Annotated in this window: 63 protein-coding genes (2 of these 63 running past the window's edge); 9 read left to right on the forward strand and 54 right to left on the reverse strand. The window is 43.0% G+C overall.

Features of this window, described 5'->3' with window-relative positions:
- The 6 genes in view from ACH0BF_RS14640 to ACH0BF_RS14665 are tightly spaced (at most 59 nt apart) and all read right to left on the reverse strand, a layout consistent with a single transcriptional unit that may run on beyond the window.
- A protein-coding gene (locus ACH0BF_RS14640; protein WP_120033125.1) for a PhoH family protein crosses the window boundary here: on the reverse strand, nt 1–127 show its start. The gene continues 836 nt to the left of window position 1, outside the view; only the first 127 of its 963 coding nucleotides appear in the window; it begins with the start codon at nt 125–127; the stop codon falls past the left edge of the window.
- The gene (gene yqfD / locus ACH0BF_RS14645) at nt 78–1,319 is read right to left on the reverse strand and encodes a sporulation protein YqfD (protein ID WP_406909558.1); all 1,242 of its coding nucleotides are present in this window, start codon (nt 1,317–1,319) and stop codon (nt 78–80) included. The genes ACH0BF_RS14640 and yqfD overlap by 50 nt, the downstream gene beginning before the upstream one ends.
- 12 nt (nt 1,320–1,331) lie before the next feature.
- On the reverse strand, nt 1,332–1,616 hold the full coding sequence (gene yqfC, locus ACH0BF_RS14650; protein ID WP_120033131.1) for a sporulation protein YqfC: 285 nt from the start codon (nt 1,614–1,616) through the stop codon (nt 1,332–1,334).
- Between the two features lie 59 nt (nt 1,617–1,675).
- Entirely contained in the window at nt 1,676–2,062 is a 387-nt protein-coding gene (locus ACH0BF_RS14655) for a hypothetical protein (RefSeq protein ID WP_406909559.1), read from the reverse strand.
- Between the two features lie 25 nt (nt 2,063–2,087).
- Nucleotides 2,088–3,086, reverse strand: coding sequence for a flotillin-like protein FloA (gene floA, locus ACH0BF_RS14660; RefSeq protein ID WP_120033137.1), 999 nt, complete (start codon nt 3,084–3,086; stop codon nt 2,088–2,090).
- 15 nt (nt 3,087–3,101) lie between these two features.
- Complete coding sequence (locus ACH0BF_RS14665) at nt 3,102–4,421, reverse strand: NfeD family protein (RefSeq protein ID WP_340853249.1); 1,320 nt, start codon at nt 4,419–4,421, stop codon at nt 3,102–3,104.
- A 130-nt stretch (nt 4,422–4,551) separates the two neighbouring features.
- On the opposite strand from ACH0BF_RS14665, the gene ACH0BF_RS14670 reads away from it, so the two are divergent.
- Nucleotides 4,552–4,779 (forward strand): hypothetical protein, encoded by a 228-nt coding sequence (locus ACH0BF_RS14670; protein WP_406909561.1) that lies wholly within the window; start codon nt 4,552–4,554, stop codon nt 4,777–4,779.
- 61 nt (nt 4,780–4,840) lie between these two features.
- On the opposite strand, the gene ACH0BF_RS14675 is transcribed toward ACH0BF_RS14670, so the two are convergent.
- The 15 genes from ACH0BF_RS14675 to gpr all read right to left on the reverse strand — a co-directional run bounded on the left by ACH0BF_RS14675 (nt 4,841) and on the right by gpr (nt 20,799).
- Nucleotides 4,841–5,287, reverse strand: coding sequence for a GatB/YqeY domain-containing protein (locus ACH0BF_RS14675; RefSeq protein ID WP_120033140.1), 447 nt, complete (start codon nt 5,285–5,287; stop codon nt 4,841–4,843).
- A 19-nt stretch (nt 5,288–5,306) separates the two neighbouring features.
- Nucleotides 5,307–5,480, reverse strand: a complete 174-nt coding sequence (rpsU, locus tag ACH0BF_RS14680; RefSeq protein ID WP_041097322.1) for a 30S ribosomal protein S21 — start codon at nt 5,478–5,480, stop codon at nt 5,307–5,309.
- Nucleotides 5,481–5,614: 134 nt separating this feature from the next.
- Entirely contained in the window at nt 5,615–6,298 is a 684-nt protein-coding gene (gene deoC / locus ACH0BF_RS14685; RefSeq protein WP_406909562.1) for a deoxyribose-phosphate aldolase, read from the reverse strand.
- Between the two features lie 176 nt (nt 6,299–6,474).
- Nucleotides 6,475–7,821 carry a tRNA (N(6)-L-threonylcarbamoyladenosine(37)-C(2))-methylthiotransferase MtaB gene (mtaB, locus tag ACH0BF_RS14690; RefSeq protein WP_120033146.1) on the reverse strand — a complete coding sequence of 449 codons (1,347 nt, stop codon included), beginning with the start codon at nt 7,819–7,821 and terminating at the stop codon, nt 6,475–6,477.
- Between the two features lie 5 nt (nt 7,822–7,826).
- On the reverse strand, nt 7,827–8,579 hold the full coding sequence (locus ACH0BF_RS14695; protein ID WP_120033149.1) for a 16S rRNA (uracil(1498)-N(3))-methyltransferase: 753 nt from the start codon (nt 8,577–8,579) through the stop codon (nt 7,827–7,829).
- A gap of 87 nt (nt 8,580–8,666) precedes the next feature.
- Entirely contained in the window at nt 8,667–9,608 is a 942-nt protein-coding gene (prmA, locus tag ACH0BF_RS14700; RefSeq protein WP_120033152.1) for a 50S ribosomal protein L11 methyltransferase, read from the reverse strand.
- Nucleotides 9,609–9,630: 22 nt separating this feature from the next.
- Complete coding sequence (dnaJ, locus tag ACH0BF_RS14705) at nt 9,631–10,743, reverse strand: molecular chaperone DnaJ (protein ID WP_120033155.1); 1,113 nt, start codon at nt 10,741–10,743, stop codon at nt 9,631–9,633.
- Between the two features lie 149 nt (nt 10,744–10,892).
- Nucleotides 10,893–12,725 (reverse strand): molecular chaperone DnaK, encoded by a 1,833-nt coding sequence (gene dnaK / locus ACH0BF_RS14710; RefSeq protein WP_406909564.1) that lies wholly within the window; start codon nt 12,723–12,725, stop codon nt 10,893–10,895.
- Between the two features lie 34 nt (nt 12,726–12,759).
- Nucleotides 12,760–13,338: a nucleotide exchange factor GrpE gene (grpE, locus tag ACH0BF_RS14715; RefSeq protein WP_340853239.1), complete on the reverse strand. Its 579-nt coding sequence runs from the start codon at nt 13,336–13,338 to the stop codon at nt 12,760–12,762.
- Nucleotides 13,339–13,444: 106 nt separating this feature from the next.
- The gene (gene hrcA / locus ACH0BF_RS14720; RefSeq protein ID WP_120033165.1) at nt 13,445–14,473 is read right to left on the reverse strand and encodes a heat-inducible transcriptional repressor HrcA; all 1,029 of its coding nucleotides are present in this window, start codon (nt 14,471–14,473) and stop codon (nt 13,445–13,447) included.
- 108 nt (nt 14,474–14,581) lie between these two features.
- Complete coding sequence (gene hemW / locus ACH0BF_RS14725) at nt 14,582–15,730, reverse strand: radical SAM family heme chaperone HemW (RefSeq protein ID WP_406909565.1); 1,149 nt, start codon at nt 15,728–15,730, stop codon at nt 14,582–14,584.
- Nucleotides 15,731–15,803: 73 nt separating this feature from the next.
- On the reverse strand, nt 15,804–17,639 hold the full coding sequence (gene lepA, locus ACH0BF_RS14730; protein WP_120033171.1) for a translation elongation factor 4: 1,836 nt from the start codon (nt 17,637–17,639) through the stop codon (nt 15,804–15,806).
- Between the two features lie 204 nt (nt 17,640–17,843).
- Nucleotides 17,844–18,140, reverse strand: a complete 297-nt coding sequence (locus tag ACH0BF_RS14735; RefSeq protein ID WP_340853233.1) for a DUF3679 domain-containing protein — start codon at nt 18,138–18,140, stop codon at nt 17,844–17,846.
- Nucleotides 18,141–18,164: 24 nt separating this feature from the next.
- A complete protein-coding gene (spoIIP, locus tag ACH0BF_RS14740) occupies nt 18,165–19,334 on the reverse strand; it encodes a stage II sporulation protein P (RefSeq protein WP_120033177.1) in 1,170 nt (389 codons plus the stop codon).
- A 361-nt stretch (nt 19,335–19,695) separates the two neighbouring features.
- Nucleotides 19,696–20,799 carry a GPR endopeptidase gene (gene gpr, locus ACH0BF_RS14745; RefSeq protein ID WP_406909566.1) on the reverse strand — a complete coding sequence of 368 codons (1,104 nt, stop codon included), beginning with the start codon at nt 20,797–20,799 and terminating at the stop codon, nt 19,696–19,698.
- Between the two features lie 193 nt (nt 20,800–20,992).
- Here gpr and rpsT point away from each other — a divergent pair, with 193 nt between their 5' ends.
- A complete protein-coding gene (gene rpsT / locus ACH0BF_RS14750) occupies nt 20,993–21,247 on the forward strand; it encodes a 30S ribosomal protein S20 (protein ID WP_120033185.1) in 255 nt (84 codons plus the stop codon).
- Nucleotides 21,248–21,365: 118 nt separating this feature from the next.
- Here the strand turns inward: rpsT and holA are convergent, their stop codons facing one another.
- On the reverse strand, nt 21,366–22,394 hold the full coding sequence (gene holA, locus ACH0BF_RS14755; protein ID WP_340856369.1) for a DNA polymerase III subunit delta: 1,029 nt from the start codon (nt 22,392–22,394) through the stop codon (nt 21,366–21,368).
- Between the two features lie 283 nt (nt 22,395–22,677).
- Between holA and ACH0BF_RS14760 the strand changes: the two genes are divergently transcribed.
- Nucleotides 22,678–22,809: a YqzM family protein gene (locus ACH0BF_RS14760; protein WP_049663293.1), complete on the forward strand. Its 132-nt coding sequence runs from the start codon at nt 22,678–22,680 to the stop codon at nt 22,807–22,809.
- Nucleotides 22,810–22,878: 69 nt separating this feature from the next.
- Here the strand turns inward: ACH0BF_RS14760 and ACH0BF_RS14765 are convergent, their stop codons facing one another.
- The 3 genes from ACH0BF_RS14765 to ACH0BF_RS14775 all read right to left on the reverse strand — a co-directional run bounded on the left by ACH0BF_RS14765 (nt 22,879) and on the right by ACH0BF_RS14775 (nt 26,331).
- Complete coding sequence (locus ACH0BF_RS14765) at nt 22,879–25,176, reverse strand: DNA internalization-related competence protein ComEC/Rec2 (protein ID WP_406909567.1); 2,298 nt, start codon at nt 25,174–25,176, stop codon at nt 22,879–22,881.
- Nucleotides 25,177–25,195: 19 nt separating this feature from the next.
- Nucleotides 25,196–25,606: a deoxycytidylate deaminase gene (locus ACH0BF_RS14770; RefSeq protein WP_120033191.1), complete on the reverse strand. Its 411-nt coding sequence runs from the start codon at nt 25,604–25,606 to the stop codon at nt 25,196–25,198.
- A 74-nt stretch (nt 25,607–25,680) separates the two neighbouring features.
- A complete protein-coding gene (locus ACH0BF_RS14775; RefSeq protein WP_182916985.1) occupies nt 25,681–26,331 on the reverse strand; it encodes a helix-hairpin-helix domain-containing protein in 651 nt (216 codons plus the stop codon).
- 76 nt (nt 26,332–26,407) lie between these two features.
- On the opposite strand from ACH0BF_RS14775, the gene comER reads away from it, so the two are divergent.
- Entirely contained in the window at nt 26,408–27,232 is an 825-nt protein-coding gene (comER, locus tag ACH0BF_RS14780; protein ID WP_340853220.1) for a late competence protein ComER, read from the forward strand.
- Nucleotides 27,233–27,368: 136 nt separating this feature from the next.
- On the opposite strand, the gene ACH0BF_RS14785 is transcribed toward comER, so the two are convergent.
- The 8 genes from ACH0BF_RS14785 to ACH0BF_RS14820 are packed head-to-tail and all read right to left on the reverse strand — an operon-like array spanning nt 27,369 to nt 32,367.
- Nucleotides 27,369–28,118: a class I SAM-dependent DNA methyltransferase gene (locus ACH0BF_RS14785; protein ID WP_120033197.1), complete on the reverse strand. Its 750-nt coding sequence runs from the start codon at nt 28,116–28,118 to the stop codon at nt 27,369–27,371.
- Nucleotides 28,115–28,471, reverse strand: a complete 357-nt coding sequence (rsfS, locus tag ACH0BF_RS14790) for a ribosome silencing factor (RefSeq protein ID WP_340853216.1) — start codon at nt 28,469–28,471, stop codon at nt 28,115–28,117. Before rsfS ends, ACH0BF_RS14785 begins: the two co-directional genes overlap by 4 nt.
- Nucleotides 28,471–29,043: a bis(5'-nucleosyl)-tetraphosphatase (symmetrical) YqeK gene (yqeK, locus tag ACH0BF_RS14795; protein WP_406909568.1), complete on the reverse strand. Its 573-nt coding sequence runs from the start codon at nt 29,041–29,043 to the stop codon at nt 28,471–28,473. The genes rsfS and yqeK overlap by 1 nt, the downstream gene beginning before the upstream one ends.
- Complete coding sequence (locus tag ACH0BF_RS14800) at nt 29,033–29,605, reverse strand: nicotinate-nucleotide adenylyltransferase (protein WP_120033204.1); 573 nt, start codon at nt 29,603–29,605, stop codon at nt 29,033–29,035. The genes yqeK and ACH0BF_RS14800 overlap by 11 nt, the downstream gene beginning before the upstream one ends.
- A complete protein-coding gene (gene yhbY / locus ACH0BF_RS14805) occupies nt 29,602–29,895 on the reverse strand; it encodes a ribosome assembly RNA-binding protein YhbY (RefSeq protein ID WP_120033207.1) in 294 nt (97 codons plus the stop codon). The genes ACH0BF_RS14800 and yhbY overlap by 4 nt, the downstream gene beginning before the upstream one ends.
- On the reverse strand, nt 29,882–30,730 hold the full coding sequence (gene aroE / locus ACH0BF_RS14810) for a shikimate dehydrogenase (RefSeq protein ID WP_340853208.1): 849 nt from the start codon (nt 30,728–30,730) through the stop codon (nt 29,882–29,884). The genes yhbY and aroE overlap by 14 nt, the downstream gene beginning before the upstream one ends.
- Nucleotides 30,731–30,742: 12 nt before the next feature.
- Nucleotides 30,743–31,849: a ribosome biogenesis GTPase YqeH gene (gene yqeH, locus ACH0BF_RS14815; protein ID WP_120033210.1), complete on the reverse strand. Its 1,107-nt coding sequence runs from the start codon at nt 31,847–31,849 to the stop codon at nt 30,743–30,745.
- Nucleotides 31,846–32,367: a YqeG family HAD IIIA-type phosphatase gene (locus ACH0BF_RS14820; RefSeq protein ID WP_120033213.1), complete on the reverse strand. Its 522-nt coding sequence runs from the start codon at nt 32,365–32,367 to the stop codon at nt 31,846–31,848. The genes yqeH and ACH0BF_RS14820 overlap by 4 nt, the downstream gene beginning before the upstream one ends.
- A 361-nt stretch (nt 32,368–32,728) precedes the next feature.
- On the opposite strand from ACH0BF_RS14820, the gene sda reads away from it, so the two are divergent.
- On the forward strand, nt 32,729–32,866 hold the full coding sequence (gene sda / locus ACH0BF_RS14825; RefSeq protein ID WP_120033216.1) for a sporulation histidine kinase inhibitor Sda: 138 nt from the start codon (nt 32,729–32,731) through the stop codon (nt 32,864–32,866).
- A gap of 30 nt (nt 32,867–32,896) precedes the next feature.
- Here the strand turns inward: sda and ACH0BF_RS14830 are convergent, their stop codons facing one another.
- Entirely contained in the window at nt 32,897–33,676 is a 780-nt protein-coding gene (locus ACH0BF_RS14830; RefSeq protein ID WP_120033219.1) for a phosphatidylserine decarboxylase, read from the reverse strand.
- 122 nt (nt 33,677–33,798) lie between these two features.
- Between ACH0BF_RS14830 and pssA the strand changes: the two genes are divergently transcribed.
- Together pssA and sigK are read left to right on the forward strand one after the other, a co-directional pair.
- The gene (pssA, locus tag ACH0BF_RS14835; RefSeq protein ID WP_120033222.1) at nt 33,799–34,338 is read left to right on the forward strand and encodes a CDP-diacylglycerol--serine O-phosphatidyltransferase; all 540 of its coding nucleotides are present in this window, start codon (nt 33,799–33,801) and stop codon (nt 34,336–34,338) included.
- Between the two features lie 189 nt (nt 34,339–34,527).
- Nucleotides 34,528–35,238, forward strand: a complete 711-nt coding sequence (gene sigK / locus ACH0BF_RS14840; protein ID WP_120033225.1) for an RNA polymerase sporulation sigma factor SigK — start codon at nt 34,528–34,530, stop codon at nt 35,236–35,238.
- A 392-nt stretch (nt 35,239–35,630) separates the two neighbouring features.
- Here sigK and mtnN read toward each other — a convergent pair whose 3' ends face one another.
- The gene (gene mtnN, locus ACH0BF_RS14845; protein WP_340856367.1) at nt 35,631–36,332 is read right to left on the reverse strand and encodes a 5'-methylthioadenosine/S-adenosylhomocysteine nucleosidase; all 702 of its coding nucleotides are present in this window, start codon (nt 36,330–36,332) and stop codon (nt 35,631–35,633) included.
- Nucleotides 36,333–36,461: 129 nt separating this feature from the next.
- On the opposite strand from mtnN, the gene ACH0BF_RS14850 reads away from it, so the two are divergent.
- Nucleotides 36,462–36,665, forward strand: coding sequence for a DUF2536 family protein (locus ACH0BF_RS14850; protein ID WP_120033231.1), 204 nt, complete (start codon nt 36,462–36,464; stop codon nt 36,663–36,665).
- Between the two features lie 75 nt (nt 36,666–36,740).
- Here the strand turns inward: ACH0BF_RS14850 and ACH0BF_RS14855 are convergent, their stop codons facing one another.
- The 19 genes from ACH0BF_RS14855 to ACH0BF_RS14945 form a co-directional block, all read right to left on the reverse strand.
- Nucleotides 36,741–37,415, reverse strand: coding sequence for a YrrS family protein (locus tag ACH0BF_RS14855; RefSeq protein WP_406909570.1), 675 nt, complete (start codon nt 37,413–37,415; stop codon nt 36,741–36,743).
- A 120-nt stretch (nt 37,416–37,535) separates the two neighbouring features.
- Nucleotides 37,536–38,006, reverse strand: coding sequence for a transcription elongation factor GreA (gene greA / locus ACH0BF_RS14860; protein WP_120037833.1), 471 nt, complete (start codon nt 38,004–38,006; stop codon nt 37,536–37,538).
- A 205-nt stretch (nt 38,007–38,211) separates the two neighbouring features.
- Nucleotides 38,212–38,847: a uridine kinase gene (udk, locus tag ACH0BF_RS14865; RefSeq protein WP_120033237.1), complete on the reverse strand. Its 636-nt coding sequence runs from the start codon at nt 38,845–38,847 to the stop codon at nt 38,212–38,214.
- Between the two features lie 5 nt (nt 38,848–38,852).
- Nucleotides 38,853–40,127, reverse strand: a complete 1,275-nt coding sequence (locus ACH0BF_RS14870) for a peptidase U32 family protein (protein ID WP_120033240.1) — start codon at nt 40,125–40,127, stop codon at nt 38,853–38,855.
- A 15-nt stretch (nt 40,128–40,142) separates the two neighbouring features.
- On the reverse strand, nt 40,143–41,072 hold the full coding sequence (locus ACH0BF_RS14875; protein WP_406909571.1) for a peptidase U32 family protein: 930 nt from the start codon (nt 41,070–41,072) through the stop codon (nt 40,143–40,145).
- Nucleotide 41,073: 1 nt separating this feature from the next.
- Nucleotides 41,074–41,718, reverse strand: a complete 645-nt coding sequence (locus ACH0BF_RS14880) for an O-methyltransferase (RefSeq protein ID WP_120033246.1) — start codon at nt 41,716–41,718, stop codon at nt 41,074–41,076.
- 270 nt (nt 41,719–41,988) lie between these two features.
- A complete protein-coding gene (mltG, locus tag ACH0BF_RS14885; RefSeq protein WP_340853201.1) occupies nt 41,989–43,107 on the reverse strand; it encodes an endolytic transglycosylase MltG in 1,119 nt (372 codons plus the stop codon).
- A 120-nt stretch (nt 43,108–43,227) separates the two neighbouring features.
- On the reverse strand, nt 43,228–43,524 hold the full coding sequence (locus ACH0BF_RS14890; RefSeq protein ID WP_259455581.1) for a DUF1292 domain-containing protein: 297 nt from the start codon (nt 43,522–43,524) through the stop codon (nt 43,228–43,230).
- 4 nt (nt 43,525–43,528) lie between these two features.
- On the reverse strand, nt 43,529–43,945 hold the full coding sequence (ruvX, locus tag ACH0BF_RS14895; RefSeq protein ID WP_340853199.1) for a Holliday junction resolvase RuvX: 417 nt from the start codon (nt 43,943–43,945) through the stop codon (nt 43,529–43,531).
- Nucleotides 43,946–43,951: 6 nt separating this feature from the next.
- On the reverse strand, nt 43,952–44,218 hold the full coding sequence (locus tag ACH0BF_RS14900; RefSeq protein ID WP_041097404.1) for an IreB family regulatory phosphoprotein: 267 nt from the start codon (nt 44,216–44,218) through the stop codon (nt 43,952–43,954).
- Nucleotides 44,219–44,300: 82 nt separating this feature from the next.
- On the reverse strand, nt 44,301–46,934 hold the full coding sequence (alaS, locus tag ACH0BF_RS14905; RefSeq protein ID WP_340853198.1) for an alanine--tRNA ligase: 2,634 nt from the start codon (nt 46,932–46,934) through the stop codon (nt 44,301–44,303).
- 336 nt (nt 46,935–47,270) lie between these two features.
- A complete protein-coding gene (locus ACH0BF_RS14910; RefSeq protein ID WP_340853196.1) occupies nt 47,271–48,350 on the reverse strand; it encodes an AI-2E family transporter in 1,080 nt (359 codons plus the stop codon).
- Between the two features lie 422 nt (nt 48,351–48,772).
- Nucleotides 48,773–48,961 (reverse strand): hypothetical protein, encoded by a 189-nt coding sequence (locus ACH0BF_RS14915; RefSeq protein WP_120033258.1) that lies wholly within the window; start codon nt 48,959–48,961, stop codon nt 48,773–48,775.
- A gap of 66 nt (nt 48,962–49,027) precedes the next feature.
- Complete coding sequence (gene recD2 / locus ACH0BF_RS14920) at nt 49,028–51,418, reverse strand: SF1B family DNA helicase RecD2 (protein WP_340853192.1); 2,391 nt, start codon at nt 51,416–51,418, stop codon at nt 49,028–49,030.
- 12 nt (nt 51,419–51,430) lie between these two features.
- Nucleotides 51,431–52,093 carry a tetratricopeptide repeat protein gene (locus ACH0BF_RS14925; protein WP_406909572.1) on the reverse strand — a complete coding sequence of 221 codons (663 nt, stop codon included), beginning with the start codon at nt 52,091–52,093 and terminating at the stop codon, nt 51,431–51,433.
- Nucleotides 52,094–52,428: 335 nt separating this feature from the next.
- A complete protein-coding gene (mnmA, locus tag ACH0BF_RS14930; protein ID WP_120033268.1) occupies nt 52,429–53,544 on the reverse strand; it encodes a tRNA 2-thiouridine(34) synthase MnmA in 1,116 nt (371 codons plus the stop codon).
- Nucleotides 53,545–53,578: 34 nt separating this feature from the next.
- Nucleotides 53,579–54,724 (reverse strand): cysteine desulfurase family protein, encoded by a 1,146-nt coding sequence (locus tag ACH0BF_RS14935; protein WP_340853188.1) that lies wholly within the window; start codon nt 54,722–54,724, stop codon nt 53,579–53,581.
- A 15-nt stretch (nt 54,725–54,739) separates the two neighbouring features.
- A complete protein-coding gene (gene cymR / locus ACH0BF_RS14940; RefSeq protein ID WP_120033274.1) occupies nt 54,740–55,162 on the reverse strand; it encodes a cysteine metabolism transcriptional regulator CymR in 423 nt (140 codons plus the stop codon).
- Nucleotides 55,159–55,836: a YczE/YyaS/YitT family protein gene (locus ACH0BF_RS14945; RefSeq protein ID WP_120033277.1), complete on the reverse strand. Its 678-nt coding sequence runs from the start codon at nt 55,834–55,836 to the stop codon at nt 55,159–55,161. The genes cymR and ACH0BF_RS14945 overlap by 4 nt, the downstream gene beginning before the upstream one ends.
- A gap of 148 nt (nt 55,837–55,984) precedes the next feature.
- Between ACH0BF_RS14945 and ACH0BF_RS14950 the strand changes: the two genes are divergently transcribed.
- A protein-coding gene (locus tag ACH0BF_RS14950; RefSeq protein WP_120033280.1) for a replication-associated recombination protein A crosses the window boundary here: on the forward strand, nt 55,985–56,935 show its 5' portion. 321 nt of this gene lie beyond the right edge of the window; only the first 951 of its 1,272 coding nucleotides appear in the window; the start codon lies at nt 55,985–55,987; its stop codon lies beyond the right edge, outside the window.

Below are 56,935 nucleotides of genomic sequence, written 5' to 3' on the forward strand. Positions count from 1 at the left end.
TTGTTATAAGAGATACATCAAATTCTTCCTCTAAAATAGTCAGATTTTTATCCGATACACCGAATAATGCTGCTGCCTCATTCGGATTCTCGAGTTGGATATTCATTATGTTTTTTTCTTCTGGCATTCTTTTGGTCTCCTTGAGTGATTGGTTTGGCTACGGCTATATTTTCTAGTACTTGGAAGTGTATAGATAATTTAACTTTACCATTCGTAAACTGTCTCTGCAAAATTTTTTCACCATGAATCTCTGCTTTCTCAGGAAGTTTTGCCTCTAGATCCCTTCGTGCAATTTCCCGAGCACGAATCTCCGCTTCCTTTTCTGTATAAGAACGGCTCGTTCGTCTGCTTTCATAGTATGTTTTTTCTACATAGCTGACCGGTAATTTCATTCCAAGGAAGGAAACAGAGTGCACTTGCTCGTCCTCCTTATGATTAGCAAAAGAATGATTTTTAAATCCCCATATAGGGAATCTAAAGGTATCTACTTGAAGCATATGCTTTTTCACCTGCTGTCCGGTCAGCACTTGAAACTCAGTTTCTATAGGCATTTCTACTGTAGTTTTGTACCAGGTTTCCCCAAACACCTCCCCATCAGCAGCTACCTCTTTTAATTTCTCTTCTGTGCCGATTAGTCCAGAAACAAGTAGTTGGCCTTTATGAACAAACTGATCTCTTTTTACAGCAGCCTGTCCCTTTTTCACAAACAACTTTACTATAACCGCTTCTTTTGCCGCGACGAGATGCTGAGGGCCATTCCACTTCTTTTCCTTGGGGGCATTTTTTTCTACGACCCGGAAATGAAACGTGCTGCCTTTCACTTCTACACCGATCCATGTTACTCCTTCGATACGGTTCAATAGTTTGTGCTGGACCGTTTCTGGATCATCCATGCTAAAGATAAACCGGCCTTTCTCAATACCAATGTCAGCCAGCTCTTTACGGATTTGGTGTTCCATTTTCGGGCTGGCTCCACGAATATCTATCCGCCAGACAACGTTCGATAATAATAAAATAACAACAAGAAAGGCAATCGCTCCAATTAAAAACCCTGAACTTTTCCACAGCCTTTTCAGCAAAAAAGGGAAGCCCTCTCCCCTATAAAAGTATATGTCCCCTTCGAATGTACGTGCGGCCCTTCTCACCTTGTGAATATGCTGAAGTGAACAGGAAAATGAAACAGCCTGTTCACTTTGTCTGCTTACATTCCAAATGGGAACGCGGGAACGAATTAAGCGATTAATAAAACGTTCTGCTCCTTGCCCTTGCACCTTTACAAAAATGATTCCTTGAAAAAAAGCAAGCCACTGATTGTTCAAGCTTTTTCCCCCTTACCCATCCAAATAAACGAGCTTTTCGATTTTTCCTTCAATTAATATTTCTTCCGGCAAAATAGTTTTAATCGTAAATGACTGTCCTTTAATTAACAGTTGCCCCTTCGTCAGCATTAATCTTACTTCTTTATCAGAGAAAGCAAGCAGTCCTCTATGATTTTCAATATAGATATGAAGCTGACCGATCATCGTGATCCGGGGAAGGTCCATCATGACATCTTCGGGTAGATTCAGCGATTTTGTCAGCCAGCTCTTCATTTGCTCTCCCCACTTTTTTGTCATAAAAAAAGAACCCCCCTCTCCTTTCAAATGTATGAAAGGAGAAGGGGGAACATGTCAGTTTATTTCCGCCTCAGCGCTTTAGGCGGAGCTAAGATCTCTGCTAAAATGATTCCTTTTACTAAATCATCGGCTTCCGCTTCAAAGTGAGGTTCAGCGGAGACTGTTTCTCTTTTATTTTCCTCCTGAAAGCGGCGGAGACGGCCGTCCGTTCTTTCGCTGCGGACGGTTTTTTTTCTTATTTCTTCATACTTTTCTTTTATTTCCGGACGATTTGTTTCACGAGGCTGACTCGCCTTTTTTACCTGTGTAAAAATATCGGTGGCAGAAGGAGAATCTGTATGTTTCGGTTGTGTTGCCGTTTTTTTCTCCTCTTTTTTTTCACCCTTTAACCGGTTAGTCACAACCGAGATGACTCCGATAATGATAGCTATAATAATGGATTCCATTACGGACCTCCTTTAAAAACAGGCTTTACTGACCTTGATCTTTTCCATCTTTGTTACCGCCGGCCATTTTGCCAATTGATCCTCTCATGCCTGTATCTGCATCAATGTTTTTGTAGTTCATATAATCCATCACACCAATATTGCCTGTTCGCAGGGCTTCGGCCATAGCTAGTGGCACATCCGCCTCGGCTTCTACTACCTTAGCTCTCATTTCCTGTACCCGGGCTTTCATTTCCTGCTCGTTCGCCACAGCCATCGCACGGCGTTCTTCTGCCTTTGCTTGAGCAATATTCTTATCTGCTTCCGCTTGCTCTCTCTGCAGCTCAGCTCCGATATTTTTACCGATATCTACATCGGCAATATCAATGGACAAAATCTCAAACGCCGTTCCCGCATCCAACCCTTTGCTTAAAACTGTTTGAGAAATCATATCCGGGTTCTCAAGAACTTTTTTATGGTTGTCACTGGATCCGATCGTCGATACAATCCCCTCTCCGACACGGGCCACGACTGTCTCCTCTCCAGCTCCCCCAACGAGCCGCTCAATATTAGCCCGAACCGTAATACGTGCTTTCGCCTTTACTTCAATCCCATCCATCGCCACACCGGCGATAAACGGAGTTTCAATTACCTTTGGGTTAACACTCATCTGTACAGCTTCAAGTACATCACGGCCCGCGAGATCGATTGCCGCACATCTTTCAAAAGACAATTCGATGTTGGCCCGCTGTGCAGCGATTAAGGCATTTACTACTCGGTCAACATTTCCTCCAGCTAAGTAATGACTTTCCAATTGATTCGTTGTAACATTGAGTCCTGCTTTTGACGCTTTAATCATTGGATTGACCACACGACTTGGGATAACCCGGCGAAGCCTCATCCCCACGAGTGTAAAAATACTAACTCTTACTCCCGCTGCTAAGGCTGAAATCCACAGCATAACAGGAACAAATGTAAAAAACACCGATAAAATGATAATGCCAATGATAACTGCTGCAATAATAAATGCAAAGCTAAGATCCATTATTCTGCCCCCTTATTATTCAGTTTCCCGCACGACAATTCGTGCTCCTTCCACTTTTACTACGGTTACTTCTTTTTCTGCTTCAATGAAGCCGCCCTCGCTAACAGCATCTATTCTCTCATTATTGATAATAACTGTACCTGCTGGCCGAAAAGGCGTTTTTGTAACACCGGTTTTGCCAAGAAGCTCTGACCGGTTCACATTTGATACATATCCGCTTTCCGTGCTCGTAGAATCCGTTAAAATGATTTTTTTGAAAAATTTCATCTTTTTACCAAACACCTTTACCATTAAAATCATAACCGTTATAGAGATGACCATAGCAATCACCAGAGACAGTCCCATCCATTTTACATTATCCCCAGCAAGCAAAATACTTGCAGCTACTGCAGATATCCCCAATATGCCAGCAATCCCGCCCGGAAGAAAAAGCTCAGCTATAACGAGAAGCGCTCCAATAATAAATAAAAGCAAAGACTCGTATCCTGCAAGGCCAGCAACCAGGTGGCCGTAGAAGAATAACAACAAAGAAGCAAGACCGATGGAACCCGGCAAGCCAAAGCCAGGTGAATATAACTCAAGAACCAGACCTAAGCTGGCTAGTGTTAGTAAAATAGGAACGATGATGGGATTCGTCACAAAGCGGGCTACCTTTTCCGCCCAGCTTTCTTTTACTTCCACTACCGGAGCTTCCACTGCCTTTTCATGCTGCAAAACTTCCTTCAATTGACTGACAGTCGCTTTGGAGTAGCCAGTTTCCAGTGCTTCCTTTGATGAAAAGGTTAATAGTTTGCCTTTTTCAGCACCATATTGCGGCAAATCTATATCCGGATCTGCCATAGCAATTGCATATTTAGGATCAAGACCGTTCGTTTGTGCAGCACTTTTCATAGCAGAGCGCCAGTAGCTTTGTGCTTTCTTATCAGCCATATTGCCCTGCTCATCAATGACGGCAGCTGCCCCCATTTGAGCATTAGGCACCATGTAAATCGCGTCCGTATGCAGAGAGATAAAAGCTCCTGCCGATAATGCTCGGTCGTTAATAAAAGCGACGGTTCGCGTATCTGTCTCATCTAAAAGCTTGCCAATTTCCCCGGCTGCATCCACCGCCCCGCCCGGTGTGTGAATATCAAGAACAATTAATTGAGCTCCATTTTCCTCCGCCTCTTGAAACGAACGCTTCATAAAGGCATACAGCCCTTTTTCTACTTCATGATGAACAGGTACCACATATACAGGCTTCTCCTTATTCTGCGAAAAAACCGGAAAGCTCAGTCCTGTAAAAAAGAGCAACAAGCCAAACAATAAAGCAGACCACTTTCTTATCAAACTCACCCCCCTCAAGGATTCCTTTTTCTTCTATACGTATAGTGTAAAGGAAAAGTTTCAAAAATATAACAAGAAAAGCGGAAGCAGCCTGATTAGCCCGATAGGGGGTTGGAGGGATCGACAAGGAGGCGGCTCTTTGACTCCGATCGAGAGACCGAAACCACCGTGCGGGCTGGCTGCTGCAGCTAGACAAGAGAAAAGCGGAAGCAGCCTGATTAGCCCGATAGGAGGTTGGAGGGATCGACAAGGAGGCGGCCTTGAGAGACCGAAACCGCTGTGCAAGCTAGACGCTGTAGCTGAGCAAGGGAAAAAGCAGAAGGCGTGTGAGGAGGCAAAAGACAAACTCACCATCTGTTTTAAGTAGATTACTATCTGCTATAAATAACGACAAAAAAAGATGACAGGAAGAATCCTGTCATCTTTTTTTATGAAAGTTTTTGCTGAACGAGCTTGTTGACGAGACCGCCATCAGCCCGGCCTTTTATCTTCGGCATTAAAGCGCCCATTACTTTGCCGATATCTGCTTTAGAGGAAGCATTTACTTCAGCGATTGTTTCCTGAACAATTGCTTCTAGCTCTTCATCTGAAAGCTGTTTTGGCATATATGAGTTCACGTAAGTCAGTTCAGTTTGAATTTTTGAAACGAGGTCAGCACGCCCCGCCTTTTCAAATTCATGGAGGGAGTCTTTGCGCTGTTTCACTTCACGAGAAAGAACTGCCAACTCTTGATCTTCTGTTAATCCTTCATTCCCTGCTTTAATAGCTTCATTCTGCAAGGAAGCTTTTAACATGCGGATCACAGTTAATTTTTCTTTTTCTTTGTTTTTCATCGCTTGCTTGATGTCATCGTTTAAACGCTCGAGAAGACTCAAAGTAATACCCTCTCTCTCATTAGAACTTACGTTTTCTAGCCGCTTCTGATTTCTTTTTACGCTTTACGCTTGGTTTTTCATAAAATTCACGTTTTCTTGCTTCTTGTAAAGTTCCAGTTTTGGAAACAGCACGTTTGAACCGACGTAGAGCGTCTTCAAGCGATTCGTTTTTACGAACAACTGTTTTTGACATATCTCTTTCCCTCCCTCCGAACACTTACGATTACATGTTCCGTAACGGAAATTCCATGTACCAAATAATTATAATACAAGCCAGTATGTCGGTCAAGAAATTCCTTTTCAACCACCGATATGTTTATTCGGAATTTAATAGTCTGAATTTCCCTTTAATCCTTGAATAATTTTTACACCTGAACTGGCCCCAATTCTTGTGGCTCCTGCCTTAATCATGTTAACAGCATCTTCTTGACTACGCACCCCTCCAGAAGCTTTTACACCAACGTCTGGACCGACTGTTTTTCTCATGAGACGGACATCTTCTTCTGTTGCTCCGCCTGTAGAAAAACCGGTAGATGTTTTCACATAGTCAGCTCCCGCCTCAACAGACAGACGGCAAGCCCGTTCTTTTTCCTCGTCTGTTAACAAACTCGTTTCAATGATGACTTTAGTTAAAGCCTTTCCCCGCGCAGCAGCAGTAACCGCTTGGATGTCTTTTAAAACCGTCTCGTCATCTCCCGCTTTTAACGCGCCGATGTTGATAACCATGTCCACTTCCGTTGCTCCATTTTCGATGGCTTCTTTCGTTTCAAACGCTTTTACGGTTGTTGTTGTAGCTCCTAGTGGAAACCCAATAACTGTACATACTTTAACTTTCGTATCTTTGAGCTGCTCGGCCGCATACGCTACCCAGACAGGGTTGATGCACACAGACGCAAATTCATAAGCCCTTGCTTCTTCACAAAGCTTCTTCACTTCTTCTTTCGTTGTTTCTGCTTTTAGTAAAGTATGGTCAATCGCTTTTGCTATATCCCCAAATTGATCTGTTATCAAGTGACTAATCTCCTTTTCAACAAGTTGTACGTACCTCTTCTTCTATCGTACCATCGAATGAGCAAAATGGCGAGTTTCTTTAATAGCTTTCTATTTATTTTCCTTTTAACATACCCTTTTTCAAGAAAATTAAAAGCCTTTCATACATAATTTGTATGAAAGGCTTTGATTTTATATTAAACGGTCGGCTCTAGCTCTTCATCCATCACACGAACAAATTGTCCTTCATTAAATGGATAACCTGCTTTTGTAATTTTCACTTTCACAATTTGACCAACCATTTCCTCTGTTGCAGGAAAAACAACTTTTAAATAGTTGTCTGTATACCCTGTGTACAATCCTTCTGCTGCTCCGTCTTCTTTAAATGGTTCTTCAGGGATGACTTCCAGCACTTCCCCTTCAAAACGGGAAGCGTACTCTTTTGCGAGCTGGTCAGAAAGCTCGATCAGACGGTGAACACGTTCGTTCTTGACCTCTTCATCGATTTGATCATCCATGCGAGCTGCTGGCGTACCTGTACGCTTGGAGTATGGGAAAACATGAAGCTCGGAAAATTGGTGCTCTTTAATAAAATTATATGTTTCCATAAACTCTTCTTCTGTTTCACCTGGAAAACCGACAATGACATCTGAAGTAACAGCTAATCCAGGAAGAGCTTTTTTAAGACGGTTTAAGCGATCAGCGAAAAATTCCATCGTGTATTTACGACGCATTCTTTTTAAAACTGTATTTGAGCCGGATTGAAGCGGTACATGCAAATGTCTAACGACAATTTTAGAGCGGTCAATCACTTCGATGACTTCGTCAGTAAGCTGGCTCGCTTCAATCGAAGAAATGCGGATACGCTTTAAGCCTTTTACCTTCTCCTCTAAATCCGTCAGCAGCATAGCTAAATTGTAATCTTTCATATCCGAACCATAACCACCAGTATGAATACCAGTGAGTACGATTTCCTTGTAGCCGGCATCCACAAGTTGTTGAGCTTGGCGAATGACCTCTTCCGGGTCTCGGGAACGCATTAAGCCACGCGCCCATGGAATGATGCAAAATGTACAGAAATTGTTGCAACCTTCTTGGATTTTCAAAGAAGCGCGCGTACGATCTGTGAAAGCCGGAACATCGAGTTCTTCATATACTCGGTTTTTCATAATATTGCCGACACCATTAATAGGCTGGCGTTCTTTCTTATATTGTTCAATGTACTCGAGCATCTTTACGCGGTCTTGCGTCCCAACGACTATATCTACTCCGGGAATAGCCATAATTTCCGCCGGAGAAGTTTGGGCATAACAGCCAGTTACACAAATAACTGCATCGGGATTTTTGCGGACAGCACGCCGGATGACTTGTCGGCTTTTTTTATCGCCTGTATTAGTTACTGTGCACGTATTAATGACGTACACATCAGAAGTTGATTCAAATTCTACACGGTCATAGCCCTGGCTCTTAAACAGCTGCCAGATGGCTTCGGTCTCATAATGATTTACTTTACATCCAAGTGTTTGGAATGCCACTGTAGGCATGGTCATCACCTCATTAGTTCAAAATGGTAGGAGATAGCAGACAAGGCGTAAAGAGGCGCTGTTTCGGTCCGTAAAATACGAGGACCGAGTCCACAAGGGATAAATCCGTTGCTCTTTAGCTCTTCTGCCTCTTGCTCTGATATTCCGCCTTCTGGTCCAAAGACAATTAGCAGTTCATCCCCCTGTTGCATGTTGCTCAACAGGTGATGGAACGCCGTCTTCTCTCCTTTTTTGCTTTCTTCTTCAAATGCATATAATTTAAACGAATACTCTTGTCCGATTCGAATTAACTGTTGAAAATCCACCGGCACATTTACTTCCGGCACGCGGTTCCGCTGAGATTGTTCAGCCGCTTCTTTGGCAATTTTTGCCCAGCGTTCTGTCTTTTTGGCTGCCTTTTTCTCATCCCACTTAACGATGGAGCGATCCGCATGAAAAGGGACAAACCTGCTTGCCCCAAGCTCGGTTCCCTTTTGAATGACGAGTTCCAGTTTATCCCCTTTCGGCAGGCCGCTCGCAATCGTGATAGCAACCGGCAGCTCTTTCTCATCATGCAGCCATTTTACGACAAAAGCAAGGGCACGGTCAGTGGAAAGTTCTTCAAGCTCCACCACCGCTGACTCCCCATCCGGAAAAACGACAGATACACAGTCTCCTTCCTTGGCACGCATTACGCGCGCTAAATGATAGAAGTCTTCCCCCTCAATCGTTACTCTTTTATCATTTCCTGGCTTATCATTTAAAAAATATCGCTGCACAGTTGTCACCCCGTCTGCAAAAATATCGTTCAGGCCGTGGCCAAACGGCCGACCGGTCAAATTTGCCTATATGTTTTATGCCATTTTCTATTTCTTTTTAGCAATAATGGCTACCCAATCTTCCATCAAAAGTGTTTCTTCGACATCAAACCCAGCTGCTTGCACAGCTTCTTTTACCTGCTCTTTCTTTTGCCCGATAATTCCTGACGAAATAAAGTAGCCGCCCGGCTTTACCTTTTTAGCTACATCTCCCGTAAAAGAAAGAATGACTTCAGCAAGTATGTTCGCTACAATGACATCCGCCTGTTCATCGATGCCGTCAAGCAAGTTGTTTTTCAATACGGTTACTATGTCGTCCACTTGATTCAATTGAATGTTTTCCTTTGCTGCTTCTACAGCAACTTCGTCAAGATCAAGAGCCGTAACTCTCTTTGCCTGGAGCAGGGCGGCTCCAATACTAAGCACGCCTGAGCCAGTGCCCACATCTACAACATAATCTCCAGCTTTAACATAACGCTCCAATGCTTGTAGACACATAACAGTTGTCGGATGTGTACCTGTACCGAACGCCATGCCGGGATCAAGTTCAATGATTAACTCATCCGTACTGACTCGTTCATATTGCTCCCATGTGGGCACAATTGTAAATTTTTCAGAGATTTTAACCGGATTATAATATTGTTTCCAGGCTGTAGCCCAGTCTTCTTCATAAACTTCCGTAATCTTTACTTCATTGCGGCCAATATCAATGTCATAACTAGCCAAGTTTTTAATGGATTCTTTTATTTCTTCCGCTGTTTCAGAGAGAAAGCTGTTGACAGGCAAATAAGCTTTAACAATAACTACGCCTTCTTCCGGGTAATCATGAGGATTGAGCTCATAAATTTCACCGAACTGATCTTCCCTTTCCCTTATCAGTTCAACTGGATCTTCAATCACAACTCCGCTTGCACCTGCTTCATGCAAAATGTTTGAAATTGGTTCCACGGCTTCATTTGTTGTTTGAATACTAATCTCAGACCACTTCACGTCTTGCCAGCTCCATTCTCATTTAGTCGCGCTTTAACGCACGTTTTACTTTATCAAAAAAGCTCTTTTCCTGTTCATCCAGCACTTCTCCGCTTACTTCAGCAAATTCACGCAGCAAATGCTTCTGCTTTTCACTGAGCTTTGTTGGCGTGATGACTTTCACTCGAATATGTTGATCTCCCGTGCCATACCCACGCACATTCGGCACCCCTTTTCCACGCAGACGGAATTTCGTATCCGTTTGCGTGCCAGCTGGCACCTTCAGTTTAACCTTGCCGTGGATGGTTGGCACCTCAATTTCATCACCAAGCGCGGATTGAACAAAAGTAATCGGGATCTCACAGTAAATGTCATCCCCCTCCCGTTCAAACAATTCATGAGGGAGCACACGGAAAACGATAAATAAGTCGCCCGCCGGACCACCATTAACCCCTGGTTCTCCCTGGCCTGCTACACGAAGCTGCTGGCCATCATCGATGCCTGCCGGGATTTTAATATGGATCTTCTTATTCTTTGTAACTACGCCATCACCGCCGCAAGTGGAGCATTTTTCTTTAATAATATTGCCTGTGCCATGACAATAAGGACACGCACGGCGATTGACAATGCGGCCGAACGGTGTGTTCTGCTCGACATTCAGCTCTCCTGTCCCATGGCAATGGTTACATGTTTCAGGGGTTGTTCCTGGTTTGGCACCTGTGCCCTTACAAGTGTCGCACGTTTCTTCTTTTGGAATTTGTATGTCTGTTTCTTTGCCAAACACCGCTTCTTCAAAACTGATGGTCATCGTATATTGCAAATCAGCTCCCTGACGCGGAGCATTTGGATCTCTTCTGCGACCGCCGCCAAAGAATGTACTAAAAATATCTTCAAAGCCGCCGAAGCCGCCAAAATCCTGTCCGCCAAAGCCCTGATTAGGATCTGTATGGCCGAACTGATCATACTGTGCTCTCTTTTGTTCATCACTTAATATTTCATAAGCTTCTTTTATTTCTTTGAACTTTTCATCTGAACCGGCTTCTTTGTTAATATCCGGATGGTATTTTTTAGAGAGCTTTCGGTATGCTTTTTTTATTTCATCTTTTGAGGCGCCTTTTTCAACGCCGAGCACTTCATAATAATCTCGTTTACTCATATCATTGCCCACTCCCCGATTCATTTCACATAAAGGCTATTTTAACATAATTGCTTAGCAATAGTGAATATTATTCATTGAAAAAAGCCAAAGTCAAGAAACCCCTGACTTTGACTTTTCAATGTCTGAAAGGCAGACGTGTATGGCAATTATTTCTTATCGTCTACTTCTTCAAACTCAGCGTCAACGACATCATCGCCTTTTTGACCAGATGCTTGCTCTTCTCCTCCTTGAGCTTGCTGTGCCTGTTTCGCTGCTTCTTCATATAATTTTACTGATAAGTTCTGCACAATTTCTGAAAGCGCCTCTTTCTTCGTGCGGATGTCTTCCAATTCATTTTTCTCAAGCGCGGCTTTTAATTCCTCTTTTGCTTTTTCCGCTTTTTCTACTTCAGCCGCATCTACTTTGCCTTCCAGCTCTTTCAATGTTTTTTCAGTCGTAAATACGAGCTGATCGGCTTCGTTCTTCAATTCTACTTCTTCTTTCAGCTGCTTATCCGCTTCTGCATTTTCTTCCGCTTCTTTTACCATGCGATCGATTTCTTCATCAGATAGGCCGGAAGAAGATTTAATAGTAATATTCTGCTCTTTGCCGGTGCCAAGATCTTTCGCACTGACATTTACAATTCCGTTCTTGTCAATGTCAAATGTTACTTCAATTTGCGGAATACCACGTGGTGCTGGCGGAATATCAGTCAGTTGGAAGCGACCGAGTGTTTTGTTGGCAGAAGCCATAGAGCGTTCCCCTTGAAGAACATGAATATCAACCGCTGTTTGATTGTCCGCTGCCGTTGAGAACACTTGGGACTTAGATGTTGGAATAGTTGTATTACGTTCAATTAACTTAGTAAATACGCCGCCCATCGTCTCAATTCCGAGTGAAAGTGGTGTAACGTCTAGAAGAACAACATCTTTAACGTCGCCAGTTAATACACCGCCCTGTACGGCAGCTCCCATTGCCACTACTTCATCTGGGTTGACCCCTTTATGAGGTTCTTTTCCTGTTGCTTTCTTAATCGCTTCCTGAACAGCAGGAATACGAGTAGATCCACCAACCAAGATAACACGGTCAAGCTCAGATGCTGAAATGCCTGCATCAGAAAGCGCCTGACGCACAGGTCCCATTGTGCGCTCAACTAAATCAGCTGATAGCTCATCAAATTTTGCACGAGTTAACGTTAATTCCAAGTGAAGTGGCCCTGCTTCGCCTGCTGTAATGAACGGCAGGGAAATTTGAGTAGAAGTAACACCTGAAAGGTCTTTTTTCGCTTTCTCCGCTGCATCTTTTAGACGCTGCATCGCCATTTTATCTTTTGACAAGTCAATGCCGTTTTCTTTTTTGAACTCTTGAACTAAATAATCGATAATGACTTGGTCAAAGTCGTCTCCTCCAAGGCGGTTATCACCTGCAGTCGAACGAACTTCAAATACACCGTCACCAAGCTCAAGAATCGATACGTCGAATGTACCGCCGCCCAAGTCATAAACAAGCACGGTTTGATCCTCATCCATTTTATCCATTCCATAAGCAAGAGCTGCTGCTGTTGGCTCGTTAATAATCCGCTCAACTTCAAGACCGGCAATTTTCCCCGCATCTTTTGTTGCCTGGCGCTCGGCATCATTAAAGTAAGCTGGAACAGTAATAACAGCTTTTTCAACTTTCTCTCCCAGATAATCCTCTGCATATGATTTTAAATATTGTAAAATCATTGCTGAGATTTCTTGAGGAGAATATTCTTTTCCTTCTACTTCAACCTTATGGTTTGTTCCCATGTAACGCTTAATAGAAATAATTGTATTAGGATTTGTAATCGCTTGGCGTTTAGCCACTTCCCCTACCTGGCGCTCACCATTTTTGAATGCTACAACAGATGGTGTTGTCCGGTTACCTTCCGGGTTTGGAATAACCTTTGGTTCTCCACCTTCGAGAACCGCTACACATGAGTTTGTTGTTCCTAAGTCGATACCAATTATTTTACTCATTTGCGATTTGCCTCCTTTGAAAATATGTACTGGTTTACTGATTTACTTTTACCATCGACGGACGGATAACGCGATCCTTCAGCCTATACCCTTTTTGAAACTCTTCAATCACTTCATTAGGGCTGTATTGGTCATCGCTGTCTGTCATAACAGCTTGATGAAAGTTCGGGTCAAATTCTTTGCCAACTGCTTCAATCACCTCGACGCCTTCTTTTTCAAGCGCGGAAATCAGACCGTTATACACCATTCCCATTCCTTGGAGTACGGATTGGGTCTGTTCATTTGTCGCTTCCACCTTTAATGCGCGTTCGAAATTGTCCAGCAGCGGAAGAAGATCAGAAATTAAGCTTTGAGCACGATATTTTTCACTTGCTTCACGGTCTAGTTGTGCACGGCGGCGAAAATTATCAAAATCAGCCAGCAAGCGCAAATAACGGTTTTCAGCTTCTTCAAGTTTTTGCTCAAGCTCATTTATTTTTTCAAGAGAAGCGTCTGCTGCAGATTGTTCCTCCTCAGCTGGAGCATCCTCTGCTTGCACAGGAGCTTCTTCTGTTAAAGGCTGTTGTTCCATTTCTTGCTTTTCTTCTTTCTTCAGTTCTTTCTCTTCTGCCATTCGTGTTTCACCTCCTTTAAAGAATAGACGGTTCGATTCCGCCTTTTTGCATAAAGAGAAGGAAATTAGCATAAACACGCTAATTTCCGCCTGCTTCATACTTTCTTTAACTATGATACAAATTTGTTAAAGCTTTTGTCATGTCATGGCTTAAAAAGTCTACAAGACTAATGACACGCGAATATTCCATTCTTGTCGGACCAAGAATAGCAATGGTACCAACTGGTTCATCTCCAACAGAATAAGAAGCGGTGATCAAACTGCAATGCCGCATAGCAGCATTTTTATTTTCTTTTCCGATCTTCACTTGAATACCGGCTGGAACACCACTGATCAGTCGGTATATTCCCTCTTCCTGATCAATCATGTTCATCACAAGTCTAATTTTTTCTACATCGTGAAATTCTGGCTGATTCAACATATTCGTCTTCCCACCGAAGAAAAGCTTTTCATTGGCATGCAAATCTACTGCTTTTACAAACATAGATAATAATGCATCGTGGTTACGAATATGCCGACGCAGCAGCACAACAATTTCTTTATATAATCTATCATGGAGCTCAGAAAGCGGAACACCAATAAGCTTTTCATTTAGTATGTTGACCATTTTTTCAATATCGGAAGCATCTACTCGTTCAGGCAAGGAGAACGTCCGATTTTCAACATGACCCGTGTCAGTGACAATAATCGCAACTGCTGTATCTTGGCCGAGTGGCACAATTTGCAGTTTTTTTAGCTTATTATCTTTCAACTCAGGCCCTAACACAATTGCCGTATAGTTTGTCAGCTCCGATAGGATTTCTGCCGATTTCTGAACAACTTTCTCCAATTCATAGATGCGGTCCACAAAAATAGAATTGATTGTTTCCACTTCCTGATAGTTCAACTTTTTCGGCCGCAGCAAGTGATCCACATAATAACGGTATCCTTTTTCTGACGGCACACGCCCTGAAGATGTATGAGGTTTCTCTATAAAACCGAGATTCTCCAACTCTGCCATATCATTGCGAATGGTAGCTGAGCTAAACGTTACTTCTTCTTTTTCCGCGAGGCTGCGGGAGCCAACTGGCTGTGCAGATCGAATGAAATCATCAATAATTATTTGCAAAATAAAAAGTTGACGATCGGTTAACATCGTTGATCACCTCTGTTAGCACTCGATTGTCAGGAGTGCTAAATCTATAAATAAATTATCAAAATCAGCGATTAATGTCAACGACAGAGCACTTATTACACCGCTCTGTTATTCATTCTCTTCAGTGAGCAAAAATGCTTGAAACACTTCGTTTCCTAAAAGTTTCCCCTGCGCTGTCAGTCGGAGGAATTCATTATCCTCTACCACGAGCAATTCTCTCCCAATCATTTCCTCAATCGGCTTTTTAAATAAGGAAAATGGAGAGATACCAAACTTGTTTTCAAAATGAGAAACTGACACCCCCGCAATTTTGCGGAGCCCAAGGAACATCTCCTCTTCCATCTTCTCTTTTTCAGTTAACTTGCTTTCATGCAGCAAAGGAAGCTGCCCTTCTTGTATGGGAGTCATATACTTTTTCAGCGGCCCATGATTGGATCGCCTAACTCCGTTTATATAAGCATGAGCACCGGCGCCAAATCCGTAATACTGTTCATTATTCCAGTATACAAGATTATGAAGACTTTCAAACCCAGGACGGGCAAAATTGCTGATCTCGTATTGCTGAAGACCTGAAGCGGCCATTTCCTCTTCAAGCAATTCATACATCGCTGCTTCTGTTTCCACTTTCGGAAGCGGCAAGGCATCTTTTCTCATTAAATTATAAAACACAGTTTTAGGTTCAATAATCAATGAGTAGCCGGAATAATGCGGAAGCTGCAAGCTAAGTGCTTGCTTTAAAGTGTCCCGGAAGTCCGCAAGCGTCTGATTCGGTAGGGCATATATTAAATCAATGCTAATATTGTCGAAGCCAGATGCTCTTGCATCTTCTATCGTAGCAAACACATCACTGCTTGAATGCGTACGTCCGATGGCACGAAGCAACTCATCATTAAAGGACTGTACACCAAGACTCAAGCGATTTACTCCGTAACTTCTCAGCACTCTCAACTTCTCAGCCGTTAAGTCACCTGGATTTGCTTCAAATGTGAACTCCCCATTTGCAAAAGGCAAATAATCTCGGATAGCTTGGCACAGCTTATCGAGTTGCGCAGCATTAAGAGCCGTAGGCGTTCCTCCGCCGACGAAAATGGTATCCAGCTGATTAGAGGGGGCCTGTTCCATGGTCATTTTCATTTCATCAGCCAACGCCCTTATATAGTCGTCCACCGGCTGATTTTTTAAAAAGACTTTATTAAAATCGCAGTAATGGCAAATTTGCTGGCAAAAGGGAATGTGAATGTATGCGGAACGTATCATATAAGAAAACTCCTCTTTGTTTGTTCAATAACGTGAAAAAGGGGAAGCATTTGTGCTTTCCCTCTCTCTTTTCCTATTTACTTTTATTATCGTCATCCATTTTCAAGACTGCCATGAAGGCCTCTTGTGGTACTTCAACCGAGCCAACTTGCTTCATGCGCTTTTTCCCTTCTTTTTGCTTCTCAAGCAATTTACGCTTACGGGAAATATCTCCGCCGTAACATTTAGCAAGAACGTTTTTACCCATCGATTTAATGGTGGATCTCGCCACAATCTTCTGGCCGATGGCCGCCTGTACAGGCACTTCAAATTGCTGTCTTGGAATCAAACTTTTTAACTTTTCAACAATTACCTTGCCACGCTCATAAGCAAAATCACGATGGACGATAAAGCTTAACGCATCCACTTTGTCGCCATTGAGTAAAATATCCATTTTTACAAGCTTGGATGTTTTGTATCCAATAAGTTCATAATCAAAGGAAGCATAGCCTTTCGTACTGGACTTTAATTGGTCGAAGAAATCGTAAACGATTTCCGAAAGCGGGATTTCATAAATCACATTTACCCGGTTTTCGTCCATATACTGCATATCAATAAAAATACCGCGCTTATTCTGGGAAAGCTCCATGACCGCGCCAACATAGTCATTTGGCACCATAATCGACGCTTTCACGTATGGCTCTTCCACCGCGTCTATTTTTTGCGGATCCGGCATATTGGAAGGGTTATCTACGTTTATTTCTTCGCCATTGGTCATCCGCACTTTATAAATAACGCTCGGTGCTGTGGTAATCAGATCAATTTTAAACTCACGCTCGATTCTTTCTTGGATAATTTCCATATGGAGGAGTCCAAGGAACCCGCAACGGAAGCCAAATCCAAGCGCCTGTGATGTTTCCGGCTCAAATTGAAGGGCGGAGTCATTTAGCTCTAATTTTTCCAGAGCTTCGCGCAAGTCATTGAATTTTGATGAATCGATCGGATAAAGCCCGCAATAAACCATCGGATTCAGCTTTCTATATCCAGGCAGCGCTTCAACTGCTGGATTATGGGCTGAAGTGATCGTATCCCCCACCCGCGTATCGCCTACATTTTTGATAGCAGCAGTCAAGAAGCCAACATCCCCGACAGTCAATTCATCGCGTACGGTTGTTTTCGGCGTGAAGACCCCCACTTCGGTGACCTCGAATTCTTTACCGGTTGCCATCATTCTAATTTTGTCCCCTGCTTTTACTGAACCATCTACGACGCGGATATAGGCAACAACGCCTCGATAAGCATCATATAAAGAATCAAAAATAAGCGCCTTTAATGGAGCTGATGAATCACCTGTTGGAGCGGGCACTTTTTCAACAATTTGCTCTAAAATTTCCTCAATCCCAATACCAGCTTTTGCGGAGGCAAGAACCGCTTCTGAAGCATCCAGACCAATGACATCTTCCACTTCTTGACGAACGCGTTCTGGTTCTGCTGCCGGCAAATCAATCTTATTGATGACCGGTAGAATTTCCAAGTCATTGTCTAAAGCGAGATAGACATTCGCCAGTGTTTGGGCTTCAATTCCTTGTGCTGCATCCACTACAAGGATTGCCCCTTCACAGGCGGCAAGGCTGCGAGACACTTCATAAGTGAAATCGACGTGTCCTGGTGTATCGATTAAATGGAAAATATACTCTTCTCCATTTTTCGCTTTATAATTCAATTGCACAGCATTTAACTTAATCGTAATGCCCCGCTCACGCTCAAGGTCCATTGAATCGAGCAGCTGGCTTTTCATCTCCCGGGAAGACAGAGCATTCGTATACTCCAATATCCGATCGGCTAAAGTAGACTTCCCATGGTCAATATGAGCAATAATCGAGAAGTTTCTGATATGCTCTTGTCTTAATTGTTTCTCTTCATTATTCATGTTTTTTCTTCACTCCTGTTAGTCGGCGCATGTATACTAGCATTGATTATATCAGCCAGAAAAGCAATTGACAATTTACAAAAGTGAAAGCATCTTAGTCAGCTTTAAAGAGTGCAAAAGTGAAGGGGAGACGAAAGTGCACAGAAACACGGTTTACTTTCTTAATCAGAAAAAACCGCTGCCGTGAAAAACGGCCAGCGGGCTCTAACTACTAAATAACGAAGCGGCAGCAAAAGTCACCGCTTCAGCTAATGATTGTCCAACTTTTGAAAATACATTCACCTGTTCTTCCTCTTTTAGTCTTTCTTTTTTTATATACAAATCAACCTCGGCTTCATCTTTTTCAAAAAAGGAAAAAGCGGGCTCTTCTTTTTGATTAGCAACCATTTGCTTATAAGAAGACGGCTCCTGCCAATTTTTATTATTATGGAAAGAGCCGATTAATACACCCATAAAGAAAATAGCGAGCACAAGGCAAGTTTTCATTAGAAAAGTTTTCATCAGAATATCCTTTCTTACTGGCGTTTACTGGGATTGTACTGCCTCCGCCTGCCAGTAATAATCTGCAAATATATCTGCAAAGGCCTCTGCTGTTCGATTGAGCTCTTCGAATGTATTGTCTACTCCTCCAAACTCAATTAGCATTGCTTTTTCAGATAAATCCTGATTAAATTTTCCATTCGTATTTTTTCCTTGCTTTAAAATAACTCCTCTAGATAATCCCTTATATTTTTTCTCTAGTAAGTTATGCCATTCCGTTGCCAGTTTTACATTTTTTTCATAGTTGGCATGCTCGGCACCGACAACAAATACGAGCTTTGCATAGCTCTTGCCATTCACAGTAGCAGTCGTTACCTTCTTGCGTTGAGAATCACGATGAATATCGATAAAATACTGTAAATCACGATTATTAGATTGTGCAGAAGCCATAACAGTACGCGATTCCTGGTAAGCTTGGCTGTATTTTTTTCCCGTCTGATTCAGCTTAGCGACAATGTCTGTTTTGTCCACTGTTGTCCCAATTCCTTTAGACTCCAGTGCCTCCTGCAGCATTTCGCCAACTTTTGTGACGTTTAAGGCTGAATGGTGAGCTGAATCAGCAGAAGAAACCCCCTGTAAATACGGCAAGTAGGACTCTCTCGTATGAGTGAAATATACGTATACCTTCTTTTTTCCGTTCGTTGTCAGGGAAGGCGGCGGGCTATCCTTTTCTTTTGGAATCTCTTTAGCCGGGGTTATTACTGCATCATTTCCCTTATCTAATGCCTCATCCGGCGGCTCCGACTCAATTGGCATATTTGTATAGTCTGTACCTTCCCCAGCTACCAATATTTCTCCATCATAAATAGAAAACCCCGGTACTTCTCTTCCCAGAAAGCTGCGCGGGTCCTGGAAACGGACATTCGTCGCGTAACGAAAGGCGAGCTCGCTCAGCGATGGAGGCCGAGCATCTTCAGGCGCGTGCGTCGCAAACAATTTGTTTTCCATCGTATACAAGTAGTAAAGCGCACCACCAGATATGTGTTCAGCTGCTTCATTAACTGAATGAGAAGAGATTCGATAGTTGTAAGTAAAGGACGTTAATAAACCGGCAACTGAAAAAAGTGTGAGGAGAGAGATCGTAAAAATCATCATTCCCTTTAAGATCGTCGACAAATTAATTGAAAAGAGGTCATACGGCTGGTTCTCCTTCATTGCTCCACCCTTTCTGCAAAAGTCTTGTACTATCGTATGACTTCATCAGAAAAAGCAGAACAATTTTATAAAGAAAAGCGGAGCCGACTGCTTTGCCCCGACAAGCATAAGACGAAATGGCGAAGTGGCGTTCTTCAGCCACATAGCCAGATCGGCTTATGACCTCGAGGGGCAAGGAGGCGTAGCTGGACAACGAAAAGCGGAAGGCGCTCGATTAGTACGATAGGAGATTGGAGGAATTTCTATGGGAGTCTCTTTTTGACTCCTGTAGAAATTTCGAAATCACCGTACGTGCTAGCGCCTGCAGCTGAACAACAAAAAGCGGAGACGGTTCGATGCCGCTGAACACCAGCAACAATACCTATTTTGTAAAGAAACCGGTATTTCCTTGGTCAACTGCTGAGTGTAAGGCCGCATTCAAACAGTTCGCTAATAAATTCGCTGTATCCTTAATAAATAAATCTACTTCCTTTGGTGTAACCATTAAATTATGGCCGAGCGGGGACAACACTTCCCGAATAAGCTGCCGTTTTTCATCTTCAGGCAATATACCGATCATGCCAAGGAACGAACGGCGATTTTCCTCATCAGGCAAGTGTTGCTCTGTCAGTTTATTTTTACCAAAAGAAAAACCGGCAGGCGCGAGCGCACCGGAAGGTCTGTCTCCCTCCTGGATTTCTTTTCCTAAATGTTTCAAGATAAAGTCAATCGTATCACTCGTAATTGAAACAGCATCTACAACAGTAGGAACGCCAATTGCAATAACTGGAATGCCGAGTGTTTTTTCGCTAAGTTCTTTTCTTTTGTTGCCTACTCCTGCTCCTGGTTGAATACCGGTATCTGCGATCTGCACGGTGGCATTAACCCGCTCAATCGATCGTGAGGCAAGCGCATCAATAACTACTAAAAAATCCGGCTTGGTTTTTTCAACCACTCCAAATACAATATCACTCGTTTCAATCCCCGTTATTCCCATCACTCCAGGAATGAGAGAGCTTACTGGCCGGTACCCTTCCTCTACTTGGTCCGGCTGCAACTCAAATAAATGTCTCGTTACCATGATCTCTCTACATACAAGAGGACCGAGAGCATCAGGTGTCACATCTTCATTGCCCAGGCCCACAACAAGGCAGCTTGCGTTTTCTTGAATACCTTTCTTTTTTAGAAAAGCGGCAAATTCATTCGCCAGCACTTTCTCTACTTCATGCTGATGACTCGTGTCGTGGGTGCGGATACCCTGGGATTCTACTGTCAAATAAAGTCCTGCCTTTTTCCCTGTCGCCTTTTCTCCCTCTTCATCGATCGTAACGGAAGTGACTGTTATGTCATTAATTTTCCGTTCTTCTGTTAGTACACCAACGACTTGCCTAGTCTTTCCCTGCCGCTCCTCGGCCATGGCTTTTGCTTCTACAACCAGATCTGTCCTTACCGCATACCGACTTAAATCAAGTGATGATTCTTTCACTATGTCTTCCCCCTTATAAATAAACTTTTACTTTAGTCTGCCCGACTGTGTAAAAGTTCATTCCTTGACACAAATTACAAATGTAACTATTGCAATCTCACCTTCTGTTTGATAGAATAACTTTTGTTCTTATAAGGAAAAATGGAAGTCGAGTAAAAGATAGAATCTCGATCGCTTTTAGGAGGTGACCGGAATGCCAAATATTAAATCTGCTATCAAACGCACAAAAACGATCCAAGAGCGCACAGAGCGCAATAACCAACAGAAATCTGCAATGCGTACAGCTGTAAAGAAATTTGAAGCAGCAGCTGCCAACAACGAGGAAAACGCAAAAGATCTTTTCGCTGAAGCAGCAAAGAATCTTGACAAAGCTGCCGCTAAAGGTTTAATCCATAAAAATGCAGCAAACCGTAAAAAGTCTCGTTTATTGAAAAAGCTAAACGCATAATCAATTAACGTTTCGCTAAATAAAAAAATCCTTCAAGAGGAATCTTGAAGGATTTTTTTATTTAGCTGAGTATCATCTCCGGGCCGTGGGTGACACTGTTGATTTCAGTAAGTATCCTTTATCTGCTTGTTTTCATCAAGCTTTGAAGCTTAAATAAAAACATCTCAATAATAAGCGGTTTCGCCATCGCACTCGTTTTCATTTGCAGGTCACTGTCGGCGAGCATCATCATGATCGAGGCCAGTTGCTCATCTGAAAAATTTCTGGCCTGACCAGCAGCAAGCTTCACTCTAAAGGGATGGACTTTTAGAAAGCTAGCTATTTGCTGCTGACCATATCCCTTTCTCGCTAAATCCTTCGTCTGATAAATCAACCGGAATTGATTAGCGATCACTGCCAGGATCTTAATTGGCTCCTCATTCAGCTTCAGTAGGTCATAGTAAATACGAAAAGCTTTCTCCACTTTCCTCGTTACTACTTTATCAACCAAAGCAAAAATATCCTGCTCTAAAGAGCGAGCTGTTAGACGATCCACCACTTCTACTGTGATTGGCTGCTCTCCGGAAGTGTAAAGAGATAATTTATCAAGCTCTGAAGCAAGCATCATCAAGTCTGTACCCGCAATAGCGAGGAGATGGTCTAACGCCTCTTCGTCTATGTGCGCCTGACTGGCATTTGCACGAGCGCGAAGCCAAGCTTTTAGCTCCTTTTCATTCAATTTATTTGCTTCCATCACTTCTGTATTTTTTTTAAGCAGCTTTGTGACTTTTTTGCGCTCGTCTAATTTTTCATAAGGAGCTGAAAAGACCAATATCGTATACGGTGCCGGATCGGCTATGTATTCCTCAAGCTTTTTCGTATTATGCTCAACCTTATCTTTAGATCGTTCAGCCGTCAAAAATGTTGGATTGTTTAAAATGACTATTTTTTTCTCTCCCATAAAGGGAAAAGTTTCTGCTTCTTCAAGAGCTGTTTCCACAGGGATTTCTTCTAAATCATAGACCGAAAAATTAAAATCCATCTCTTCTTCTGTCAGCACCGACTGAATCAACCTGTGCTTGGTTTCATTAATTAAAAACTCTTCAGTTCCATACAGCAAGTAAATTGCTGACAATTGTTTTTGATCGATTTTTTTCCAAATGGGCATCAATGGCTTTTCTCTCCGTTTTCATGTATGATACTCTCATGTTAAAAAAGCTATTCCCATTTGACAAGGGGAAACTTCCAAAGAAGCTCCCCCGTGATCTATATAAACGCCAGCAACGCTGCCCCAGGAAACAGCTTTGCAGACGGTGATCATGTTAGTTGTATTTTCACCGGATTTGTGAATCTTATTGCAGTTAACTCTTGTCAATGCAGGAATTAGCAAGGACAGTCTGGATTTTTTATAAAGGTTCGTCTATACTATAGATGAAATAGGAGGGGTAGTTGTGAACGAATTTGAAAAAAATGTCCAATCAAAACGTAATGACGCAATAGACTCTGGCGTTGCTTTTGGTGTTTCTTTCGCGTTTTTCGCCATCATCTTCATTATCGCACAGGTTATCAAATTCATTGGATAACTGCCGCAAGAGCCCGACAATTGACGGGCTTTTTCTATTTACCGAGCTAGTCATTTTTCTTTATATATTTTACGGATAGACGGCTGAAAATGTGCCTGTTTCTCCATTCTTATACGCATATACAATCTCCCCGTGAATATCTGTTCGCCAAACTGCAACTCCCTGGTCCTGAAGCCTCTCAATAACTTCCTTATGAGGATGCCCATACCGATTGTTTTTCCCAAGAGAAATAACAGCTGTTTCAGGATTCATGTTGGTTATAAAAGGGGCTGTTGTTGAAGACCGACTTCCATGATGTCCGACTTTTAATACATCTACATCCATAGAAAATTTTTTGAGAAGCTGTGTTTCTCCTTCTGCCTCCATATCTCCGGTAAAGAGCCACTTCTTTTCACCTATTACTGCATAAATCACGATTGAATCGTCGTTTCCTTCATAATGATTATCTGCAGGGGACACAATTTGAAAGTAAGCCTCTCCCTCCTGCCAGCTTTCCATATACTTTCCATAGCGAACAGAAACCCTATGCATGGCAGCCCGTTCAATCGTTTGTTTCATGACAGGTTTGGATTCTGATCCTGGACTAATGACTATCTCCTTAATAGCAATATGACCGAGCAGCTCCTCCGCAGCTCCTATATGGTCATAGTCGCTATGCGTAAGAATTAATTTATCAATGCGGGTAATTCCCTTCCCTTTTAGGTAAGGAAGAAGAACATCACTTCCAATCGAAAAATTTCTCTTTTGCCTTTGCCATTCTTCTTTTTGAAATGGCAGCAATCCACCTGTATCGATTAGATAATTTCCTTTGTTAAACGGAAGGGTAATTAAAATGGCATCTCCCTGCCCGACATCGACAAAGGACACCTCTCCCGTTGCAGAGTACGTAGGAAGCATAACGGGCACACCAATGATGACTACCAGAAAGGCGCTAATCCGCTTCCCATTTAAAGTTTTTTCCCATTGGAGAAAGCCTGCAGCAACGAAAAGACACATGAAAATAAGTAAAAAGTCGTCTGGCCGGCCAGTCGTCATAACAGCTCCTGGCCACTGGCTAATCTTCACTGCTGCTCGATCTACTTGCTCAAGCAAAAAGCGGAGCGGCTCTAATAAGAGATCAACAGGACCTAATATGATACTTAACAAAAAAGCAATGAAAAGGAACGGCAAAACGAAAAAGGAATAGAAAGGGGCAAAAAATAAGTTAGCAGCAAAAGAATAGAGGGAAACCTCAAAAAAGTGATACATTAACACTGGCAAACCGGCTATTTGAGAAACAGACGTGACAATGAACATATTTCTTAAGGGAGAGACGGAAGAAGATAAAATCACTTTCGAAGAGAGGAGCAGAGCAAAACTAATGAGGTAAGAAAGTTGGAAGCCTGCTTGGTAAATAAAGTAAGGATCGTACAAAATAACGAGAATAAAGCTTGTACTGAGGGCATCAAGGGCCGTGAATTTATGATGGAACCGCACGGCTAATAATATGAGAAGGGTCATCAACACAGCTCTGATTACGGGAGGAGATCCGCCAGCTAAGAGTGCATAGATCGGAAGCGAGATAAGCAAGATAAGCTGTGCCGTTTCCTTCACAATACCGATTCGTATCATCGCATAATAAACAAGGGAAGTAATCAAACCAACGTGAAGGCCTGAGATAGCAAGCAAATGAATAACACCGAGGCGCTGATAAGCCTCCATTACATCCTCCTCTGTTGATGAGCGGTCACCAAATAATAAGGCAGTAGCAACCGGCTGCAAGCTTTCAGGAAAAGCTGTCTTTAAATGATTGATCCCTTTTAGTCGCCAATGGATGATGCGCTCTTTAACAGATTTTTCTTTTTTTACACACGACGATAACGACAGGCGATCAACCTTAAGCTGCCAAAAGATATGGTTACGCTTGAGAAACAATTGGTAGTCAAATCCATTGCGGTTTCTTTTCCCTTCTGGCTCTTCAAGTTTTCCAGAAACACGACATATCGTACCTGGTAACAATATTCCCTGAAGTTCTTCTGCCTCTGCAGAGGAAGCCAGCCGATAAAGAAGACGCAAATTCTCCTTATTTCCTGCGGTTACGGTTGCTTTCAGCCGGTCACCGTCGATCAATGTTTCATCAGAGAATAACACAGACCAGCTTTCTTCTTTTCCAGTAAAAGCTGTTACATTCCGTTCTTCAGAGAATTGACCCACTAAAAAGCCAAGAACAACACAACTAAAAAAAGCTACTCTTCCTCCTCGATCAAATTTAAAGATAAAAAAGAAAGCAGTAGCAGACAGCAGAAAACGGATGCTTCCTAGAACAGGAAGCCCCCATATCAAACCTGAAAGCAGGCCGACTGCCATGTAAATAAGCTTTCCACGCATGATATCTCCTTACAATTTTTTAAGAAAGATGGACAACTTCAATATCTTTCAAAAAATGCTGATTCCACTTGTTTGGATAGGCATTTCTGTAGACAATTTTTTTGATTCCGGCTTGCGCCAATGTTTTTGCACAATTTTCACAAGGTTCATGAGTAACATATGCAGCGGCTTCTTTAAGCTTATCTCTTTCTGCGTGAAGTACAGCATTTAACTCCGCATGTAGACACCGGATACAGCGCTTTTCATCTGACAAAAGGCAGCCCTCTTCATCGCAATGGTCATGGCCATGAATAGAGCCATTGTACCCTGTTGCAATAATATGCTTATCTTTCACAATCACACAGCCCACATGGAGACGGTTGCATGTTGAACGGGTGGAAACTACTTCTGCAATGTCTAAAAAATATTCATCCCAACTCTTTCTGCTCATTCATTCTCACTCTTTCTTTAGCAATATTATTTTTCTTTAGTGTAGCGGCAAGAAAAAGCTTTCGTCAATCCCTCTTACTGTATGACAACGAGCGAAGCCATCTTTTCAAACGTCTTTTCTCCGATACCTGACACATTTTTTAAATCTTCTGGCTTTGAGAATGATCCTGTCGTCTCTCTATAATCAATAATCGCCTGTGCTTTCGCCTTTCCAATACCGGGCAGCTGTTGGAGCTCCTCAACGGAGGCTTCATTTATATTAACCGCACTTCCGCTGCTGTCTGATGAATGTCCTTGTGCGCTTTCCTGCGGTGGAATGACAGCTGCTAGTTCTTCCGGCGGTTCTTCTCCGATTTTTGGTACGTAAATAACCATTTCATCTTGCAGTTTTTGGGCCAGATTAATCGCTGTCCGGTCCGCTTCTTTTTGAAAGCCGCCTGCCTTCGCTACAGCATCGTTAATCCGTTCTCCACTTTTCAACGAATAAATTCCGGGAGCCACGACAGCCCCTTTCATATCAACCATCACAATGGAGGGCTCCTGCTGTTCTTGTGAAGGCACTGGCGGCGAGGAAACCTCCTTTTGTTCGGCCGGTACCATTTCTTTCATTATCGGCTCTTCCGGTGAGGGCGCTTCTTCAGTCAGCTGATAAAGGCCAAATGCAACGAGGGCTCCTCCTGCCCACAAGTACATTTTATACTTGCTAATCAACGCTTTTACATCCATCGTCTTCACCTCTTTCTCATAAACTTCAATTTTTTTCATACATTGTAAGAGCAACTTGCATAAGGAGGAATGCTGAATGAAGATAGGAGTAGCCGGAACAGGCAATATGGGGGAAATTTTAATTGATGCCTTAATTGCATCTAGAGCTGCGTCTGCCTCTGATTTATTGATTATGAACCGGACGAGGGAAAAAGCTGAACGCATTCAAAAAAGACATCCTGATATACATGTTTGCGGGAACGTTTCTGAGCTTGTTGATTTATGCGATCTTTTATTTATCTGTGTCAAGCCGCATGATATACACCCGCTTCTTCAAGAGGTCCGGCATTTATTTCGTTCTGAACAATGCGTCGTATCCATTACAAGCCCGGTTAGCACCGCTCAGCTTGAATCCGTCCTTCCCTGTTCATGCATGCGGATGATTCCCAGTATTACAAATAAAGTGTTATCAGGAACCGTACTTTATACGTATGGAGAGAAATGCGAAGAAGATTGGAAAAAAGAAATGGAGCAGCGGATGAATAAACTGTGCAAAGAGGCCGTAGAAATCGACGAGTCTGTCACCCGCGCTGCTTCAGACCTCGTGAGCTGTGGTCCGGCATTTATTAGTTTTTTAACGAGAAAGTTTATTGAGGGGGCAGAGACTACGGGAATGGACCCACAAACAGCAGAAAAGTTAGCGGAATCGATGCTCGCTGGATTGGGAGAACTATTTAAACAAAAGGAATACACTCTTGCTCAATTAGAGGAAAAAGTATGTGTAAAAGGAGGCGTAACAGGAAAAGGAATTGCTGTGTTAGAAGCAGAAACCGGAGATATGTTCACAAAACTTTTTCAAGCGACTCATGAGAAGTTTGCCGAAGATAAACAAGAAACAGCAGCGCAATTTGGAATCCCTTAATACTATTCGCTCTCTAGTAAGTAAATCCTCTTTATTTTATGAAATAATAATTTTAAAACATAAAACTGGAGGAACGAAAATGCATTTGTTCCTCCAGTTTGAGAATGAAAAGCTATATCACTGGATTCTTGCTTCACTAACAGGCGGGACTGTTTTTACAAGCGAAAAATATTCTCTCGCTCGTTTCTTTTGGAGGCTGCCCAGTGAAATCAGCCGTTATTTCAATGTCGGTAAACCCAGTTTCTTGAAGCCATCCTCTATATTGTTCACTTGCAAACGAACGCTGGACATGCCATTCATCAAACCGCTCATATAACTCCAAACCTTCTTCACGGACAAAGAAAGTAAGTTCATGTTCAATGCTATCTGGCTGCTCGCCGTCGAAACAATTCCAGATATAAGAGACGGTATCATCAACAGCTGTAAAAGTCCCGTCCTTAAAAATGCGACGCATTTTATATAAAGAATGGACATCGAACAACAGCAATCCACCCGGCTTCAGATGTCTTTGTACCGCTCGAAGTGTAAGCTTTATGTCCTCTTCTTCTGTTAGGTAATTAAGAGAATCGCAAAAAATCGTTACCGCATCAAATTGTCCAAGCCCTTCCAAGTTACGCATGTCCTGCTGAAATAAAGGGATAGACAGCTGTTTCTTCTCTGCTTTTTGCCGGGCTGCGAGCAGCATGCTGTCCGATAAATCGACGCCCGTCACATCCCATCCTGCTTTTGCTAGACGCCAGGTAAATTCGCCCGTACCGCAAGCAAGGTCTAACACGCTTTTCCCAGATAGCCCGGATGTATGCTGCTGAAAAAAATCCATCCACTTATCATAGGGAACGTCTTCCATTAAAAAATCGTACACACTGGCAAAACGTTCATATGTCATGAAAGCAACTCGCTCTCCACATCCAGCTCAGGCGCATCTCCCCAAAGCCGCTCAAGATTATAATAAAGCCGTTCATCTCGATGGAATACATGGATAATCAAATCGCCAAGGTCAATCAATACCCATCGCGCTTCGTCAAATCCTTCCATCCGTTTCACTCCGTAGCCAAGCTCTTCCGCCTGCTCCTTAACTTCACGGGCAATAGCTTGTACCTGCTTATCAGAATTCCCATGACAGATCATAAAATAGTCCGCCATTAATGAAATTCCCTGCATATCTAAAACGACAATATTCTCCGCTCGCTTGTCATCTGCTGCATTAACAACTCGTTGTAAAAGTTCTGGTTGACCCATTAATTAGCCCCCTCTTTTTTCATCGTTAAATCATTGTACGTATGAAAGGTATCCGGATAAACCGGCTGATTTTTTTTCATTAAAAATTGAATGGTATTTTTTAACGCTTGAATTAAAGCAGCGTCTAAATTATTCTTTGCTAATTCGCGTACCTCTTCCACGCCCGGAAAGTGACGCCCCGGCTCAATATAGTCCGCAACATAAACGACTTTTTCAAGCAAAGTCATTCCCATTCTTCCCGATGTGTGATAACGAATAGCATCCAATACTTCTTCATCTTCTATACCAGCTTCTTTTTGCACTAAATAAGCGCCTACCGGAGCATGCCACAGCTCCGAATGAAAGGCCAGCAATTGCGGGTCCATCTGTTGCTGTTCAATGATCGTCGCCATCTCTTCTTTTGGACGAAACTTTGCATAATCGTGAAAAATGGCAGCGAGTTCGGCTTTTTCAACATCCGCTCCGTATTTTTCAGCCAGCATAATGGCCGTTTCTACTACACCAAGCGTATGAACGTAGCGATGTTCTGTTATTTGCTTTCTTACTAGCGAAAGCGCCTCCTCACGTTTCATATAAACGATTCTCCTTTATATAATCGATGACCTGTTCGGGCAATAAATAACGCAATGTTCCTCCGCCCGCCGCTCTTTGCCTCAGCATCGTAGAAGAAAGGTGGATTTCCGGTGCTTCAATAAGCCGCACTGGATATGGCGTCTCTACTGAATATCCCGGCCTGCGCACTCCAACAAATGTGATCATACGGCTCAGTTCATCAATTTTATACCATTTGGGCAGGTATTCGATCATATCACCACCAATGATAAAGTAAAACTCGGTTTCAGGCTCCCTCTCCTTTAACATTTTCATCGTATCAAACGTATAAGAGGTTCCTTTCCGCTCAATTTCTATTAATTCCGTGGAAAAATATGGTTGCCCATCAATAGCTGCTTGCAGCATGCAAATACGATCTTCGTCACTGATACGATGATCAATCTCCTTGTGCGGCGGAACATAGTTAGGCATAAAGCGGATCTCATCTAAATGAAGAGCCTCCAGCACTTCATTGGCTATGATCAAATGACCAAGATGCGGTGGGTTAAATGTGCCACCTAAAATGCCCGTCTGTTTTTTCATCGCGGCAGTTCAATCCTTTTGCTTTCTCTGGATTCTTTATATAACACAATGATGCTGCCAATCACCTGCACAAGCTCAGCACGGGCTCCTTTAGCTAGCTCCTCTGCTACCTCACGCTTGTCTTCCCCGCAATTTTGGAGAACGCTCACTTTAATCAGTTCACGCGCTTCAAGCGCATCGGCGATTTGTTTAACCATATTTTCATTTACTCCGCCTTTCCCCACCTGGAAAATTGGATCTAAATGATGGGCTTTCGAGCGTAAAAAAGATTTTTGCTTAGTTGTTAACATAATTGCCTCCCAATTGATGACGTACAATTTCTTCCATTCTCTTGATATCAGGCGTTTGGCCTGTCCATTTTTCAAAAGCAAGCGCTCCTTGATAAACGAACATTTTTAGTCCATTTTGGATGCGAGCTCCTTGCTTTCTCGCTTCTTGTAAAAGCTTGGTTTCCAAGGGATTATAAATAATATCCGAAACAAATGCCCCCGGCTTGATCTTTTCAACTGAAATAGGACTCTCCCCGATAAGCGGAGACATTCCGATCGACGTCGTTTGGATAATAATATCGTACTCTCCCAGCTGTTCTGCTGCTTCATTGATTGTTTTTACTGTGCTTTTCACAGGATAAGGACAGCTCTCCACAAGGTTCATTGCTTTTTCAGACGTTCGGTTAGCCATGTCAATCCGGGTTACGTTCTCTGAAGCAAGCGTGTAATAAATCGCACGTGCTGCCCCTCCTGCTCCGATAAGCAACACCCGTTTTTCTTCAAGAGGCGCTCCATAGGCTTCTCGAAGTCCACGGACAAATCCTGCTCCATCTGTATTGTACCCTGTCCATCCTCCATTTTCACGAACAACCGTATTCACCGCTCCAATTGCTTTTGCCAATGGATCGACTTGATCAAGCAAAGGCATAATCGCTGATTTATGAGGAATCGTTACATTAAATCCTTGTATACCAATTACCTTCATTCCCTGAACAGCCGTGGCTAAGTCATTAGGCGTTATATGAAAAGGATGATAGTAGCCATCAATGCCGAGGCGAGTGAACGCATCATTGTGCATGGCAGGGGACATCGAATGGGCAATTGGATCACCGATGACACCAAATAATTTTCTCATTGCTTCTCTCCCCTAAATTAAAGATTTCCGCAAAAATACATTGACACCTTTCGGCACATGAGCAGCCACTTTGGCCCCTGGTTCATTGATAGTAACCCATCCGAGCCCAGAAAAGACTATGTCCACTTTGTCTTCCTTAATCATAAACTCATGGCGTATCAATGGAGGGAATGTCTCTATTTCTTCCCTCCGTGGCGGGGTCAGTAACTCCCCGGCATGCACGTTGTACAACTCATCTGCTTTTTCTAATTTTGTGCGATGAATCGTTAATTCATTTGACAAATAACAAGTAAAGGAACGACGACCGCCCGCAAGATAATCAAAGCGGGCCAGCCCACCAAAAAACAACGTTTGCTGTTCATTCAGCTGAAAAATCTTTGGCTTTATCTCTTTTTTCGGTGTAATGTATTTTAAATCTCTTTTATCTACGAAGTGAGCCATTTGATGATGATTAATGATCCCCGGCGTGTCAACAAGAAAATGGCCGTCATCCAGCGGGATCTTGATCATATCCAGCGTCGTGCCTGGAAAATGGGAGGTAGTAATGACATCTTTCTCTCCCGTTCCCTCCTTGATGATTCGATTAATAAACGTCGATTTTCCTACGTTTGTACAGCCGACCACATATACGTCTTTCCCGTCTCTATAACCGTCGATTGCCTGCATGGCTTCTTTCATAGAAGCTCCTTTAGCTGCGCTGACCAGCAGCACATCGACCGGCTTTAAGCCAAGCTCTTTTGCTTGCTGCTTCATCCAATGAACTAGCTTATTTTTTTTCACTGATTTAGGAAGCAGATCGACTTTGTTGCCGATTAATAGGACAGGGTTTTTTCCAACAAAACGATGCAACCCCGGAAGCCAGCTTCCATTAAAATCAAAAATATCAACAATTTTTACGATTAAGCTGTCTGTCTGTCCCAGTGTATTTAAAATTTTTAAAAAGTCGTCATCTGTTAATGAGACATCCTGCACTTCGTTATAATTCTTTAAGCGAAAGCAACGCTGGCAGACGATCTCTTCTTTTTCAAGAGCTGAAGCCGGTGCGTAGCCAAGTCCTGCAGGATCCTCTGTTTGCACGCTGATCCCGCATCCTATACAAATGATGTTTTCGTTATTCACTTACTTTCCTCCCATTGAATTAAACCTTTTCGTTTAAAGGCATTCATGATCCGCCGTTCAATCCGGCGGTTGAATTTTGTCCAGAAGCCATCTGTCTGGGCAACAGGCACCACTAAAATCGTATAAAAACCATTGCGGTTGCCGCCAAATATGTCCGTTAGCAGCTGATCGCCAATAACAACTGTTTCTTCCTTTTTCACTCCTAAGATTTTAACAGCTCTTCGAAATGCTTTTCCCATTGGTTTGCGAGCCTCAAAAATATAAGGAATCTCAATTGGCTGCGAAAAAGCACTAACCCTTTTTTGATTATTATTGGAAACAATTAGTACTTTAATGCCTGCTTTTTTCATCTCATCGAACCAGTTTAACAATTCTGGTGTAGCATCCGGTCGATCCCAAGCTACTAATGTATTATCCAAATCGGTAATGATGGCTTTCATTCCTTTGGACTTCAGATACTCCGGTGTAATATGGAAAATGCTTTTTACATACCTGCTTGGCAAAAATTTCTTTAACAATCCCTGCACCCCGTTCTTTTGGCTTTCATTGCCTTTATCATAGCGGATTTTAGCTATTGTGACAAAATAAAACGTACATCAACAATATTTAAATTTTTACAATAAATAAGAAATATTTTCCGACATTTTTTTCATCTCTTTATTGTGGATAACTTTATACACATTATCCCTTTAGTTTTTTACCCTTTCCACCTACTTAAACACAACCTATCCACACTTTATCCACTTCATCCTGTGGATAAAGGAACACTTGTTCTTTTTGTTTATATTTAGTAAAGTGGGGTAGTAAACTACTTGAACCTAACATCTTATGCGACTTCATCTATTATAGACCACTTATTTTTTTGGAGGTGAATAAAGAATGAACCGCATTTCAGATGATTTATTATTGGAAGCTTATGCAAAAGCACGCAAGCTCGAGCTTAGCCGTGACTTTATCTTGTTGATTGAAGATGAATTAAAAAAGAGAGCTCTTTACTATCAAGTAAAAGCACACTAATAGAAAGCACTTGCTTAAGCAGTGCTTTTTTTATACGAGTGTGCCCACTTTTTCACCAACCTTTATTTCGCAAGGCACACTCAGCCGCTCATTCCATGCAAATGTCCCGGGCTCAAACAAAAGAACAACCGTCGAGCCGAAATTAAAATAAGCGACTTCTTCCCCCTGTCTCCAAGTTAGCCCGTGATGAGAGCGTTCAATCGAATTTACAAACATGGCTCCTACTTTTACTACCGCCATTTTTCCAGAATCAAATTCCAGCTCCGTAATTTCTCGATAATTTTTAGCAAGAGGTTTTCTGCCGTATTTTAAACCGTGACTATTGACAGGATAAGAGTGTTTGCCAAGCGTCCATTTTTGAACGACCCGGCCGTTGATCGGACTATGAATTCGATGGTAATGGCTTGGACTCAAGTAAAAAACGAGAAATGTCCCTTTCTCATAACCAGCTGCTTTTCCACTGTTACCAAGCATTTCAGTCACAGAATAAGGCTTTCCTTTCACCATTATTTCATGGCCGCTCGTAATCATACCTTTTTCTGCAAGCAGCGCATCGACAGGACTCACAACATGATCGTCTCCATAATCAATCGTCCTTGCGTCCGGCAGCAACTGGCGCATAAAGAAATCATGAAGTGTTTGATAATGTTCAACCGGATGAGCCATTTCTTGCTCATTGACCCTGTATGCTTTCATAAAAGGGCGGATCATCGGCTTACTTAGGGAAGAACTTGTATATCGTTCAAGGAGTCGTGAAGACCACCTCTTATTTGTCAGTTCAATAAAAAAGCGATATAAGTAGCGTTGCACGATTCAACCTCCAAAAATTTAAAAAATCCTATCCACTTTATGGTATAATAGATCATCATCAAAATATTATTATATAATAAACTATCAGCAGATTTCCTGCTAAATTCGAGGAGAGTGTAAATTTGTTTATTTCTCAAGTTATAGATATCACTATAAAGAAAGCAAAAGCTCAAACAGCCAACGTGCTAACATTAGGTAATTTAGCTTTAGGCGGCTTTTCTATCTTAATGACGATGCACGCTCAGTACCATCTTGGCCTGCTGCTTATTTTCATAGCGGCCCTTGCTGATCGTTTTGATGGAATGGTTGCCCGCAGAATGAATATTGAATCTGAATTAGGCAAGCAGTTGGATTCGATGTGCGACATTATCTCTTTTGGGGTGGCTCCCGCTCTGTTACTTTATATAGGAATCTTATCTGAGTTTGGCTTTCCTGGATCCTTTTTCACGGTCTTCTACATCGGCTGTGGCGCTTTTCGGCTAGCTCGCTTCAATATTTCTGAGAACAACGGCTATTTTCACGGCTTGCCGATCACAGCAGCTGGATGCTTGCTCACCCTTAGCTATTTAGCTATTCCTTATCTTCCCATGCCTTCATTCATGGTTATTATTATGTGCTTATCCTTATTGATGATTAGCCCTTTTAAACTAAAAAAGGTTTAAACCTCCCCCGGGAAATCCCCGGGGTTTTTTATTGCCATTAGTAAAAACCATCTGCTTTTCTCGCCTTCCTTTTTCTCTTTCATATGACATTCCTCGCCTTTTCTTCGAAAATTCAAGAGGACAGGCAAATCAGCGGCCCCTCTCTCATACACTTAGGACAACAGCGGATTTACCAAAGGAGGAGGTTCAATGCTCGGCATTCTTGCTGCTCTATCTTACGCGGTAAAAGAATTAATTTTCTTTGTCTCCTATGTAAAAAATAACGCCTTCCCGCAGCCTTTGTCTCCTAAAGAAGAAAGGATCTACTTAGAGAAAATGGCAAAAGGCGATGCAGAGGCCCGCAACAAGTTGATCGAGCACAATCTTCGGCTTGTCGCACACATTGTGAAGAAGTTTGAAAATACTGGAGAGGATTCCGAAGATCTTATTTCAATCGGAACGATTGGTTTAATTAAAGGGATTGAGAGCTACTCAGGAGGAAAGGGGACAAAATTAGCTACATATGCCGCGCGATGTATTGAAAATGAAATTTTAATGCATTTGCGTGCCTTGAAGAAAACAAAAAAAGACGTCTCCCTTCAAGACCCAATCGGACACGACAAAGAAGGAAATGAAATCAACCTGCTCGATATTCTAAAGTCGGAAGATGAGGATGTGTTGGAGCATATTCTGCTGACAATCGAGCTGAAAAAAGTATTGAAATTTTTACGAGTCCTGGATGAACGCGAGCAAGAGGTGATCATTGCTCGCTTTGGTTTAAATCAAAATGAAGAAAAAACCCAACGGGAGATCGCTAAAGAGCTTGGCATTTCCCGCAGCTACGTATCACGAATTGAAAAGCGTGCCCTTATGAAAATGTTCCATGAGTTCTATCGTGAAGAAAAAGGTAGGGGGCATTAGAGAACTAAGAGCGGCTTCCACGAGAGAAGCCGCTCTTAGAAAAATAAAAATATCTATCGAGATCATCCTTCAGCGATAAGCTGACAGCTCTGTCTTTCTGTTTGTCCAGCTGCAGCAGCCAGCCCGTACGGCGGTTTCGTCCTCTCGGGCGGAGCCAAAGAGCGCCTCCTTGTCGAGGCCTCCAACCTCCTATCGGGCCAAACAGGCTGCTTCCGCTTTTCTGTTTTAATCAATTGTAATGGATACTAGCACTCCCATAATTGTAGCAAGCAGCAATCCCATAATCATCATGACCATTCTTCTTCACTCCTTACATACTCAAAAAGCTATTTACTATTAATGTACCACAAATGGAATGTAGTGTAGCACGCTTTTCACAAATTATTCACATTTCATTGACGGGACAATTGATTGACGATCCCCACGACAAGATTGGCCGAATGGCGGGCTGCTTTTGGCAGGAATTGCTCGAATGACACATCGGATTCTTTGCCCGCAATATCGGAGATCGAACGAATAATTACAAATGGAACACCAAATTGATAAGCTACCTGAGCAATGGCCGCTGCCTCCATTTCAACAGCTTGCAACCCATTAAATTTCTTTCCTACCTCAAGCACACGCGCTGGATCGCTCATAAATGCATCTCCTGTCGCGATCAACCCTTTCACTACTTGTTCCTCTCCAGCTTCGCTCGCACAGCCCACGGCAATGCTAATCAGCTTTTCATCCGCTTCAAAAGCAGCAGGAAGCTGTGGTACCTGGCCGTACTCATAACCAAACGCCGTCACGTCTACATCATGGTGGCGCACTTCTGTAGAAATTACAACATCCCCTACATTAAGCGCAGGATTTAGCCCACCCGCTGAACCTGTATTGATCACAGCGTCCGGCCGGAAATGATGCAGTAAAATGGCTGTCGTCATTGCAGCGTTGACCTTTCCAATACCAGAGCGCAGCAGAATGACCTCAGCCCCATTCAATGTTCCAGTTGTAAACTCGCTATTAGCTATCGTTTCCACTTGACGATTTTCCATTTGCTCGCGCAAAATTACCACTTCTTCTTCCATTGCTCCAATAATTGCTATTTTCACTTTCTTCTCCTCCGTTCTTTCCATGTACCTGTCTCATTTTAGCATTTTTTTCACAGAACTGCTTGCCACTTCTTCCTTTTATCTTGTATACATAAGAAGAAACTAAACTAATTTGAAAGGGGAAAGAGCATGCAGTTTCAACTCGACTTAATTGAAGATAAAATTGAATTTTTTGAAGCGACTACCCTCGCTTCTCTAGAGAAAAAAATTGCTGAAAAAATCGAACAAAACCGAGCTATTCTGTTAGGTGTCCACTCGGTCAGCCATCAGATGCAAATTGATGCAGATGGTCATAAGCACTTTTCAGCTGTCGTTCACTTTAAAGCCAAGTAAGAAAAACAGAAATTCCTATTTGGCCTGATAGACAAAAAATGAGGAGACCCGCCAATGCGCGTCCCCTCTCAAAACTTACCGCCCTTTATCATTATGCTTTAGCTTGTACATTTTTACCGGCTTCCAACCCTCGCCGTCCACCCAGTTTATATATACACGATAGGCGTTGTTCGGGTCACTTTTTGGCGAAATGGTTCCGATTGCTCCTTGAGGGCCATCTCCGCTAATATACCAGACGATCATTTCTTCTTGAGGAATACCTGTTGCATAAGATAACGCTTCTTTCTTCTCTTTCCAATCCACTGAATTGCTATCAAATGAAGAAGTATGCTGTCCTGATTGCGAAGTGCCGACGCCTGTCCAATTTGGGTTCTCTATTTCTTTTTCAACATTTGGCTCATCGCTCTCTTTTTCGATGACTCCTTCTTGATCATTTTCTTTCTTCTCTTGCTCATCCTCTTTCTTCTCTTGCTCATCCTCTTTCTTCTCTTCGTCTGTTGTGTCTTGGTCTGTTGTGCCTTCTTCCTCTTCTGTTACGTCAGATGACGGCTCATCTTGCTTATTAGCCGAAGATTGTTGCGTCTCCGTTTTCGGCTTAGGCGGCTGTGCAGCTTCTTCTTTTCCACCGCCTGAAAAAATAGTGAACGCAACAACAATAATTAAAAGAACGACAACAGCAATGGCGGTATTTAAAATTCGATTTGTTTTTCTTCGTTTAGATTTTCTTTCTGTACGTGATGGCTGTGCCATGTTACGACTCCTCTCTCTTTGGCATCATTCACATTTTATCATGTCTCTACTTGAACATGAAGTTATTTTAACCGAAAAAAGCGCTAAAGACCTACTGTCTTTAGCGCTTTTTTCTATTCATTATTTAATTGAGACGATTTTCACTTTCATTTCTCCGCCAGGTGTCTGCACGATGACTTCATCGCCCACTTCTTTGCCAAGCAGACTTTTCGCAATCGGAGAATCGTTTGAAATTTTCCCTTCGAATGGGTCGGCTTCTGCACTACCAACGATTGTATAAGCTTCTTCTTCACCATCCGGCAGCTCAATAAATACAACTGTCTTTCCTAAAGAAACGACGTTGCTGTTATCCTCTTCAATGATTTCCGCATTGCGAATCATTGCTTCAATTGTGCCGATGCGCCCTTCAACAAAGGCTTGCTCCTCCTTCGCTGAATCGTACTCGGAGTTTTCCGATAAATCCCCGAAACTGCGGGCAATTTTAATTCTTTCTACAACCTCCTTGCGCTTAACGGTTTTTAAATATTCTAGTTCCTGTTCTAACTTTTCTTTCCCCTCTTTAGTCATTGGGTATACTTTTTCTGTTGACAAGTCCCTTCCACTCCTTTTCATCTCGCTGCCTTCCTTGGTGAGGAAAACAAGTAAACATGAGCAGGCTGCCTCATTTAGAGCAGCTTTTGCCGCATTCATATATAGGGAAAGCGTTTTCCTCTATATATGAGCGCGCCATAAGCCCGCTCCAATGGTTGAGACAGCCTTTGTTTTTAAAAGATTATGTCTGTTTCATAAAAAGATACTATAAAATGGCTTTTTGTTCAAGAACCGTTTGAATTTTTGTTACCATGAGGTCGATGGCTACATGATTTTGGCCACCTTCCGGGATAATAATATCTGCATAGCGCTTCGTTGGTTCAATGAACTGGTTATGCATCGGCCGGACTATATTTAAGTATTGATCAACGACAGATTCAAACGTACGTCCCCGCTCCTTAATGTCCCGAATCATCCGGCGAATAATGCGCAAATCTGCATCCGTATCAACAAATAACTTAATATCCATTAAATCACGCAGACGCTCATCCTCCAGTACGAGAATGCCTTCAAGTATAATGACATCTTTCGGCTCCATCCGGATCGTTTCAGCCGAACGTGTATGCCGAGCATAATCATACACCGGCTTTTCGACTGCTTTGTATTCCAATAAATTTTCAATATGACTGATGAGTAAATCGTTATCAAAAGCAAGGGGATGATCATAGTTCGTCTTCAGCCGTTCTTCAAATGGCAGATGACTTTGATCTTTATAATAATAGTCTTGCTCAATAACCATAACAGAATGTCCTTTAAAATGCTCGGCAATTGACTTTGTAACGCTCGTTTTGCCGGAACCGGAACCGCCGGCAACACCGATGACAACTGGCTTTTGGTCCATGAAACTTATTCAAGCCCCTTTCGCATCATGTTATTTGGGTACACTGGTTTTGCTGTTTTAAAACGGACAATTTGCAGCGGGTGGCGAGCGGCATCCAACTCATTCCCCTGCTCATCCCATATCACCTCTACCGTTTGTGTGAAACCTTCAATTTCCGGACCAAAGAACTCGACTTCGTCTCCCGGGCGGAAAAAGTTCCGTTGTTGCAGAGTAACGATTCCTGTCTCTTCTTCATAATCAAGAACAAGTCCGGCAAAATCATATGAAGCTTTTTTCCCATGAACACCAAATAACTGCTCTTCTACGCCAGGAGTGCCTTCGAAGAAAGCCGGAGCTGCTGGGCGGTTCGCACATTTTTCAAGTTCATCGAGCCATTCCTGCTTGATTTGAAAATGATCTGGATCGGCACAGTAAGCATCAATTACCTTTCGATAGACACTAACCACTGTCGCAATGTAGTGAATGGATTTCATACGGCCTTCAATTTTTAAGCTGTCTATGCCTAACTCAATGAGCTTTGGAATCGATTCAACAAGCTTTAAATCTTTTGGACTCATCGCAAAAGGCGAATCATCCTCAGAAAATAAAGCCTGTTCGCCGTTATCCTCAAGTGAATAAAGGTCATAGTCCCAACGGCATGACTGACAGCATCCTCCCCGGTTTGAATCACGGGCCGTCATATGATTACTCAGGACACAGCGGCCTGAATAAGCAATACACATTGCACCGTGAATAAATGTTTCAATTTCAATATCAACCTTTTCCTTCATTTCACGCATTTCTTCACTTGTTGTTTCTCGAGCAAGAACAACCCGGTGCAGCCCTTCCTCTTTCCAGTACTGAACTGCACGCCAGTTAGACAAAGATTGCTGTGTGCTCAAGTGGACTTCCACTTTTGGTGCAACACGCCGGCATGTCTCAATAATAAGCGGATCTGCGACGATAATACCGGTGATGCCAGCCTCCTGCAATCCTCGCAAATAGTCTTCGAGCCCGTCTATGTTCTCATTGTGCGCATAAATGTTAGTTGTTACATATATTTTGGCCCCATATTTTCGAGCAAACTCCACGCCTTCTTTCATTTCTTCTAATGTAAAGTTTCCCGCATTTGAACGAAGGCCATACTCTTGACCGCCAATATACACAGCGTCTGCTCCGTAATGAATAGCGATCTTTAATTTCTCAAGTGTGCCTGCTGGCGCCAGCAATTCTGGTTTTTTCACAATAACCCGCTTGCCGTCAACGACGGTTGAAATCTTATCGTTTATAACCGCACTCACGTTTGTTCCTCCTTTTTAATAAACCGTTTCCTTGAAGAAGAAGCCTGTATCTAATGGGCGGTGTTCCGGCTGTAACTCTTCAATTTTCTCGAGTAATTCTTCTTTCACTTCTTCGTACTGCTCAGAATCCTCTACACATAAATCAATAGCCTGGCGATAAAGCCTCGTCACTTCCAGTAAATATTCCGGTGAATGCAGGATCCCATCAATTTTGAAGCTGTCAATCCCCGCTTCTACCATTTCCTCAAGCTCGTCGATCATGCATATATCATTGGGACTCATAATATGGGTACCGTTTTTATCTTCGAAGATCGGATATTTATTTCCGCGCTCTTTATCGTATAAAAGCATGTTTTTCGCTTCTCTGCGATTTTCGATCTCCATCACTTTCCCCTGATACTCAAAATAATGGCCTAAAAGCGGCCGTTTAGATTGAAACATACATGTCATGCCATGTACTTGCACCTCAATGGCAACTTCCGCGTGCTCTTTTATATCAATCATCTCATCCATGCTTAATTCACGGGCAAGAACAGCTCTCACAGCCCCGCGTTTTCCCCAATAGTTACAAGTGAAGTAATTTGTTGCTGTAGTTTCTGTATTCCAATGCAGCGGCATATCAGGTGCTACTTCACGAACAGCCATTAGTACAGCAGGGTCTCCAAAAATAATGGCATCGGCTCCTGCTTCTTTGATAAATGCGATATACTCATCCAGTTCATTAGCTATGTCATTATGAAAAATAGCATTAACTGCCACATAAGCTTTCTTTTCTTTGCTATGAGCCTTCTCAATTGCTTTTTTAATTTCTTCTCTGCCAAACTCTCCCGCAAGGCGCAATCCATAGCGCTGCTCGCCAACAACAAATGCATCAGCTCCTGCCTCTGCAAGAAGCTCAATCGCTTCTATGTTATGCGGAGTAACAAGCAATTCTGGTTTTTTCACGTTATTTCCCACCTCTTTTGCGGCTAACTGCTAAACCATCTCCGACCGGGATGATTGCCGTGTCAAAGTCCGGATGATTCATCAGCCACTCATTGTAAGATTGAATTTTCTTTACTAAATTAATCATTCGTTTTGACTCTACCGGGATGCCGGCAACATAGCCTTTGAACAACACATTGTCTGTATATACCGTGCCCTCTGGCACTAAAAAAGCGGAATACCCCTCAAAAAATCGAGTGTACTGTCCTTTAGCAGCATCAATAAAAATCGCATCGTACGGACCCTTTTTTCCTGCCTCTGCGATTAAGTCGAGCGCATCACCGAATAACACCTCTATCCGGCTTTTGCAATCTGAACGATGGATATAATCAATAGCCTGCTGATAGCGCGATTCATCCCTTTCAATGGTGATGATCTCTGTCTCTGGAAGGGCTGCAGCCATCCGCAAGGCTGAATAGCCTATAGCCGTTCCTATTTCTAAAATCCGCTTTGGCTGCTGAATACGCATGATTTGTAGCATGGCTTCTATGCCGGCTGGCTCCATAATTGGCACTCCATGTTCCTTAGCAAAAGCTTCCATTTCAATAAATAATGGGGCACGGCTTTTAATCAATGATTCTATATAATGATGGATAATATTGTCCATAATACACCCCTTCTCCAAAAGGCCTGACTGTGCCTTATGTAACTGCGACGATCTCCTGCAACCGAACCTTTCTCCATCCTTATGAGGCAGGCATGGCTATCACAAAAAACTTTCCTGTTCAAATTAAATAATGGGGAAGCCACATTTCCATTGACAAGAAAAAGAAGAAAGCCTGTCAGCTTTCTGCTTGATGGTATTTCATTAACTTGTCTTTCCCAAAAACACTTGAACTATTTTATCACAATAGCATAGGAAAAGCGATCCTTCTGTCTATTGCTTTTGCTGTTCTTGGTAGTTCGTAATGTATTTTTCCTTTAATTTGCTATGCTCTTCTAATGTTTTAGCATAGTATACATCCCCTGCAGGAGAAGCAAGGAAATAAAGGAAATCCGTATTTTCAGGATTTAAAGCTGCCTCCATAGATGAGACACCGCTATTGCCAATCGGTCCTGGTGTCAATCCTTTTACTTTGTAAGTATTATATGGAGAATTCACTTTTAAATCTTCATACAGAACACGTTTTTTATGTTTGCCGAGTGCATACAGTACTGTTGGGTCTGTTTGTAGCGGCATACCCGCTGCCAGACGATTATAAAATACGCTCGAAATTTTATGGCGGTCCGCTTTTTCCGTAGCCTCTTCCTCGATTAAGGAAGAGAGAGTCAACAATTTATGAGTGCTCATTTTTTTTGCCGCCATAGCTGTCCGGTACTGAACAAGCACACTATCTGTTTTTTCCAGCATATCTTCCACTATTTCTTTAACCGGCTTATTCTTATTCCCATAGTGATAAGTAGCGGGATATAAGTAACCTTCAAGCGGATACTTAATGTTTTTAGCAAGTACTTCCTCAGTGAGCAGCTCTGGATACTTTTTCATCATTTCCTGAATAAACACCCGATCATTCATTACTTTCAGCACATCACTTGCCGAGTGGCCCGTTTGCTTGCCGATAACAGCAGCAATTTGGGTTAGTTGATAACCTTCTGGAACGGTGATCTTCACTTGACCTTGCCCAATCACTTTTCCTGTTTTTAAGCTTTTGATTAACTCATCCATTGTCATGCTAGGTGTAAAGGAATATTCTCCAGCTTGAAAGTTATCTTCATTTTTGTATTTTACGTAATATTTAAAGACTTCGGCATTTTTAACGATCCCTTTTTGCTCCAGCTTTTCAGCGATCACTGATAGGCTAGATCCAATTGGAATATTAACCTGAACAGGAGTATGATCTGCTTTGTTAACAGGCTCTAATGCGGATTGAATGAAAAAGTATCCGCCCGCTGCCAGTCCGCCAATCAGTAGCAGAAATAAAATAATGGCAAAAAAAATAGCTTTTCTTAACCGTCTCTTTTTGCCAGGCGGCTGGATATATGATTGTTTCGACATACACTTACCCCTTTCAACAAATAACGAGCCTTTCTTTGCTTTTTTATTATACTACATCTTTTGAGAAAAGATAGAATTGAAAAAAGACCGGGGCAGCCCCGGTCTTTTTTGATTGCTTGATTATTCCTCTTCTTCCTCATCAAGAAATGTATTCAACATTTCCTCAATTAATTCCCATTCTTCATCAGATTCAATCGGCTGAAGTTCACCATCTTCGCCGTCTTCACCAGGAATAAAGGCAGAAGCATGAATTTCAATTTCTTCGTTGTCATCTTCTTCTGCTCCAACAGGGAAATAAAGCACATAGGACTTTTCAAACTCATCAGAATCGAACGTGAAAAGTACCTCGCATAGCTGTTCATTGCCATTTTCGTCAATAATCGTAATTTGTTTTTCTCCGTGGTCCATTTTCTTCACCTCATTATTTTTGGCTGTCCAAAAATCCTTGTAGAATCATAGTGGCAGCCATCTTATCAATCACTTTTTTGCGTTTTTTTCGGCTCACGTCTGCTTCAAGCAAAACTCTTTCCGCTGCCATTGTGGTTAGCCGTTCGTCCCAGAGAACGACTGGCAGCGAAAAGCGCTTCTCTAATTTTTTTGCAAAAGATTGGGAAGCCTCACCGCGTGGACCTATCGTATTGTTCATATTTTTAGGCAGTCCAACGACAAACTTTTCAACTCCATATTCTTTGCATAAGCTCTCAATGCGTCCTAAGCCGAAATCATACTTCTCTTCATTGATACGAATCGTTTCCACGCCTTGCGCGGTCCAGCCCAATTCATCGCTAATGGCAACGCCGATTGTCTTTGAACCGACGTCCAACCCCATAACTCTCATAAAAGTTTATTCCTCTCGCTGCTGTTTTAAATACGTTTTCACAAGTTCTTCGATAATTTCATCACGCTCGAGCTTGCGAATCAAATTACGCGCATCGTTATGCCTTGGAATATATGCGGGATCGCCGGAAAGCAAATAACCAACAATTTGGTTGATCGGATTATATCCTTTTTCCTGAAGAGCCTTATATACTTTAAAAAGTACCTCTTCCACGTTCTGCTCAAACGGTTCTTCTGGAAAATTAAATTTCATCGTCTGATCAAAAGAGCTCATTAATAGCACCTCGCTTTAGGCTTGAAAGTGAAAACTCCCTCTTGTACAAGTTATTTCCATTGTACAATAAATTTTCATGGAATCAAATGGATTTCATCCACTCTTCCACAAAATTGAGCGCTTCCTCTATTTTTTCAGGATCTTTTCCTCCCGCCTGTGCCATATCCGGGCGTCCGCCTCCGCCTCCGCCACAGCGTGTAGCGACCTCTTTCACAAGTTTGCCGGCGTGATATCCTTTTTCAACCAAATCTTTTGTTACGGCAGCAACGATGTTTACTTTATCTCCAGTAGATGCAGCGAGCACAATAACGCCCGAATCAAGCTTTTGCTTTAATTCATCTGTCATTGAGCGCAAGTTGTTCATATCTGCTGCTTGCACACGGGCAGCGAGGAACTTCACTCCATTGGCTTCTTGTACACGATCAAGGAGACTGCCTGCTTCTATATTGGACAATTTTTGGGAAAGTGATTCATTTTCACGTTGCAATTCTTTTATTTCTGCCTGCAAACTATCCACTTTCGTTAAAATATCTTTCGGATTGGCCTTCAGTTTATTGGCTGCTTCTTTTAGAAGAACCGTCTGGCTGTTCAAGAATTTGTACGCCGCTTCTCCAGTAACCGCCTCAATCCGGCGTGTGCCGGCCCCGATGCCGCTTTCAGAGACAATTTTGAACAAACCAATGACCGATGTATCCGGCACATGGCAGCCACCGCATAACTCCAAGCTATAATCACCGACGGAAACGACACGGACAATATCTCCATACTTCTCTCCGAACAACGCCATTGCTCCCATTTTCTTCGCTTCATCAATGGACTTGTGGGCAATGCCAACAGGCAGGCTGTTCCAGATTTTTTCATTGACAATTTCTTCAACTTCCTCAAGCTCTTCCGGTGTCACTTGCCCAAAGTGAGAAAAGTCAAAACGAAGGCGTTCAGGCTCAACGAGGGATCCCGCTTGGTTTACATGCGTCCCTAGAACATCCTTTAAGGCTTGGTGTAAAAGATGGGTCGCTGTGTGATTTTTAATAATTTTATTACGGGCAGCAGCATTGACGCGTGCAGTCACTTTTTGGCCAGTTGTCAATGTGCCGCTTTCAATAATAGCGTGTTGAATGTTTTGACCATTTGGTGCTTTTTGCACATCTTGAACAGCAGCGCGTACACCATCCGCTTCAATAATTCCTTTATCAGCTGTTTGTCCGCCGCTTTCCGCATAGAATGGAGTCCGGCTTAACACAAGCTGAACAGCTTCACCCGTTTGTGCTTTCTCTACCATTTCACCGTTGGCAATGATAACTTCCACTGTTGCTTCAGCGGTTAATTCATCGTACCCAGTAAATTCACTTTCCACAGTAATGTCACCAAGCACGCCGCCTTGGACCTGCATGGAACCTACGTCTTGACGGGCTGCCCGGGCACGTTCGCGCTGGTTCTCCATTTCTCTCTCAAAACCTTCATGGTCAACCTTCATGCCTTCTTCTTCAGCGTATTCTTCTGTTAATTCAACAGGGAATCCGTACGTATCGTACAAACGGAACACATCAGCTCCTGCAATGGTGTCTGAACCGTTGTTTTTAGCCGACTGGATAACCGCTGATAGAATAGCCAATCCTTCGTGCAATGTTTCGTGGAAACGCTCTTCCTCATTTTTAATTACACGTTGAATAAATTCTTGCTTATTTTTCACTTCGGGATAGAAATCGTTCATGATTTCACCGACAACCGGAACAAGCTCAAACATGAACGGACGGTTAATGTGGATTTGCTTCGCATAACGGACAGCACGACGGAGCAAACGACGAAGTACGTAACCGCGGCCTTCGTTGGATGGAAGGGCTCCATCTCCTACAGCAAAAGCAACCGTACGAATATGATCAGCAATTACTTTAAATGCCACATCTTTCTCCTCACTTGTACGGTATTTCTCGCCGGAGATAGCTTCTGTTGCTTCAATAATTGGCATAAATAAATCTGTATCAAAGTTTGTCGGCACTTCTTGGATAACAGATGTCATCCGCTCAAGCCCCATCCCAGTATCGATATTTTTCTTTGGGAGTGGCGTATAGGTTCCATCAGGATTGTGGTTAAATTGAGAAAATACTAAGTTCCAAATTTCTAAATAACGCTCATTTTCCCCGCCTGGATAAAGCTCTGGGTCCGTTTCATCATTTCCGTATGACTCGCCACGGTCATAGAAGATTTCCGTATTTGGTCCACTTGGTCCTTCACCTATATCCCAGAAATTCCCTTCCAATCGAATGATTCGCTCTTCTGGCAGCCCTATTTCTTCATGCCAGATAACAAAGGCTTCATCGTCTTCCGGATGAATAGTCACGGACAATTTGTCGGGCTCAAGAGCCATCCATTTTTCATCAGTTAAAAATTCCCAAGCCCAATGAATCGCTTCTTTTTTAAAATACTCTCCAATTGAGAAATTCCCAAGCATTTCAAAGAAAGTATGGTGGCGGGCTGTTTTTCCGACATTTTCAATATCGTTTGTCCGGATGGACTTTTGAGCATTGACGATTCGCGGATTTTCAGGGATCACTCGGCCATCAAAATATTTTTTTAAAGTGGCTACACCGCTGTTGATCCACAACAAACTTGGATCATCATGGGGTACGAGTGGGGCACTCGGCTCCACACGGTGATTTTTCTCCTGAAAGAAATCTAAAAACATCTGACGAATTTGAGCACCAGTCAACGTTTTCATATACAATTCCTCCTGTTAAATAATGAATGGGATCGGTCATTTCAAGGCAACAAAAAAAGCCCCGTTCCCCGGACAGGGACGAAGCTTTTCGCGGTACCACCCTGATTATGAACCAAAGCTTGCCAGTTCATCTCTCAAAGGCCTTAACGCGGCAAACGGCAGGGATTAGCTGCTCTCCGGACTAGCTTTCCGTTACCCTTCACCTGGAGCTTCTTCCAGCCATGGAAACTCCTCTCTGACGTGCTCGGCACTTAGGTGGACTATAACATACTCGATCCATCATTGATTTATATTTGTTGAGATATATCGAATTATAAAAAACTCTGAACCTGTTTGTCAATGCGGAGCTTTTTGCAAACGGACCTTCACTCGCCTTTCCGCCATAAAGGCTGCCTTGAAAATGATGAGAACCGGCACAGCAATAATAAGGCCGATAATCCCTCCTGCCTCCCCACCAAGCAACAGGGCCCCGATAATGAATAATGGATGGAGATGGACACTTTTTCCGACGACCCACGGGGACAGCACATTCCCTTCGATAAACTGCAAAAAAAGCACGATAATTGCTGTATAGATAGCCAATCTCCCGGATATAGTTAATGCCACAAAAACAGCTGGAACAGCCCCAATAATTGGCCCAAAATACGGGATGACATTCGTAATTCCGATGATCAAGCCGAGCAAAATAGCATATTTAAGACCTATGAATGTGAAGAGCAGAGCTGCCACGGCCCCGATAACTAAGCAGACAAACAGCTGGCCTCTGATATATCCTCCTAATGATCTGTCCAATTCTTTGATAAACCGCAACGCCCTTGTTCTCCACCTTTTTGGTGTAAAGGTCCAAGCGGCTTTTTTTACCCGATCGATGTCTTTCAATAAATAAAAAGAGATGAAAGGCACAACGGCTAGCAGCAGAAGGAAATTGACCATTTTCATGAGCACATTCATAAATGCTTCCACAAGGCCTGAAAGCCAAAGTTCAAAGCTGACAATGCGATTATGAATCTTTTCTTGTATTCCATCCGGCCAAGTCAATGTTTCTGCTTCAAGAGCAATGATCTGTTCTTCATACATCTTTGACAGCTCAGGAGCACTTTGTGACAATTCTCTAAGCTGATCGATAAATAAAGGTACACCTCGAAATAAGCAAATACCGATGATGCCAAAAAACAAGATATAAATAAGCAAGATTGACATGGTTCTAGACACGCCCCGCTCAGCCATTTTTTCTACAAGCGGATGCAGCAAATAGGCTATAAATCCGCCTAATAAAAAAGGCATAAGACTCACGAGCACTCCCCGCAACAGCGGACTCAACACAGGATTTAACAAATACAAAACATACACCGTCAGCAACATTAGCAGTCCTGCACAAGCTAAATACAGCCACTTCAACTTCAATTTATTTTCCATCGGATCCGACATCCTTTAATAAACCGTTTTATCTAGTTTGCAGCTAGATGCCATTTGTTTATTCATCCAATTAAGAAGATCGATCCATTGCCTCAACAGACTTTCTTTTAAAAAAAGCTTGTGAAGGAATTCCTTCACAAGCTTTTTCAGCCCAAATCTATATGATGCCGGCCAGAGCACTCAGGGCGCTCAGCGACCAGCCCGTACGCCGGCTTCGATCTCTCTGACGGAGTCAAAAAACGACTCCTTGTCGAGTCCTCCAGCCGCCTAGCTGGCTAATCGGGTCGCTTCCGCTTTTCTTTGTCTAGCTCCGCCTCTTGGGGCTCGAGGTCATAAGCCAATCTGACTGAGTGGCAAAAAACGCCCATTCGTCAGATTAGCTTATGCTTGTCGCCCCAGAACAGTCGGCTCTGCTTTTCTAATTACCCCATTCTTCTTTTTTCTTCTTCGAATAGATCGTTGAGAGAGCTTAAGGAACCATCTTCTTCAACTTGATGAACAGAGATCACATTTTTTTCGACGGAGAGCTCAATAAAGCAATTCCAACAATAATACTGTGTTGTACCAATTTTTCCAATTTCTTTGCTTTGACAGTTTGGGCATGTAATCATGGGCGTCACCTCGCACGTTTTTTGCAAACAGGGTGCCCAGCTTTTCCCACTTTTATACATGCCCAATTATAAAAAGTCGTACGGTGTAATGGTTTTCATCCCGATCATTGGATCAATAGCCATCATGGTTTCTTCCGTTAGCAAGATTGAATCAGCCGCTTCTTCTTCTGCACAGTCATCCGCTAACACCTTTATTAACTTTTCTTTTAACGCTGTTTTACGCATCAGGTCGTCATTGCGCTCGATCCCAATTCGAAATGCCTCTTCCTCCCCGCACAGGATCAAAAATTGCTTGCTGCGAGTGATCGCGGTATAAAGCAAATTACGACGCAACATGCGGTAGTAACTTTTCACTACCGGCAAAATAACGATCGGAAATTCACTTCCTTGAGATTTATGGATAGAGCAGCAAAAAGCGTGCGTAATTTGATTCAAATCCTGTCTCGTATAGGTGACTTCATTTCCTTCATAGGAGACGATCACCATATCTTGCTTTTCGGTATTTTCTTTTGCAAAAAAGATCGATACTACTTCTCCGATATCCCCATTGAAAATATTTTGTTCCGGCTGATTAACGAGCTGAAGAACCTTATCACCGATCCGGTAATGAATGTCTCCAAAGTCAATTTGCTTACGGGAACCATCCGGGTTGGGATTGAGGATTTCCTGTAAAATTTCATTGAGCCGATCAATGCCTGCCGGCCCTTTATACATCGGAGCAAGCACTTGGATATCTTTGGCTGTAAAACCTTTCCTAATGGCGCTTTTTACAACTTGCTCTACTGCATCAGGGATTTGCTGAACATGGCAGGGGATAAAAGAACGGTCCTTTTGCTGCTTCGTCAAATTAGACGGCAACAAACCGCTTTTAATTTCATGGGCCATTTCAATGATCGAAGATCCCTCTTCCTGGCGGTAAATATCTGTTAACTTTACAGTTGGAATCACACCGGATGCGAGCAAATCCTTTAATACTTGACCAGGTCCTACAGAAGGCAGCTGGTCTTCATCCCCTACTAGCACGACTTGCATATCATCCGGCAATGCTTTAAACAATTGATGAGCCAGCCAGATATCCACCATTGATACTTCGTCCACGATCAGCAGCCGCCCTGGAACCTCTCGTCCCTCTTCCTCTTCCATCGTTTCCTGTCCACTGAACCCGAGCAGGCGATGAATGGTTACCGCGGGCAGACCGGTTGACTCAGCCATCCTTTTTGCTGCCCGGCCTGTTGGTGCGGCAAGCTTAATTGGAAACGGTTCATCCTTTCCATACGCTTTAGGATCCAGCGAACAGCCATGCAATTCCGAATAAAGCTCCACAATGCCTTTAATGACCGTCGTCTTTCCCGTGCCTGGACCTCCCGTCAACAGCATAATTGGCGACATCAATGCTGTTTGAATGGCTTCTTTTTGTGATGGTGCATATTGTACGCCTGTTCTTTCCTCCAAATCGCCAAGTGCCAACAGAAATTCTGATTCAGGGAACTGGTCTTCATACTCTGTTTGCTTAAGCAAGCGCTCAATATTTGTAACAAGGCCTTTTTCCGAAAAATATAAAGAGGGTAGAAACACACGGTTATCTTCCCCGACCACTTTTTCCTCTTGCTCCAAAACAATCAGCTGCTTCGCTATCGCCTCAAAGGCGATTTGCTCTTTTCCGCTCTTTTCAAGAAGCGCCTTCACTTCTTTTAACAGCGGTTCTGCTTCCAAATAGCAGTGACCTTCCTGCATGCACTGCTGTTCGACAGTAAACAAAATTCCTGCTTTAATACGGTCGGGATGCTCACCCCCAATACCAATTTGCGCACCAAGCTCGTCTGCCCGACCAAAGCCAATTCCTTCGATATCCTCCACAAGTTGATAGGGATTTTTTTGGATCACTTCAATGGCCTGCTGCTGATAAGCCTGATAAATTTTCATGGAAAGCTGTGGGCCAAAACCATACTGGCTAAGTGCGATCATAATTTGCTCAAGCCCTTGATGTTCAAGAAGCGTTTCATAAAGCGACTGGGCCTTGTCTGCAGGGAGTCGTGGCACCTCTTCAAGCGAAGAAGGGTCATTGAGAATTTTGGAGATCGCTCCCTCTCCCAGCGTTTCTACAATGGTTTCTGCTGTTTTTTTCCCAATTCCTTTAAACAAGTCACTCGATAAATATGTGACAACCCCTTGCTTCGTCTGCGGGATTTCCTTTTGAGCATGCCGCGCATGAAACTGACGGCCAAACTTAGGGTGTTCCTTAAACACGCCATAAAAAGAGTACACTTCATGTTCATGGATTTGTGGAAAATACCCTGTAACAACCACTTCTTTATCTTCACAGACATCATTCGTTTCAGTGACTCGAATCCGCATAACTGAGTAAAAGTTCTCTTCATTATGGAAAATCGTCACCAGATGCCGCCCTTTTACATATTTTTCTCCATTTGCAAACAAATCCATTGAGCCTTGTTCCATCGGAGGCACTCCTTATATGTCATTAGCTTTTTCTATCATTTTCTTTCCATAGCCAGCCAGCATATGATCTGGCTGAACTTCAAGCGCACGGTTGAACATAGCTAAAGCTCTTTCTGCATCTTCCAAATGTCCCGCATAGGCAACACCAAGATTATAGTAAGCATCCGCATGCCCCGGATCTTCTTCAACCACTTTCTCTAGCTGGCGGATCGCTTCATCATAGGCTTGCACCTTCGCTAAAGAAAGGCCCAGTTGAAAGCGGGCTTCTGTATCAGCTTCATTTAACTCCACTGCACGCTGTAAATATGGAAGGGCAAGGACGGGTTGATCCAGCTGAGCAAACGTCATGCCAAGCATAAAAAAGGCGTCGCTCTCTTCTATTCCTGACTTAACCGCTTGTTCAAATTCACGGCACGCCTCCTCTAGTCTTTCTTGCTCATAATAGAATGTACCGAGTGCATAATGCGCAGCACCTGCTGCTGGCTCTACTTCAATAGCTTTTTTATAAAATCGCTCAGCCCGCTCAAGCTCACCAACTGTCCATAACACATGACCAAAATTAATATATGCCGTCGGATCTTCCGGAGCTTCTTCAATTCGCTCTGAAAATAGCTTTAACGCTTCCTCCACTTTTCCTTGCTGCAAATATTCAATACCTTGTAAGTTCTTGTCCATTGGTCACCTCTATAGTTATATTCATCAAAATTATACCACAGAGCTGCATCGTTCTTAACAGAAGAGATTAGCTTGAAAAAGAAACGAAGACAGCTCAACGAATCAGTCCCTGTCTTCATTTTTAATGAAGGCAAGCGAAGCGCTTGTTTGTCTATCCTTAAACGCTCATTGATAATTTCTCTAGTAAATCGACTTATGACAGGTAATATGAGACAAAGAGCTAAATTATTTATTTTCACTGATTCAGAAGATTACGGCCTAAAATTCTAGATGTATTGAGCAAAAAATAAAACCTTTAAAGCAGAACACCGCTTTAAAGGTTTTATCTTGTCTCTTTACCCGACATATGTCAGTCTTTCTCCATTTTTAAACACTTGGTCAATCGTTGCGCCGCCAAGACACTCTTCTCCATCATAGAAAACAGCGGCTTGTCCCGGCGTAATCGCCCGGACAGGCTCATGAAAGTCCACTTTTACTTTTCCATCTTCAAGTAAATGAACCGTCACTTTGTTGTCCTGCTGGCGATAACGGAATTTTGCCGTGCATTCAAACGACTGCGGCTTTGGCTGATTTGAGACCCAGCTTACTTGATCAGCAATCAATGAATTGGAATACAACAAGTCATTATGAAATCCTTGTTCAACATATAGGATGTTCTTTTCTAGGTCTTTTCCCACTACGAACCAAGGCTCGCCCGATCCGCCAATACCAAGGCCGTGACGCTGTCCGATCGTGTAATACATTAATCCATCATGACGGCCTTTTACTTCTCCGTCCATTGTAGTCATCAATCCTGGCTGTGCCGGCAGGTAACCGCTTAGAAATTCCTTGAAATTGCGTTCTCCGATAAAGCAAATGCCCGTACTGTCTTTTTTCGCCGCTGTCGCGAGGCCTGCTTCTGCTGCAATTTCACGCACACGCTTCTTATCAATATCCCCAATTGGGAAAAGCACTTTTTCAAGCTGATCTTGCTGTAGCTGGTTTAAAAAGTATGTTTGATCTTTATTTTCATCCACGCCACGAAGCATTTTCACTTCTTCGCCGCTGTGATCTACCCGTGCGTAGTGGCCTGTTGCCAAATAATCCGCTCCGAGACTCATGGCGTGCTCGAGAAAGGCTTTAAACTTAATTTCTTTGTTGCACATTACATCCGGGTTTGGCGTACGTCCTGCTTTATATTCATCGAGAAAATACGTAAATACCTTTTCCCAATATTGCTTTTCAAAATTAACGGCATAATAAGGAATGCCGATTTGATTGCACACACGTATGACGTCGTCGTAATCCTCTGTTGCTGTGCAGACGCCAGATTCATCTGTGTCATCCCAATTTTTCATAAAAATCCCGATGACATCGTAGCCCTGCTCCTTCAATAAAAGGGCGGCAACCGAAGAATCCACGCCGCCGGACATGCCGACAACCACACGGGTATCTTTCGGTGCTTTCTTCATTTTGTCCACTCTCTTTCTAAGCAGGGATAGTTACTTACTTATTTGTTAGGCGTTCAATAATTGCCGCCAAAGCTTCTCCTGCTTGATCTATTTGTTCTTTCGTATTGGTGATGCCAAAACTGAAACGGATGGAGTTGCGAAGGCGTTCAGATTCCTTCCCAAACATTGCCACGAGTACATGCGATGGTTCAATTGACCCCGCTGTACAAGCAGATCCGCTCGAAGCAGCAATTCCAGCAAGATCTAAGTTCACAAGCAACGATTCTACATCTGTTCCAGGAAAACTCAAGTTTATCACGTGAGGCAATGATCGTTCAAGCGATCCGTTCATCGAAAAGTTCACCTGTTTTTCCGACAGCACCCGGGTGAGCTGTTTCTTAAATGACATATAACGCTCTCTTTTTTCTTCCATGGATGCCATTGCCACTTCAATTGCCTTTCCAAAACCAGCAATCGCCGGAACATTCTCTGTTCCCGCTCGGCGCTTTCTCTCCTGCTCGCCGCCAAAGAGGCCAGGGGTGAGTGTGAGCCCTTCTTTTACATAGAGAAATCCGATGCCTTTTGGGCCGTTAATTTTGTGGCCTGATGCCGACAGCAGGTCAATATGTTCGGCTTTCACATCAATCGGTACAGCTCCGTATGCCTGCACTGCATCCGTATGAAAAACAGCCTGGTGTTCTTTTAACAGTTCACCAATCTCAGCAATCGGCTGGATCGTTCCTATTTCATTATTTCCATACATGATCGATACTAAAATTGTATCTTCCCGCAGGGCGGCCGCCAGGTCTGACAGACGAATAAGTCCTTCTTCATTGACTGGCAAATAGGTCACTTCATATCCTTCATTTTCAAGATGAGCGCATGTATGAAGAACTGCATGATGCTCTATAGATGATGTAATAATATGACGGCCGCGTTGCTTCATCGCTTGTGCGGTTCCAACGATGGCTAAATTGTCAGCTTCGGTGCCTCCGCTCGTAAAAATGATCTCGTTAAAATTAGCACCAATGCTTGTTGCCGCCATTGTCCGTGCTTTGTCTACAACCTGCCGTGATGCTCGGCCAAATGAGTGGATGCTTGACGGATTGCCAAAGGTGTCATTCATTTGTTCTACCACTGTTTGTGTTACTTCCGGATGCATGGGAGTCGTTGCCGCATGATCTAAGTATATGCGTTCCATTCCTCTGATCTCTCCTTAAATATAAAACATGTAGGCGTCGGATTGGCCGTTGCCGTCCGTGTGCTTCGCCAAATCCTCCAATGTTGTATTTTCAAGCACTCCTTTGATCGCGTCGCTAATTCGAATCCACAGCTCACGCTTTGCCGGCTCCTCGTCTTCAATGCCTTCAACGAGACTGATTGGTCCTTCTAGCACGCGAATAATGTCTCCCGCTGTAATTGTTTCCGGTTCTCTGCCAAGTACGTACCCGCCATAAGCGCCACGTATGCTGCGAACAAGTCCAGAGTTACGGAGCGGTGCAATCAGCTGCTCAAGATAGTGCTCTGACAAATTGTGGGCACCCGCAATAACTCTTAAAGAAGTCGGGCCCTCCCCGTGTCTCTTTGCCAATTCAATCATAATTGTTAATCCATATCTTCCTTTAGTTGAAATTCTCATATGTTTACCCCCTGATTTTGAGCTTTTTTCCATTCATTTACTCTGTTTATTAGTATATCGGAAAATTGTTGACATTGCGGCAATGAAACCCCAACCGCCGTTCCCATTAGCAAACTGAATAGAAACGTGCCGAAGTGAACCGGTCCACCGATCAGCCAGGCGATGGCTAACACGATAAATTCCATTCCTCGCCGGATGCTGGATACTTTCCAGCCTGTTTTTTTCATGACAGCCAGCATAAAGCTGTCTCGTGGCCCAGCGCCAAGCTGTGCAGAAAGATAAAAAGACATTCCATAAGCCATGACAAACACACCTGCAATAAACATGACGAGCTTTCCTTTGAAGCTGCCGGGTGTGACAATGATCGGCAGCCATAAAAAGAAATCAATGAAGATACCAACAAGCAGCATGTTTAAATAAGCCCCTATTTGCGGCCATTCTCGCAAATAGAAAGAAGCAATCCCTAAAATTAAAAGACCGACAAGCACCGACCATGTACCAACCGTCAGTCCTACTTGTTCATACAATCCTACATGAAGGGCATCCCACGGCGTTGCCCCAAGGTCTGCTCGAATCAATAGAACAATACCGAGAGACATAAATAAAAGGCCAATCGTAAAAATCGTCAGCCGAATCACAATATTCCCCTGCTTTTTTGCCTTTTCTCTTTTCATCCATTTTTCCCCTTATCGAATGGATTGTCTATTACCTTTAATATAGTCAGCTTTCGCTATTATATCATAGAAAACCGGTCAAAAAACATGCTCTGCTCTCATTTCCTATGATACAGTGGAGAAAAAGAATTAGATCAAGAAATGAGGAATAAGCATGAAACCATTAGCCTTTCGAATGCGTCCGCGGACGATCGAAGAAATTGTTGGCCAGGAGCACTTGGTCGCCCCTGGAAAAATCATTTATCGCATGGTCGCAGCAAAGCAGCTGTCCTCCATGATTTTATACGGCCCGCCCGGCGTTGGCAAAACATCGATCGCCAGTGCTATTGCCGGCAGTACAAAATATGCTTTTCGGACATTAAATGCTGTCACCAGCAACAAAAAAGACATGGAAATTGTGGCTGCCGAAGCAAAGATGTCGGGAAAGGTCATTTTACTTCTTGATGAGGTCCATCGGTTGGACAAAGGCAAACAAGATTTTTTGCTGCCATTTTTGGAGAATGGGATGATTACACTAATTGGAGCGACCACAAGTAATCCCTACCATGCAATCAATCCCGCGATTCGCAGCCGCTGCCAAATTTTTGAACTAACACCGCTGACACCTATCCAAATTGAAGAAACATTACGGAGGGCTCTTGAGGATAAAGAACGGGGTCTCGGCAGTTATCATACGGAGGTAGAAGAAAGCGCCCTTCAGCATTTTTCCCAGGCGAGCGGTGGTGATGTGCGCAGTTCATTAAATGCCCTTGAATTAGCGGTGTTATCTACACCTCCAAACGAAGAAGATGTCGTTGTTATTAGCCGTGAGATAGCTGAAGAATGCTTGCAGAAGAAAAGTTTCTCTCACGATAAAGACGGTGATGCTCATTATGACGTGATCAGTGCTTTTCAAAAATCCATCCGGGGCAGCGATGTGAATGCGGCTCTTCATTACTTGGCACGGTTAATTGAAGCTGGTGATTTGCCCAGCATTACAAGAAGGCTGCTTGTGACGGCTTACGAAGATATTGGTCTTGCTAGCCCACAAGCAGGACAGCGGACACTCGCCGCTATACAAATCGCGGAAAGGATTGGTTTTCCGGAAGCCCGAATTCCA

The sequence above is a fragment of the Pseudobacillus sp. 179-B 2D1 NHS genome (assembly GCF_045370945.1).
Classification (GTDB): Bacteria; Bacillota; Bacilli; order Bacillales; family Domibacillaceae; genus Pseudobacillus.

Excerpts from the sequence above, each read along its gene's own strand:
- mnmA (WP_120033268.1), bottom strand. The coding sequence starts at position 53,544 with ATGAAGAAAGCACCGAAAGATACCCGTGTGGTTGTCGGCATGTCCGGC.
- hrcA (WP_120033165.1), bottom strand. The coding sequence starts at position 14,473 with ATGTTAACCGATCGTCAACTTTTTATTTTGCAAATAATTATTGATGAT.
- mltG (WP_340853201.1), bottom strand. The coding sequence starts at position 43,107 with ATGTCGAAACAATCATATATCCAGCCGCCTGGCAAAAAGAGACGGTTA.
- floA (WP_120033137.1), bottom strand. The coding sequence starts at position 3,086 with ATGGATCTTAGCTTTGCATTTATTATTGCAGCAGTTATCATTGGCATT.
- recD2 (WP_340853192.1), bottom strand. The coding sequence starts at position 51,418 with ATGGAACAAGGCTCAATGGATTTGTTTGCAAATGGAGAAAAATATGTA.
- aroE (WP_340853208.1), bottom strand. The coding sequence starts at position 30,730 with ATGAGAAAATTATTTGGTGTCATCGGTGATCCAATTGCCCATTCGATG.
- yhbY (WP_120033207.1), bottom strand. The coding sequence starts at position 29,895 with ATGTTAACAACTAAGCAAAAATCTTTTTTACGCTCGAAAGCCCATCAT.
- rpsT (WP_120033185.1), top strand. The coding sequence starts at position 20,993 with ATGCCAAATATTAAATCTGCTATCAAACGCACAAAAACGATCCAAGAG.
- ACH0BF_RS14925 (WP_406909572.1), bottom strand. The coding sequence starts at position 52,093 with ATGGACAAGAACTTACAAGGTATTGAATATTTGCAGCAAGGAAAAGTG.
- rsfS (WP_340853216.1), bottom strand. The coding sequence starts at position 28,471 with ATGGGTCAACCAGAACTTTTACAACGAGTTGTTAATGCAGCAGATGAC.
- ACH0BF_RS14735 (WP_340853233.1), bottom strand. The coding sequence starts at position 18,140 with ATGAAAACTTTTCTAATGAAAACTTGCCTTGTGCTCGCTATTTTCTTT.
- alaS (WP_340853198.1), bottom strand. The coding sequence starts at position 46,934 with ATGAAAACGTTGACTGGTGCTCAAATTCGTCAGATGTTTTTAGATTTC.
- ACH0BF_RS14765 (WP_406909567.1), bottom strand. The coding sequence starts at position 25,176 with ATGCGTGGAAAGCTTATTTACATGGCAGTCGGCCTGCTTTCAGGTTTG.
- ACH0BF_RS14770 (WP_120033191.1), bottom strand. The coding sequence starts at position 25,606 with ATGAGCAGAAAGAGTTGGGATGAATATTTTTTAGACATTGCAGAAGTA.
- ACH0BF_RS14785 (WP_120033197.1), bottom strand. The coding sequence starts at position 28,118 with ATGACATATGAACGTTTTGCCAGTGTGTACGATTTTTTAATGGAAGAC.
- ACH0BF_RS14900 (WP_041097404.1), bottom strand. The coding sequence starts at position 44,218 with ATGAGCTCTTTTGATCAGACGATGAAATTTAATTTTCCAGAAGAACCG.
- udk (WP_120033237.1), bottom strand. The coding sequence starts at position 38,847 with ATGGACCAAAAGCCAGTTGTCATCGGTGTTGCCGGCGGTTCCGGTTCC.
- ACH0BF_RS14945 (WP_120033277.1), bottom strand. The coding sequence starts at position 55,836 with ATGAAAAGAGAAAAGGCAAAAAAGCAGGGGAATATTGTGATTCGGCTG.
- dnaJ (WP_120033155.1), bottom strand. The coding sequence starts at position 10,743 with ATGAGTAAACGAGATTATTATGAAGTGCTCGGCGTTGAAAAAGGCGCC.
- holA (WP_340856369.1), bottom strand. The coding sequence starts at position 22,394 with ATGCCCATTTGGAAAAAAATCGATCAAAAACAATTGTCAGCAATTTAC.
- yqfC (WP_120033131.1), bottom strand. The coding sequence starts at position 1,616 with ATGACAAAAAAGTGGGGAGAGCAAATGAAGAGCTGGCTGACAAAATCG.
- ACH0BF_RS14855 (WP_406909570.1), bottom strand. The coding sequence starts at position 37,415 with ATGGCACAGCCATCACGTACAGAAAGAAAATCTAAACGAAGAAAAACA.
- ACH0BF_RS14655 (WP_406909559.1), bottom strand. The coding sequence starts at position 2,062 with ATGGAATCCATTATTATAGCTATCATTATCGGAGTCATCTCGGTTGTG.
- spoIIP (WP_120033177.1), bottom strand. The coding sequence starts at position 19,334 with ATGAAGGAGAACCAGCCGTATGACCTCTTTTCAATTAATTTGTCGACG.
- mtaB (WP_120033146.1), bottom strand. The coding sequence starts at position 7,821 with ATGCCTACAGTGGCATTCCAAACACTTGGATGTAAAGTAAATCATTAT.
- lepA (WP_120033171.1), bottom strand. The coding sequence starts at position 17,639 with ATGAATAATGAAGAGAAACAATTAAGACAAGAGCATATCAGAAACTTC.
- ACH0BF_RS14800 (WP_120033204.1), bottom strand. The coding sequence starts at position 29,605 with ATGAAAAAACAGACGGGCATTTTAGGTGGCACATTTAACCCACCGCAT.
- ACH0BF_RS14910 (WP_340853196.1), bottom strand. The coding sequence starts at position 48,350 with ATGGAAAATAAATTGAAGTTGAAGTGGCTGTATTTAGCTTGTGCAGGA.
- ACH0BF_RS14850 (WP_120033231.1), top strand. The coding sequence starts at position 36,462 with ATGCAGTTTCAACTCGACTTAATTGAAGATAAAATTGAATTTTTTGAA.
- ruvX (WP_340853199.1), bottom strand. The coding sequence starts at position 43,945 with ATGAGAGTTATGGGGTTGGACGTCGGTTCAAAGACAATCGGCGTTGCC.
- ACH0BF_RS14880 (WP_120033246.1), bottom strand. The coding sequence starts at position 41,718 with ATGGACAATATTATCCATCATTATATAGAATCATTGATTAAAAGCCGT.
- dnaK (WP_406909564.1), bottom strand. The coding sequence starts at position 12,725 with ATGAGTAAAATAATTGGTATCGACTTAGGAACAACAAACTCATGTGTA.
- ACH0BF_RS14775 (WP_182916985.1), bottom strand. The coding sequence starts at position 26,331 with ATGGATGTAAAAGCGTTGATTAGCAAGTATAAAATGTACTTGTGGGCA.
- sda (WP_120033216.1), top strand. The coding sequence starts at position 32,729 with ATGAACCGCATTTCAGATGATTTATTATTGGAAGCTTATGCAAAAGCA.
- rpsU (WP_041097322.1), bottom strand. The coding sequence starts at position 5,480 with ATGTCAAAAACAGTTGTTCGTAAAAACGAATCGCTTGAAGACGCTCTA.
- comER (WP_340853220.1), top strand. The coding sequence starts at position 26,408 with ATGAAGATAGGAGTAGCCGGAACAGGCAATATGGGGGAAATTTTAATT.
- sigK (WP_120033225.1), top strand. The coding sequence starts at position 34,528 with ATGCTCGGCATTCTTGCTGCTCTATCTTACGCGGTAAAAGAATTAATT.
- grpE (WP_340853239.1), bottom strand. The coding sequence starts at position 13,338 with ATGGCAGAAGAGAAAGAACTGAAGAAAGAAGAAAAGCAAGAAATGGAA.
- hemW (WP_406909565.1), bottom strand. The coding sequence starts at position 15,730 with ATGATACGTTCCGCATACATTCACATTCCCTTTTGCCAGCAAATTTGC.
- ACH0BF_RS14915 (WP_120033258.1), bottom strand. The coding sequence starts at position 48,961 with ATGATTACATGCCCAAACTGTCAAAGCAAAGAAATTGGAAAAATTGGT.
- cymR (WP_120033274.1), bottom strand. The coding sequence starts at position 55,162 with ATGAGAATTTCAACTAAAGGAAGATATGGATTAACAATTATGATTGAA.
- ACH0BF_RS14935 (WP_340853188.1), bottom strand. The coding sequence starts at position 54,724 with ATGGAACGCATATACTTAGATCATGCGGCAACGACTCCCATGCATCCG.
- yqeK (WP_406909568.1), bottom strand. The coding sequence starts at position 29,043 with ATGAAACGTGAGGAGGCGCTTTCGCTAGTAAGAAAGCAAATAACAGAA.